The sequence below is a fragment of the Thermocatellispora tengchongensis genome (assembly GCF_014202315.1).
GTDB classification, from domain to species: domain Bacteria; phylum Actinomycetota; class Actinomycetes; order Streptosporangiales; family Streptosporangiaceae; genus Thermocatellispora; species Thermocatellispora tengchongensis.
In genome coordinates this window covers 412,032-468,659 of the sequence record NZ_JACHGN010000007.1, presented here as the reverse complement: position 1 = coordinate 468,659, position 56,628 = coordinate 412,032, and the positions used below count along the sequence as shown (strand labels likewise).

Annotated in this window: 54 protein-coding genes and 2 tRNA genes (2 of these 56 running past the window's edge); 32 read left to right on the top strand and 24 right to left on the bottom strand. The window is 68.9% G+C overall.

Going from position 1 to position 56,628, the window contains the following annotated elements:
* From HNP84_RS19355 to HNP84_RS19330, 6 genes are all read left to right on the top strand, one after another.
* Positions 1 to 999 carry the 3' portion of a helix-turn-helix domain-containing protein gene (locus HNP84_RS19355; protein ID WP_185051115.1) on the top strand. 216 nt of this gene lie to the left of the window's left edge, so 999 of the gene's 1,215 nt are visible here — the last part of the coding sequence; the start codon falls outside the window, past its left edge; it ends in the stop codon at positions 997 to 999.
* Positions 1,000 to 1,077: 78 nt separating this feature from the next.
* Entirely contained in the window at positions 1,078 to 1,554 is a 477-nt protein-coding gene (locus tag HNP84_RS19350) for an ATP-binding protein (RefSeq protein WP_185051114.1), read from the top strand.
* Entirely contained in the window at positions 1,551 to 1,820 is a 270-nt protein-coding gene (locus HNP84_RS19345; protein WP_185051113.1) for a hypothetical protein, read from the top strand. Before HNP84_RS19350 ends, HNP84_RS19345 begins: the two co-directional genes overlap by 4 nt.
* A 196-nt stretch (positions 1,821 to 2,016) precedes the next feature.
* Positions 2,017 to 2,571: a YceI family protein gene (locus tag HNP84_RS19340; protein WP_185051112.1), complete on the top strand. Its 555-nt coding sequence runs from the start codon at positions 2,017 to 2,019 to the stop codon at positions 2,569 to 2,571.
* 348 nt (positions 2,572 to 2,919) lie between these two features.
* Positions 2,920 to 3,549 (top strand): ABC transporter ATP-binding protein, encoded by a 630-nt coding sequence (locus HNP84_RS19335; protein WP_185051111.1) that lies wholly within the window; start codon positions 2,920 to 2,922, stop codon positions 3,547 to 3,549.
* Positions 3,546 to 4,967, top strand: a complete 1,422-nt coding sequence (locus HNP84_RS19330) for a DUF6297 family protein (protein ID WP_185051110.1) — start codon at positions 3,546 to 3,548, stop codon at positions 4,965 to 4,967. Before HNP84_RS19335 ends, HNP84_RS19330 begins: the two co-directional genes overlap by 4 nt.
* Positions 4,968 to 4,994: 27 nt before the next feature.
* On the opposite strand, the gene HNP84_RS19325 is transcribed toward HNP84_RS19330, so the two are convergent.
* Positions 4,995 to 5,522 (bottom strand): DinB family protein, encoded by a 528-nt coding sequence (locus HNP84_RS19325; RefSeq protein ID WP_185051109.1) that lies wholly within the window; start codon positions 5,520 to 5,522, stop codon positions 4,995 to 4,997.
* Between the two features lie 93 nt (positions 5,523 to 5,615).
* Between HNP84_RS19325 and HNP84_RS19320 the strand changes: the two genes are divergently transcribed.
* Complete coding sequence (locus HNP84_RS19320; protein ID WP_185051108.1) at positions 5,616 to 6,569, top strand: helix-turn-helix transcriptional regulator; 954 nt, start codon at positions 5,616 to 5,618, stop codon at positions 6,567 to 6,569.
* Here the strand turns inward: HNP84_RS19320 and HNP84_RS19315 are convergent.
* From HNP84_RS19315 to HNP84_RS19305, 3 genes are read right to left on the bottom strand one after another with little or no spacing between them, the layout of a single operon-like run.
* On the bottom strand, positions 6,566 to 8,020 hold the full coding sequence (locus tag HNP84_RS19315; RefSeq protein WP_185051107.1) for a multicopper oxidase family protein: 1,455 nt from the start codon (positions 8,018 to 8,020) through the stop codon (positions 6,566 to 6,568). The genes HNP84_RS19320 and HNP84_RS19315 overlap by 4 nt on opposite strands.
* Before the next feature lie 48 nt (positions 8,021 to 8,068).
* On the bottom strand, positions 8,069 to 9,886 hold the full coding sequence (locus tag HNP84_RS19310; RefSeq protein WP_185051106.1) for a sensor histidine kinase: 1,818 nt from the start codon (positions 9,884 to 9,886) through the stop codon (positions 8,069 to 8,071).
* Complete coding sequence (locus HNP84_RS19305) at positions 9,877 to 10,482, bottom strand: response regulator transcription factor (RefSeq protein WP_185051105.1); 606 nt, start codon at positions 10,480 to 10,482, stop codon at positions 9,877 to 9,879. The genes HNP84_RS19310 and HNP84_RS19305 overlap by 10 nt, the downstream gene beginning before the upstream one ends.
* A 209-nt stretch (positions 10,483 to 10,691) precedes the next feature.
* Here HNP84_RS19305 and HNP84_RS19300 point away from each other — a divergent pair, with 209 nt between their 5' ends.
* The 7 genes from HNP84_RS19300 to HNP84_RS19270 all read left to right on the top strand — a co-directional run bounded on the left by HNP84_RS19300 (position 10,692) and on the right by HNP84_RS19270 (position 19,292).
* Positions 10,692 to 12,524 carry an ABC transporter ATP-binding protein gene (locus tag HNP84_RS19300; protein WP_312925207.1) on the top strand — a complete coding sequence of 611 codons (1,833 nt, stop codon included), beginning with the start codon at positions 10,692 to 10,694 and terminating at the stop codon, positions 12,522 to 12,524.
* Positions 12,525 to 12,528: 4 nt separating this feature from the next.
* Complete coding sequence (locus HNP84_RS19295; RefSeq protein ID WP_185051104.1) at positions 12,529 to 14,352, top strand: ABC transporter ATP-binding protein; 1,824 nt, start codon at positions 12,529 to 12,531, stop codon at positions 14,350 to 14,352.
* 174 nt (positions 14,353 to 14,526) lie between these two features.
* Positions 14,527 to 15,333: a S1C family serine protease gene (locus HNP84_RS19290; RefSeq protein ID WP_185051103.1), complete on the top strand. Its 807-nt coding sequence runs from the start codon at positions 14,527 to 14,529 to the stop codon at positions 15,331 to 15,333.
* A gap of 13 nt (positions 15,334 to 15,346) precedes the next feature.
* Complete coding sequence (locus HNP84_RS19285) at positions 15,347 to 16,336, top strand: AAA family ATPase (RefSeq protein WP_185051102.1); 990 nt, start codon at positions 15,347 to 15,349, stop codon at positions 16,334 to 16,336.
* Positions 16,337 to 16,339: 3 nt separating this feature from the next.
* Positions 16,340 to 17,224, top strand: coding sequence for a DUF58 domain-containing protein (locus HNP84_RS19280; RefSeq protein WP_185051101.1), 885 nt, complete (start codon positions 16,340 to 16,342; stop codon positions 17,222 to 17,224).
* Between the two features lie 64 nt (positions 17,225 to 17,288).
* The gene (locus HNP84_RS19275) at positions 17,289 to 18,239 is read left to right on the top strand and encodes a VWA domain-containing protein (protein ID WP_185051100.1); all 951 of its coding nucleotides are present in this window, start codon (positions 17,289 to 17,291) and stop codon (positions 18,237 to 18,239) included.
* Entirely contained in the window at positions 18,240 to 19,292 is a 1,053-nt protein-coding gene (locus HNP84_RS19270) for a VWA domain-containing protein (RefSeq protein ID WP_185051099.1), read from the top strand.
* A gap of 8 nt (positions 19,293 to 19,300) precedes the next feature.
* On the opposite strand, the gene HNP84_RS19265 is transcribed toward HNP84_RS19270, so the two are convergent.
* From HNP84_RS19265 to HNP84_RS19255, 3 genes are all read right to left on the bottom strand, one after another.
* Positions 19,301 to 20,305, bottom strand: coding sequence for a HEAT repeat domain-containing protein (locus HNP84_RS19265; RefSeq protein ID WP_185051098.1), 1,005 nt, complete (start codon positions 20,303 to 20,305; stop codon positions 19,301 to 19,303).
* Between the two features lie 7 nt (positions 20,306 to 20,312).
* Positions 20,313 to 20,981, bottom strand: coding sequence for a HEAT repeat domain-containing protein (locus HNP84_RS19260; RefSeq protein WP_185051097.1), 669 nt, complete (start codon positions 20,979 to 20,981; stop codon positions 20,313 to 20,315).
* Between the two features lie 170 nt (positions 20,982 to 21,151).
* Entirely contained in the window at positions 21,152 to 21,931 is a 780-nt protein-coding gene (locus HNP84_RS19255; RefSeq protein ID WP_185051096.1) for an SDR family NAD(P)-dependent oxidoreductase, read from the bottom strand.
* Positions 21,932 to 22,333: 402 nt separating this feature from the next.
* On the opposite strand from HNP84_RS19255, the gene HNP84_RS19250 reads away from it, so the two are divergent.
* A complete protein-coding gene (locus HNP84_RS19250) occupies positions 22,334 to 23,164 on the top strand; it encodes a helix-turn-helix domain-containing protein (RefSeq protein ID WP_185051095.1) in 831 nt (276 codons plus the stop codon).
* 287 nt (positions 23,165 to 23,451) lie between these two features.
* On the opposite strand, the gene HNP84_RS19245 is transcribed toward HNP84_RS19250, so the two are convergent.
* Both HNP84_RS19245 and HNP84_RS19235 read right to left on the bottom strand, forming a co-directional pair.
* Positions 23,452 to 24,543 carry an alpha/beta fold hydrolase gene (locus HNP84_RS19245; RefSeq protein WP_185051094.1) on the bottom strand — a complete coding sequence of 364 codons (1,092 nt, stop codon included), beginning with the start codon at positions 24,541 to 24,543 and terminating at the stop codon, positions 23,452 to 23,454.
* Between the two features lie 162 nt (positions 24,544 to 24,705).
* Positions 24,706 to 25,572 (bottom strand): LysR family transcriptional regulator, encoded by an 867-nt coding sequence (locus HNP84_RS19235; protein WP_185051093.1) that lies wholly within the window; start codon positions 25,570 to 25,572, stop codon positions 24,706 to 24,708.
* 96 nt (positions 25,573 to 25,668) lie between these two features.
* Between HNP84_RS19235 and HNP84_RS19230 the strand changes: the two genes are divergently transcribed.
* Positions 25,669 to 26,508 (top strand): TIGR03620 family F420-dependent LLM class oxidoreductase, encoded by an 840-nt coding sequence (locus HNP84_RS19230; protein WP_185051092.1) that lies wholly within the window; start codon positions 25,669 to 25,671, stop codon positions 26,506 to 26,508.
* A 308-nt stretch (positions 26,509 to 26,816) separates the two neighbouring features.
* On the opposite strand, the gene HNP84_RS19225 is transcribed toward HNP84_RS19230, so the two are convergent.
* From HNP84_RS19225 to HNP84_RS19205, 5 genes are all read right to left on the bottom strand, one after another.
* Positions 26,817 to 26,879 (bottom strand) — tRNA-OTHER (locus tag HNP84_RS19225).
* A gap of 257 nt (positions 26,880 to 27,136) precedes the next feature.
* Positions 27,137 to 30,517 carry a DUF499 family protein gene (locus tag HNP84_RS19220; RefSeq protein ID WP_185051091.1) on the bottom strand — a complete coding sequence of 1,127 codons (3,381 nt, stop codon included), beginning with the start codon at positions 30,515 to 30,517 and terminating at the stop codon, positions 27,137 to 27,139.
* Positions 30,518 to 30,525: 8 nt separating this feature from the next.
* The gene (locus tag HNP84_RS19215) at positions 30,526 to 33,246 is read right to left on the bottom strand and encodes a DUF1156 domain-containing protein (RefSeq protein WP_185051090.1); all 2,721 of its coding nucleotides are present in this window, start codon (positions 33,244 to 33,246) and stop codon (positions 30,526 to 30,528) included.
* On the bottom strand, positions 33,243 to 36,746 hold the full coding sequence (locus HNP84_RS19210) for a helicase-related protein (protein WP_185051089.1): 3,504 nt from the start codon (positions 36,744 to 36,746) through the stop codon (positions 33,243 to 33,245). Before HNP84_RS19210 ends, HNP84_RS19215 begins: the two co-directional genes overlap by 4 nt.
* Positions 36,747 to 37,268: 522 nt before the next feature.
* Entirely contained in the window at positions 37,269 to 37,997 is a 729-nt protein-coding gene (locus tag HNP84_RS19205) for an XRE family transcriptional regulator (protein WP_185051088.1), read from the bottom strand.
* A 140-nt stretch (positions 37,998 to 38,137) separates the two neighbouring features.
* On the opposite strand from HNP84_RS19205, the gene HNP84_RS19200 reads away from it, so the two are divergent.
* The 3 genes from HNP84_RS19200 (at position 38,138) to HNP84_RS19190 (ending at position 39,590) form a co-directional block, all read left to right on the top strand.
* A complete protein-coding gene (locus HNP84_RS19200; RefSeq protein ID WP_185051087.1) occupies positions 38,138 to 38,482 on the top strand; it encodes a hypothetical protein in 345 nt (114 codons plus the stop codon).
* A gap of 13 nt (positions 38,483 to 38,495) precedes the next feature.
* Complete coding sequence (locus HNP84_RS19195; RefSeq protein ID WP_312925202.1) at positions 38,496 to 38,951, top strand: GntR family transcriptional regulator; 456 nt, start codon at positions 38,496 to 38,498, stop codon at positions 38,949 to 38,951.
* Positions 38,952 to 39,023: 72 nt separating this feature from the next.
* A complete protein-coding gene (locus HNP84_RS19190) occupies positions 39,024 to 39,590 on the top strand; it encodes an HD domain-containing protein (RefSeq protein ID WP_185051085.1) in 567 nt (188 codons plus the stop codon).
* On the opposite strand, the gene HNP84_RS19185 is transcribed toward HNP84_RS19190, so the two are convergent.
* Together HNP84_RS19185 and HNP84_RS19180 are read right to left on the bottom strand one after the other, a co-directional pair.
* A complete protein-coding gene (locus tag HNP84_RS19185; RefSeq protein ID WP_185051084.1) occupies positions 39,558 to 40,034 on the bottom strand; it encodes an NUDIX domain-containing protein in 477 nt (158 codons plus the stop codon). The genes HNP84_RS19190 and HNP84_RS19185 overlap by 33 nt on opposite strands.
* A gap of 2 nt (positions 40,035 to 40,036) precedes the next feature.
* On the bottom strand, positions 40,037 to 40,777 hold the full coding sequence (locus HNP84_RS19180; RefSeq protein WP_185051083.1) for a helix-turn-helix domain-containing protein: 741 nt from the start codon (positions 40,775 to 40,777) through the stop codon (positions 40,037 to 40,039).
* Between the two features lie 149 nt (positions 40,778 to 40,926).
* Here HNP84_RS19180 and HNP84_RS19175 point away from each other — a divergent pair, with 149 nt between their 5' ends.
* Together HNP84_RS19175 and HNP84_RS19170 are read left to right on the top strand one after the other, a co-directional pair.
* A complete protein-coding gene (locus HNP84_RS19175; RefSeq protein WP_185051082.1) occupies positions 40,927 to 41,142 on the top strand; it encodes a hypothetical protein in 216 nt (71 codons plus the stop codon).
* Positions 41,139 to 41,321, top strand: a complete 183-nt coding sequence (locus tag HNP84_RS19170; protein ID WP_185051081.1) for a hypothetical protein — start codon at positions 41,139 to 41,141, stop codon at positions 41,319 to 41,321. The genes HNP84_RS19175 and HNP84_RS19170 overlap by 4 nt, the downstream gene beginning before the upstream one ends.
* Here HNP84_RS19170 and HNP84_RS19165 read toward each other — a convergent pair.
* Positions 41,314 to 41,661, bottom strand: a complete 348-nt coding sequence (locus tag HNP84_RS19165; RefSeq protein ID WP_312925200.1) for a GntR family transcriptional regulator — start codon at positions 41,659 to 41,661, stop codon at positions 41,314 to 41,316. The two genes, HNP84_RS19170 and HNP84_RS19165, sit on opposite strands and share 8 nt — an antisense overlap.
* A gap of 84 nt (positions 41,662 to 41,745) precedes the next feature.
* On the opposite strand from HNP84_RS19165, the gene HNP84_RS19160 reads away from it, so the two are divergent.
* The 9 genes from HNP84_RS19160 (at position 41,746) to HNP84_RS53160 (ending at position 47,574) form a co-directional block, all read left to right on the top strand.
* Positions 41,746 to 42,084, top strand: a complete 339-nt coding sequence (locus HNP84_RS19160; protein ID WP_185051080.1) for an SCO3933 family regulatory protein — start codon at positions 41,746 to 41,748, stop codon at positions 42,082 to 42,084.
* Positions 42,077 to 43,414 (top strand): FtsK/SpoIIIE domain-containing protein, encoded by a 1,338-nt coding sequence (locus HNP84_RS19155; protein WP_185051079.1) that lies wholly within the window; start codon positions 42,077 to 42,079, stop codon positions 43,412 to 43,414. Before HNP84_RS19160 ends, HNP84_RS19155 begins: the two co-directional genes overlap by 8 nt.
* Before the next feature lie 19 nt (positions 43,415 to 43,433).
* Positions 43,434 to 44,063 (top strand): DUF2637 domain-containing protein, encoded by a 630-nt coding sequence (locus HNP84_RS19150; RefSeq protein WP_185051078.1) that lies wholly within the window; start codon positions 43,434 to 43,436, stop codon positions 44,061 to 44,063.
* Between the two features lie 18 nt (positions 44,064 to 44,081).
* Positions 44,082 to 44,429, top strand: coding sequence for a hypothetical protein (locus tag HNP84_RS19145; protein WP_185051077.1), 348 nt, complete (start codon positions 44,082 to 44,084; stop codon positions 44,427 to 44,429).
* Positions 44,419 to 44,568 (top strand): hypothetical protein, encoded by a 150-nt coding sequence (locus tag HNP84_RS19140; protein WP_185051076.1) that lies wholly within the window; start codon positions 44,419 to 44,421, stop codon positions 44,566 to 44,568. The genes HNP84_RS19145 and HNP84_RS19140 overlap by 11 nt, the downstream gene beginning before the upstream one ends.
* A gap of 97 nt (positions 44,569 to 44,665) precedes the next feature.
* Positions 44,666 to 46,027 (top strand): replication initiator, encoded by a 1,362-nt coding sequence (locus HNP84_RS19135; RefSeq protein WP_185051075.1) that lies wholly within the window; start codon positions 44,666 to 44,668, stop codon positions 46,025 to 46,027.
* The gene (locus HNP84_RS19130; protein ID WP_312925198.1) at positions 46,024 to 46,215 is read left to right on the top strand and encodes a helix-turn-helix transcriptional regulator; all 192 of its coding nucleotides are present in this window, start codon (positions 46,024 to 46,026) and stop codon (positions 46,213 to 46,215) included. Before HNP84_RS19135 ends, HNP84_RS19130 begins: the two co-directional genes overlap by 4 nt.
* Positions 46,212 to 47,147: a hypothetical protein gene (locus HNP84_RS19125; protein ID WP_246518324.1), complete on the top strand. Its 936-nt coding sequence runs from the start codon at positions 46,212 to 46,214 to the stop codon at positions 47,145 to 47,147. The genes HNP84_RS19130 and HNP84_RS19125 overlap by 4 nt, the downstream gene beginning before the upstream one ends.
* 118 nt (positions 47,148 to 47,265) lie before the next feature.
* Positions 47,266 to 47,574: a site-specific integrase gene (locus tag HNP84_RS53160; RefSeq protein WP_246518323.1), complete on the top strand. Its 309-nt coding sequence runs from the start codon at positions 47,266 to 47,268 to the stop codon at positions 47,572 to 47,574.
* A 361-nt stretch (positions 47,575 to 47,935) separates the two neighbouring features.
* On the opposite strand, the gene HNP84_RS19120 is transcribed toward HNP84_RS53160, so the two are convergent.
* Positions 47,936 to 48,008, bottom strand: a tRNA-Arg gene (locus HNP84_RS19120).
* Between the two features lie 959 nt (positions 48,009 to 48,967).
* On the opposite strand from HNP84_RS19120, the gene HNP84_RS19115 reads away from it, so the two are divergent.
* Positions 48,968 to 50,077 carry a D-alanyl-D-alanine carboxypeptidase family protein gene (locus tag HNP84_RS19115; RefSeq protein WP_185051074.1) on the top strand — a complete coding sequence of 370 codons (1,110 nt, stop codon included), beginning with the start codon at positions 48,968 to 48,970 and terminating at the stop codon, positions 50,075 to 50,077.
* 83 nt (positions 50,078 to 50,160) lie between these two features.
* On the opposite strand, the gene mscL is transcribed toward HNP84_RS19115, so the two are convergent.
* The 6 genes from mscL to HNP84_RS19085 all read right to left on the bottom strand — a co-directional run bounded on the left by mscL (position 50,161) and on the right by HNP84_RS19085 (position 56,603).
* Complete coding sequence (mscL, locus tag HNP84_RS19110; RefSeq protein WP_185051073.1) at positions 50,161 to 50,574, bottom strand: large conductance mechanosensitive channel protein MscL; 414 nt, start codon at positions 50,572 to 50,574, stop codon at positions 50,161 to 50,163.
* Positions 50,575 to 51,064: 490 nt separating this feature from the next.
* Positions 51,065 to 51,808, bottom strand: coding sequence for a Flp pilus assembly protein CpaB (gene cpaB / locus HNP84_RS55090; RefSeq protein WP_185051072.1), 744 nt, complete (start codon positions 51,806 to 51,808; stop codon positions 51,065 to 51,067).
* A gap of 303 nt (positions 51,809 to 52,111) precedes the next feature.
* Complete coding sequence (locus HNP84_RS19100) at positions 52,112 to 52,918, bottom strand: S-methyl-5'-thioadenosine phosphorylase (protein WP_185051071.1); 807 nt, start codon at positions 52,916 to 52,918, stop codon at positions 52,112 to 52,114.
* Positions 52,919 to 54,020: 1,102 nt separating this feature from the next.
* Complete coding sequence (locus tag HNP84_RS19095) at positions 54,021 to 54,365, bottom strand: FmdB family zinc ribbon protein (protein ID WP_376771921.1); 345 nt, start codon at positions 54,363 to 54,365, stop codon at positions 54,021 to 54,023.
* Positions 54,366 to 54,449: 84 nt separating this feature from the next.
* Positions 54,450 to 55,958 (bottom strand): potassium/proton antiporter, encoded by a 1,509-nt coding sequence (locus HNP84_RS19090; protein ID WP_185051070.1) that lies wholly within the window; start codon positions 55,956 to 55,958, stop codon positions 54,450 to 54,452.
* A 75-nt stretch (positions 55,959 to 56,033) separates the two neighbouring features.
* Positions 56,034 to 56,603, bottom strand: a complete 570-nt coding sequence (locus HNP84_RS19085) for a 5-formyltetrahydrofolate cyclo-ligase (RefSeq protein ID WP_312925197.1) — start codon at positions 56,601 to 56,603, stop codon at positions 56,034 to 56,036.
* Positions 56,604 to 56,627: 24 nt separating this feature from the next.
* On the opposite strand from HNP84_RS19085, the gene galU reads away from it, so the two are divergent.
* Position 56,628, top strand: partial view of a UTP--glucose-1-phosphate uridylyltransferase GalU gene (gene galU, locus HNP84_RS19080; RefSeq protein WP_185051068.1) — a 1-nt sliver only. It continues 902 nt past the right edge of the window; just 1 of its 903 coding nucleotides falls inside the window; the start codon is cut by the window's right edge — 1 of its three bases falls inside, at position 56,628; its stop codon lies beyond the right edge, outside the window.

Below are 56,628 nucleotides of genomic sequence, written 5' to 3'. Positions count from 1 at the left end.
GAGCAGAAACTCACGTCTGCTACCTATGGCAAGCGTCGTCACGAGCAGGCCGACCGCATCGCACGGGTGCTGGCCACCTTCCCGTTGGAAGCTTCGGGGGATCGGGAGCCGGTGACGGCGGAGGCGTTGGCGGGCAACGTCGCGCAGGCGTGGATAGTGTGGCACGGCTCGCCCCAGCACCGTACGGCCGTCGCCACGGTGTTGCCGCGCCTGCTCGCCGACGCGCACTACTCGGCCAAGCATCTGGAGGGGAACGAACGACGCCGCGCTCTGGTGTCGCTCGCGCAGGTGTACCACCTCGCACAGCTCTACCTGTCGTTCCAGCCGATACCGAATCTGGTGATGTTGACCGGCGACCGCGCCATGCGCGCCGCTCAGGATGCCGACGACCCGACCGCCATTGCCGCTGCTGCCTGGTATATGAATCATGTCTACCGCGACGCGGGTGAGCAGGCCGAGGCTCGGATCGAACTCGCTCATCAGGCGAGCGCGCTGCTCGATCAAGAGCGCGACGAGGAGCGGGCGCTGTGGGGGCTGCTTCAACTCGCCATCGCCCTGTCGCACGCGAAAACCGGTCGGCGGGGTGACGCCGAGAGGCATTGGGACCAGGCCGACCGTGCCGCCCGTTCTCTGGAGGGCCGGCATCCGTGGCTGCTGTTCGGCCAGGACATGGTGAACGCGTACGCCGTCACCATGTACGCCGACCTGACGGACGCGACTGAGGCGACAAAGCAGGCGAACCGGATCAACATCGAGATGCCGTCCGCGACCAGGCGCAGTTTCCACACGATCGAGATCGCCCGCGCCTATCACCTCAAGCGGGAGCCGCTGGCCACGGTGCACCTGCTCAACCGGGCGTTCGACATCGCGCCGGAGACGGTGAGCTACAACCTGTTCACCCGTGCCGCTGTGCTGGAGTTGATGGCATCCGGCGGGGCCACGGTACGCGATGACGCCCGGGCGCTCGGACGGAAGCTGCAATTACCCGACGTGGCGTGACGGGTACGATCTGTACCCGGCGAGGTAGGGGTAGCGGCGTTCCCTGCTGCCTGCTGTAGCCGACGTGACACTTGCGTCGTGCAGCCTTACAGCGATGAGCCAGCCGGATGGGCCGCGCATGCGACCGCGACGGAGCAACAGGGCGCGGGCGACATGCCGGCGACCGTAAGCGAATGCGTACTCGCCGGGAACGATCGCGCGCCGCGTGCGGCGCGGGAGTTCGTGGGCAAGGCGCTGTCTGGACATCCGCGTCTTGAGGACCTCATCCAGATCGTCTCCGAGTTGACCACGAACGCCGTACGCCACTCTCGCTCCAGGCGGCCGGGTGGCAGGGTGAACGTGAGCGTGGTCGCGGGCATCGGCTACGGGGGCGTCCGCTTCGCCGGAGTGACGGTCACCGACGACGGCTCCGATCGGCAACCGTGCGTCCAGCGCTGTCCCCGGGTGGAGGAGTCCGGGTACGGGCTCGCCCTTGTTGAGGAGTTGGCCGACCGCTGGGGCCACTACATTCTCGACCAGCGGCGAACGGTGTGGGCAACGGTGACGACCCCATGAGCGTCACGGACAGCCCCGCGCTTCGCCCTCGCGAGATGCCGCTGACGTGCCAAGAGGCTTTGTACCTGCACGTCATCGCCACCACGTGGCCCGGCTGGATCATCACCGCGGGCCCTACTTGGTGGGCGGTCCGGCTCGATGCGCTACCGCCACGCCATCGCGCCGCTGGGTTGCGGCACATCATCGGCCGGTTGAGCGCGGTGGAGCTGGTGATGGAGCTGCGCGCCGAGGACCACATCACCCGGCAGATGATCGTCCGTTCATGAGCCCCCGGCCGTCGCAGTCTTCCCATCCTGCGGCGGCCGGGACCCCGACGCCCCCCACGTGAGGCCGCGTGTCGTCATCCGCCGGCCGTGGGGTGGCCGGCCCCGCCGGGTTCTAGAGGTGGTTCCTGGCGGGGCCTTTTGACGCCGTCGTACCGGTGGTCGGCGGGCGTGAGGTCGGCGGCGTTAGCGTGGGGATATGGACGTCACTGCAGGTAGGTACACGTTCGGCTCGCAGACCGGTACGCTCCTGGTCAAGACGACCCGTACCGGGCTGGGGGCCAAGGCCGGTCACGATCTCACCATCGAGGTGACGCGATGGCGTGGTGAGGCCGTGGTCAACGCCGCCGACCCGACGGCCACTCAGGTGACGGTCGAGGCCGACGCCGACTCCTTCGAGGTACGGGAGGGCGTCGGCGGTATCAAACCGCTCACCCCTTCCGACAGCGCCGAGATCAAGAAGAACATCCAGGACAAGGTCCTCCATACGGACCGCTACAAAACGATCGTGTTCCGGTCGGCCCGGGTCGAAGGCACTGCGGACGCGTTCCAGATCCACGGTGACCTCACGATCGCCGACAGCACCGGCTCGTTGACGGTGCGGGGCGGCGTAAGCGGAGACCGGGTGACCGGCGAGGCCGTCGTGGTGCAGTCCCGCTGGGGGATCAAGCCGTACTCCGCCTTCTTCGGCGCGCTGAAGTTGAACGACGCGGTCGAGGTGCGGTTCGACGTCGGTCTTGCGCCGGAGGGGTGACCTGGACGGCTCGCCCCGCCGGTGACGACGAGCGCTCCTCCGCATCACCCTTCGGGACGACCTCGTCACCGTCCCCGTGGACGGGATCGAGCGGTCGCCGGCACGCGTGGCGACGACCGCCTGACAGGGCACTTCGTGGAGTCCGCGAGGAACCTTCTGGTCCGCGACGTCTGACCAGCTCCTCAAACGCGGCTGCGGCATGCGGGCGAACGGGATGCGGCTGAACGGGATGCGGCCGAATCGGCACCGCGGCTTTTTCAATGCCCCGAAGGGGACTACAGTCGCCTCACTTACGGCACCGAAAGGACGTCGGCGAAGTCGGCGCGCTCCCTGGAGGATTGCGAATAGATGCGACAGGATCTGCTCTACGTGTCCGGCCTGAGCAAATCCTATTCCCAGGTGCCCGTGCTGCAGGACGTGAGCTTCTCGCTCCGGGCCGGTGAGGCCCTGGCGGTGGTCGGGCCCAACGGCGCCGGGAAGACCACCTTGCTGAAATGCGTCGCGGGGATCGAGGACGCCGATGACGGCGTGATCGAGTTGGACGGCGCGCGACTTCGCGAATCGGATGCGGCCACTCGTGCCGCGATGGCCTGCCTTCTCGACGACGTGGACTACTTTCCCGACCTGTCGGTCATCGACCACCTGACGCTGTACGCCTGGGCGCACGGCACGGATGACCCCGACGGGACGGTGGCGTCGGTGCTGCGGGAGCTCGATCTGCACGCGGCGGCGAACCAGCTTCCGATCACCTTGTCCAGCGGCCAGCGCCACCGGCTCGGCCTCGCCTCCTGCCTGGTGCGCCCGCGCCGGCTGCTCCTTCTCGACGAGCCGGAACAGCGTCTGGACGCCAAGGGGCGGGCCTGGCTCGCCGAGCGGTTGCAGGCGGAGAAGGCGGCCGGCGTCGCGATACTCTTCACCTCCCACGATCGCGAGCTGGTCGGCGCGGCGGCCGATCGGACGATCGAGGTGGCGGGGTGACGGTCGTCGGCGCCCCGCGGATCGTTCCGAAGGCCGGTGCTCTGCGCAGCCGGAAACGGTCCTGGAAACCGCGGCGATCCCTGCCGTACCTGCTGTACGCGCTGCTCGAACGCGGGATCTACGTCGCGATCCTCGGTGGTCTGATCGTCGAGGTGGTGCGGTCGGGGTTCGAGCGCGTCGAGGGGGGCGGCGCGGCGCCGGAGGCGGTCAGGACGTCGGTGACGCAGCTCACGGCCGCGGTCATCGCGGTCTTGTGTGTGGTGCTGCTCGCCAAGGCGCTGCTGGCGTTCGGGCCGCTGTACGCGGGCGCTCCGGCGCGCACCTGGTTGCTCAGCACCCCCGTGGATAGAGGCGCCCTGCTCAGCCGGCATCTGGCGGTGGCCGTGGCGATCGGCCTGGCCGTCTCCGCCGGGCTCGGGTTCGCGTTCCTCGCGGTGACCCGCCTTTCGGTGCCGCTCGTGCCGTGGTTCACGCTGTGGGCGGCGCTCGGCGTCGTCCTGACGTGCCTGTGCGTCCTGGTCCAGGCGGGACATCGGTCGGTACGCGGCGTGCAGCGGGGGCTGAGCGTGGCGGCGTACGCGCTCGTCGGCGTCGCGGCGGCGATCCTGGTCCTGCGGCCCGGCTACCTGCTGCCGGGCCTGGAGCAGGCCGGGACGGTGGCGTACGCCGTGTGCGCGGGCGTCGTCCTGGCCCTGGCCGTGGTCGCGGCGCATCTGGCCCGGCGCAGCCTGGACGCCATGACCCGGGGCATGGTCTCCTCGGGCGCCGAACTCGCCACGGCGGCCCAGGTCTCGGTTTTGTCGCTCGACGTCACCTTGTTCTGGTCCATCGTTGCGGAACGGCGGGCGCGGACGATCGCGCGGGTACGGCCCGCGGCCATCAGCGGCAGCCGTTTCGTCGCTCTGGTGAAAGCCGATCTGGCACGTGTGCGGCGTACGCCGACCGGCCTGTTCATCTGGGCGGCGCTGATGGCCGTGCCGTACGCCGTGACCGTGGTGGGGCTGACCGCTTTCCTGCCGGCCCTGCATACGGTGACCGCGTTCTTGGCCGTGGACAGACTGGCCGGCGGGCTGCGTGTCGTCTCCCGCTCGCCCGCGATTCGCCGGGCCTTGGGCGGGTCGGACCTGTCGCTCACGCTCGCGCATCTGGTGGTGCCGGCGGCGGGGGCGGTGCTGTGGTCGGCGGGGACGGTGGTGCTGGTTCCCGGTGTGCCGGTGCTCACCGCCGCCGTGTCCGCCGTGGGCGCGCCGGCCGTGGCCTACCGGGTGGCGACCCGGCCGCCGCTGGACTACTCAAGCCCCGTGGTGGACGTCGGGCTGTTCGGCCCGACGCCCCTCGGCCTGGTCGTGCAGCTTCTCCGCGGTCCCGCGCTGCTGGCCGGGCTGGCGCTCCTGCAGACGGCGCTGGCCGCGGGCTAGCGGCATCGCGCCGGTGCTCGCCGCTGGTCAGCCCATGCTCTTGGCGCCGTCCAGGGACTCGCGGATGATGTCGGCGTGGCCGGCGTGCTGGGCCGTCTCGGCGATGATGTGCATCAGCACCCGGCGGGCCGACCACGACGTGGGCTCGAACCACGGGGCCTTCGGCAGCGGCTGGGCGGCGTCCAGGTCGGGCAGGGTGGCGATCACCTCGTCGGTACGGCGGGCCACCTCCTCGTAGTCGGCCAGCACGCCGGCCAGCGTCTCACCGGGCAGCATCCGGAACTCGTCGGCCCGCTGGGCCCAGTCGTCCTCGGTCATGCTGTCGAAGTCGCCCATGGCCGAGGGGCCCTCCAGGATGAAGTTCACCCAGCCCCGCTCCACCGAGGCGACGTGCTTGATCAGGCCGCCGAGGCACAGCTCGCTGACGGTGGTCCGCTGCCCGGCCTGCTCGTCGGTGAGGTCGCGGGTGGTGAAGCGCAGGAAGTGCCGGTGCTGGGCCAGGGCCGCCAGCAGGTCGGCCCGCTCGCCGGTGATGGCCAGGGTGTTGACGCTCATGCTTCGCCTTCCGTCGTTCGTTCCGCGGTCAAGGACCACGCTACGGGCCATAGGTGTCACTTTCTGACCTGAATTCCGGGCAGAATCGGGAACATGGCGAACACCAGCACCCGGACGCTGCGGCTGCTGTCCCTGCTCCAGAACCACCGGTTCTGGCCGGGCACCGAGCTGGCCGAGCGGCTGGGGGTCTCGATCCGCACCCTGCGCCGGGACATCGACCGGTTGCGCGAGCTGGGCTATCCGGTCCAGGCGCAGCGCGGCGTGGAGGGCGGCTACCAGCTCGCCGCGGGCGCGGCCCTGCCGCCGCTGGTGATCGACGACGACGAGGCGGTCGCCCTGGTCATGGGGCTGCGGACCGCCGCGCAGGGCGGGGCGGAGGGCATCGCCGAGGCGTCCGTCCGGGTGCTGGCCAAGGTGGTGCAGGTGATGCCCGCCCGGCTACGCCGCAGGATCGAGACCTTGCAGGCGATGACCGAGCCCGCCGGCTGGGGCGGCCCGGCCACGACGGGGGTCGATCCGGGTGTGCTCACCGCGGTCGCGCTGGCCTGCCGCGACAGCGAGCAGCTTCGCTTCTCCTACACCGCCGCCTTCGGCGAGCGCTCCGACCGGCACGTCGAACCGTACCGGCTGGTGTGTCACTGGCAGCGCTGGTACCTGGTCGCCTACGACCTCACCCGGCACGACTGGCGCAGCTTCCGGGTCGATCGGCTCACCGAGCCACGCGGTACCGGCTCCCGGTTCCGGCCCCGCGATCTGCCCGCCGCCGACGCCGCCGAGTTCGTCCGCGCCGGTCTGGAGAACCGCCCTCGCCCGTACCGGGTGGAGGTCCTGGTCGATGCTCCGGCCGCGACCGTACGCGAACGGATCGGCCGGTGGAGCACGGTCGAGGAGATCGACGCCGGGCACTGCCGGGTCCGCATGACCTCCGACTCCCTGGACTGGCCGACCATGGCCCTGGGCGTGGTCGGCGCCGGCTTCCACGTCCTCCACCCGCCCGAACTGCTCGACCGGGTGCACGACTGGGGCGCCCGGTTCAGCAGGGCCTAGGCGCCGTGGTGCGCGTGGTCGGTGGCGATCGTGCGGGGCACCTGGTTCTCGGTGCCGGGCTCCACGATCACGAACTGTCCCATCATGCCGGAATCCTCGTGCCGGAGGATGTGGCAGTGGTACATGTACGGCGTGGCCGGGTCGGTGAAGCGGCCGAACCGGACGGCGAGCCGTACCGTGCTCTTCGGCGGCACGTAGACGGTGTCCTTGTGGCCGCTCCCGTACGCCGGAGGCTTCTCCCCGTCCACGTCGAGCACCTGGAAGGCCACTTCGTGGATGTGGAAGTTGTGCGCGTAGACGGTGTTCTCGATCTCCCAGATCTCGGTGGCGCCGGCGGGCACGACCTCGTCGATTCGCGACAGGTCCATCTCCTTGCGGTTGATGGCGTCGTGCCCGTTGAGCTGGAACCGGCGGACCCTGGCGTTCGGGGGGACCGCGATCGGGGCGGGGGCGCCGGCCAGGCGGGACGGCAGACGGGGAGAGGCGGCCAGCCGCGGCGCCGCGACGATCTTCAGCAGGTCGAAGTCGCCCTCGTCGATGTCGTCCGATCCCGAGAGCGTGCGCAGCAGGACCTGCTCGCCGGCCGTGAAGGCCGCCACGACCTCCACCCGCTCGCCCGGCGTGAGCGAGACCTGCTCCACCTGGACCGGGGCGGGCAGCAGCCCGGCGTCGCCGCCGACGACATGGAACGCACGCCGGTCGGCGAACGCGAGGTGGTACATCCGGGCGTTGGACCCGTTGAGGATCCGGAAGCGCACCCGCTCGGTGCGCACGTTCAGGAACGGGGCGTGCGTGCCGTTGACCAGCATGTGCTCGCCCAGGATGCCGAAGGTGCCATCCAACGGATCGCCGGTGGGCGAGCCGTCCTCGGCGAGGTTCTTGTCCTGAAGGATGAGCGGGACGTCGTCGATCCCGTACTTCGCGGGAAGCTCGGTCTCGGCCGGGTCGTCGATGATGAACATGCCGGCGAGGCCGCGGTAGACGTGCTCGGCGGTCGCGCCGTGCGGGTGCGGGTGATACCAGGACGTTGCGGCGGGCTGGTCGATGGTCCAGTGCGGGCTCCACGTGCCGCCCGGTTCGATCATCTGGTGCGGCCCGCCGTCCATTTTCGCCGGCAGCCGCATCCCGTGCCAGTGCACGGTGCTCGCCTCGTCCAGCCGGTTGGTGACCGCCATCCGGACTCTGTCGCCGCGCGCCACCCGGATCGTCGGCCCGAGGTGCGGGCCGTTGAACCCCCAGGTCTCGACCGGCTTGCCGGGCAGGATCTCGCTGCGGCCCCGCTGCATCGTCAGCGCGAATCTCCGCGTTCCGTCCTTGTCCACCTTGGGCACGAGCAGCGGCGGCACGCGCAGCTCGGTGCGGAAGGCGGCCGGATCGCTCATGGCGCCGGAGCCGCAGGCCGAGGCGAAGCCCGAGAGCGCGACGGCCGCGAGGAACTGTCGACGATTCATGGTCCCCGACTGTGCGGCATCGGACGCCGCCCGGCACAGACGCGGCGCTCACCTCGTGAGCGTGAGATTCTCATGATCGACCGGGGCGCGGGCGAGGAGCTCGAAGCGGTCGCCGGCCCGGGTGACGGTGAGCTCGCCGCCGATCGCGGCCAGGCGGGCGCGCATGCTCCGCAGCCCCGTGCCGGGCTCGTCGGAGGCGGGGGCCGCCCCGTCGTTGGCCACGAGCAGCCGTACGCGGCCGTCCTCGACGGCGATCCGCACCAGGCACTCGCCCGGGGTGCTGTGCCTGAGCACGTTGGTGACCGCCTCGCGCAGCACCACCGCGAGCACGGGCTCGGCCCGCCCCGACACGGGCGCGGCGTCGATCCGCACGGACGCTCCCGCCGACTCCAGCACGGCCCTGGCGGAGTCCACCTCGGCGGCCAGCGACAGGCCCCGGCCCGGTGCGTTCAGCCCGGCGGCGTCCGCGAGCGTGGCCCGCGCCGCCTCCGTCATCCGCTCGACATGCTCCATCGCCCGGCCCCGGTCCGCCTCCAGCAGCCGCAGCGCCAGCTCCCCGTGCAGGACGATCGCGGTGAGCCCGCGGCCGAGCAGGTCGTGTACGTCCCTGCGCACCTTCAGCCGTTCGCGCAGGGCCGCCACCTCGACGAGCTCGGCCCGGGTACGCCTGAGCTCGGTGACCAGGGCGACCAGCCGGGTCAGGCCGTAGACCGCCAGCGCGGTGCCCAGGGAACTGCAGAACTGGTAGCCGGCGAGGAGCGGGCTCCGGGTGAGCCAGCCCTCCAGCCCCGCGATGCCGCAGATCGCCACGGTCAGCGGCCATGACACCGGCGCCCGCGCGTAGAGCAAGACGACGCCGGCGAAGAACCCCGACACCACAAGCCCGGACGTCTCCCCGTCCGCAAGGGGCAGGTAGGTGGCGATGCCCTGAGCCGCCAGCGTCCAGACCAGGCCCTTCGGCCGCCTGCCCGCGCGCAGGGCGGCCAGGTGCCAGAACTGCAGGGCGAAGGCCACCGGCAGCAGGGCGAGGTAGGCGGCGTCCCCGGAGCCGGGATCGCGCGTCTCCCCGGCGGCGAAGTTGAACAGCGACTGCCCGATGAACAGCACGTGCACGACGACGAGGATCGGCGTGGCCAGCCGTACGATCCGTTCGTCGTGATCGCCGGGCGGGACCGGGAGCGGGCCGTCGGCGGGCGGGAGGGACCGTACCCGGTCCAGCGCGCTCCGCGCGATGGCGACGGCTCGTGAGACCCGGTTCCGCACCGCCTCCGCCCCGCCCTGGCGCCGGGCCCGCTCCGCCAGCCGCTCGACGGCCGACACGCTGCTCACCACGAGGTGCTGTACGTGCCGCCACAGCCGTAGCCGCTCGACCTCCTCGGCCCTGGCCGCCAACTCGGACCGCTCCCGGCCCACCCGGTGCAGGAGGTCGGTGAGGCCGCTGAGGCCGTACAGCATCAGGCCGACGGTGACGGGGGCGACGACCGCGTAATAGACCCCCAGGGGCGCGCGGTCCAGCGAGGACGCCACGATGCCCTCGACGGCCGCGATCACCCCCAGGAGCAGCCACGCGGCGGGACCGCTCACCACGAGAAGGGCCGAAGCCGCCACGAACCCCGAGCCGCCCGCCCGCCAACTGCCGGCCTCGGCCAGCAGGGGCAGGTAGTTCACCACGGCCTGCACCGGGAAGAGCGCCGCCGACAGGCGCCGCCTGCCAGGGAGCGAGATCGGCAACTGGAGCGCGGCGACCCCGATGACGCACGCCACCGTCAACGGCCCGGCCGATGCCTCGCCGAGGTGGAAGCTCACCCGTACCAGGCACATCACGCAGATGAACCCGGCGACCAGCCAGGACGGGCTCAGAGCCAACCGGCGTCCTGCGCGATCCGGACCGCGTGCAGCCGGTTGCGCGCGTGCAGCGTGGCGACGATCCCGGTCAGGTAGTTGCGCACGGTGCCCGCCGACAGGAACAGCGCCTTCGCGATCTGCTCCACGTCCTCGCCCTCGGAGAACCTCCGCAGCACCTCCAGCTCGCGCGGCTTGAGCGGGCTGTCCACCGCCTCCAGCGCCGCCACGGCGAGCTGCGGGTCGATCACCCGCTCACCCGCCGCGACCCTCCTGATCGCATCGGCGAGCCGCTCCGGGGGCGCGTCCTTGACCACGAACCCGGACGCCTGCGCGGCGAACGCCTTGCGCACGTTCCCGGGCCGCCCGTAGCTCGTCACGACCAGCACCCGGCAGCGCGGCACCCGCCTGCGCAACTCGGCCGCCGCGGTGAGCCCATCGACACCGGGCAGCTCGACGTCGATCACCGCCACGTCCGGCTCGGACGCCAGCGCCGCGGGCACGATCTCGTCCCCGGTGCCCACCTCCGCGACCACCTTGATGTCGGGTTCGAGCTCCAGCAGCGCGACCAGCGCCCCCCGGACCATGTGCATGTCCTCGGCGAGCAAGACCCGGATCATCCATCGCCCCTACCGTCACGCCCCCACTTTCGCCCTATTTCTACCATCTCGTGAGATCGTCACTATGGATCATGAAAAGGTCACGGCCCGAGCCGGCGGGCCGACGCGGGCACCGGTGCGGCCGCCCGCCCGGAAAAGGGTTCGAAAATCGTCGGTGGCCGGTGATACAAGTCGAGGGTTCACCTAGCCAGGGCCGGGGGGCTGTGCCTGTGACCATCAGTAGTTCGGAGTTCTCCGTCTCCGGCCCGCGCTACGACCGCCGCGGCCCGGTGCGCTGGCTCTGGTCCCATCTGCGCCGCCACCCGCTCCACCTGCTCGGCTTCCTCGGCGGGTCGCTTGCCATGGTGGTGTTCAACGCCATGGTGCCCCAGCTCACGGGCGACGCCTTCGACGCCGTCCTCGGTGCGCGCGGCGAGCCGATGGACGCGCTCGGGCTGATCTCGCTGGCGTTGCTGGCGATCGTGCTGGCGCGCGGGCTGTTCGACATCGTGGCCCGGATGTCGAGCGAGGTCCTGGCCAAGCGGCTGGAGCGAGACGCGCGCGACGAGCTCTACGTGAGCCTGCTCGGCAAGAGCCAGACCTTCCACAACCGGCAGCGGGTCGGCGACCTGATGGCCCGCGCGGCCAACGACATCCGGCAGTTGTCGATCATGATGACGCCGGGCATCGACCTCATCGTGGACTCCGGGCTCACCGGGCTCGTGCCGCTGTTCTTCATCGCCGCGCTCGATCCGCGGCTGCTGCTGGTGCCGGGGATCTTCGCGGTCGTGTTCGTGGTCGCGCTCCGGCACTACATGCGCCGGCTCAACCCCGTGGCCACGCGCATGCGCGAGGAGTTCGGCGATCTCAACGCCGGGCTCAGCCAGGCCGTGCGCGGCATCGAGGTGATCAAGGTCACCGCCCAGGAGGCGCAGGAGCGGCTGAGGTTCCGGGCCAACGCGCGGCGTTACCGCGACTCGTTCGTACGCAACGGCCTGGTCCAGGCGCGTTACCTGCCGACCCTGCTGTACGCCGTCGCCATGGCGGGCGCGTTGTGGCACGCCCTCCACCTGCACGCGACCGGGGGGATCACCATCGGCGAGGTCGTGGCCTTCATGGGGCTCATGGGGATGCTCGGATTCCCCACCCAGATGTCCATCTTCACCTTCTCGCTGGTCCAGATCGGGATCGTGTCCTCGCGCAGGATCCTGAGCATCATCACCTCCGAGAGCGAGATCGAGCAGCGGGCCGACGGGCACGCCGCGCCGATCAGCGGCGAGATCGTCTTCGAGGACGTGACCTTCGCCTACGACGAGGGCGGCGAGCCGGCGCTGCGCGGGGTGACGTTCACCGTGCGGCCGGGCGAGACGGTGGCGATCGTCGGCGAGACCGGGTCGGGCAAGAGCACCCTGACCAAGCTCGTGCCGCGGATCTACGACGTCACGTCCGGACGCATCCTGGTGGACGGCGTGGACGTACGCGACTGGGACCTCGACTCGCTGCGGTCGCAGATCTCCACGATCGAGCAGGACATCGTGCTCTTCTCGCGCTCGGTAGCCGAGAACATCGCCTTCAGCACCGGCCAGCGGGCCGACCGCGAAGCGGTGGTGCGGGCGGCGCGCGACGCGCAGGCCGACGAGTTCATCGGCGAGCTGGAGGACGGCTACGACACCGTGATCGGGGAGCGGGGGGTCACCCTGTCCGGCGGGCAGCGCCAGCGGCTGGCCATCGCCCGGGCGTTCCTGACCGACCCGGCGATCCTCGTGCTCGACGACTCCACCAGCGCCATCGACTCCGCGACCGAGGACAAGATCCAGCAGGCGATCGGCCGCATCCTCGAAGGCCGCACCACGCTGCTGATCACCCACCGCCTCTCCCAGATCCGCTGGGCCGACAAGGTGCTGCTGCTCAGGCGGGGCCAGGTGGTCGACTTCGGCACGCACGACGAGCTGATCCGGCGCAGCCGCCTCTACCGCCGGGTCTTCGCCCACTACGACGAGGCCGACGTCCACGCCGACGTCCACACGGAAGGCCCGGTCATGGCAAGCGAACAGCAGGGGTGAGCTGATGGGCTTCCTCATGGACGGCCTCGACGCCGAGGACTACGACCGCACCTACAACGACCGCGACCTGCTGCGCCGGATCCTGTCCTACTTCCGGCCGAAGCTGGGCGCGATGTTCCTGGTGGCCGGCATGATCGTGCTGCTGTCCGCGGGCCAGGCGGCCGTCCCGGCGCTGGTCAGCCTGGCCGTTGACGCCATCGCCGACGGCACCATCGGCGAGGTGGGGTGGCCGCTGGTGGGCGGGATCCTGGTCACCGGGGTGCTGTCCTGGGCGTTCAACTACATCAGGCAGAAGTACAGCGCGCAGGTCACCGGCGACGTCGTGCTCCGGCTGCGCGAGGACGCGTTCGACGCGGTGCTCAAGCGCGACCTGTCCTTCTACGACGAGACGCCGTCCGGCAGGATCGTCAGCCGGGTGACGTCCGACACCGACGACTTCGCGACCGTGTCCACGCTCACGATGGATCTGATCAGCCAGGTGCTGATGGTCGGGTTCGTCACGGTGCTGCTGTTCGTGCGCAGCGTCGAGCTCGCCCTGCTGACGCTCCTGGTGGTGCCGGTCGTGGTGGGGCTCGCGCTGGCCTTCCGGCGGATGGCCAGGGTCAGCACCCGCCGGGCGCAGCGCTCGCTGAGCCGGGTCAACGCGAACCTCCAGGAGACCATGGGCGGGATCGCGGTGGCCAAGAACTTCCGCCAGGAGCGGCAGGTCTATGACGAGTTCCGGCCGATCAACCGGCAGAGCTACCAGGTGACCCTCCGCCAGGGCTTCGTGTTCTCGACCATCTTCCCGGTCCTGTTCCTCGTGGCCGGGCTCGCGACGGTCGCGCTCGTGCACCTGGGCGGCTCGGCGGTGATCGGCGGCGACCTGTCCGCCGGCGACTGGTACCTGTTCCTGCAAGGAGTCTCGCTCTTCTGGTTCCCGCTGACGTCCATCGCCGCGTTCTGGTCGCAGTTCCAGCAGGGACTGTCCGCCTCCGAGCGCGTGTTCGCCCTGATCGACGCGCCGCCCCGGGTCGTGCAGACCGACGCGCGGCCGGCGGGCAGAGTGGCGGGCCGCATCGAGTTCCAGAAGGTCACGTTCGGCTACGACCCGGCGCACCCCGTGCTGCGAGACTTCGACCTGGTCATCGAGGCCGGCGAGACGGTGGCGCTGGTGGGCCACACCGGAGCGGGCAAGTCCACGCTGAGCAAGCTGATCACCCGGTTCTACGAGTTCCAGCAGGGCCGCCTGCTGATCGACGGGCGCGACATCCGCACCCTGGAGCTCGGCGGCTACCGGCGGCAGATCGGCGCGGTGCCCCAGGCGCCGTTCCTGTTCAGCGGCACGGTCGCCGACAACATCCGCTACCCCAGGCCCGAGGCGAGCGACGACGACGTACGCGCCGCCGCCGCGGCCGTCGGCGGCGGCGACTGGATCGAGGCCCTGCCGAGCGGCCTGGAGACAGACGTCGGCGAGCACGGGCGAGCCCTGTCCATGGGCCAGCGGCAACTCGTCGCCCTGGCCCGCCTGCTCATCCAGGACCCCGCCATCGTGGTCCTCGACGAGGCCACGGCCAGCGTCGATCCCCTCACCGAGGCCCAGATCCAGGAGGGCCTCGACGTGGTCCTGGCGGGCCGCACGTCGATCGTCATCGCCCACCGCCTGTCCACGATCGAGCACGTCGATCGCATCATCGTGCTCGACCACGGCCGGATCGTGGAGGAAGGCGACCACGCCACGCTGCTGGCCAGGGGCGGGCGCTACTGCGAGGTCTACAACACCTACTTCCGGCACCAGTCGCCGAACTACCGAGCGGGCTCCGGGTTCGTCCCGGTCGGCTCATCATGACCGAGCGGGCCACGTTCGACGTGGCCCGCTCGTGGGGCGCATCCCGCTCCCGCGACCTCTGGGAGCGCGCTGAAGCGACCGAGAGTGCCCCATCCACCGCCTGCGTCCCAGAGGCGGCGCCTGCCCCGGAACGGGCTTTATAGCATCTTTAGCTGCGCTTTATACATTGGAGACATGGAGCGCGTGCCGCAGGAGGCTGGTGCGGCCGAGGCTCAGGGAGCGGTGGCCGGGAGAAGGCGGCAGTTCGCCGTCGGGGGCGCCGTACTGGTCGTCGTGGCCGTACTGGTCGTCGTGGCGGTGCTGGCGTACTGGCTGGGAAGCAGCGGCGGGAACGGCGAGGAGGCCGCGCCCGTGCCGAGCGCGACGCCGACGCCCAGTGCGACGCTCACGGTGTCGGAGGTCTTCAAAAAGGTCGGGCCGTCGGTGGCGGTCATCCAGGCCGGCAAGTCGTTCGGCACCGGGGTGATCGCGGCCGAGGACGGGACGATCCTGACGGCGCACCACGTCGTCAGGGGCGCTGAGGACGTCAGCGTGACGTTCGCCGACGGCACCAAGGCGAAGGCCGTCGTCACCTCGTCGAACCCGAAGCGTGACGTCGCGACCCTCAAGCCCGCGGAGCTGCCGGAGATCGTCGTCCCGGCGACGCTCGGCGGCGCCGTGAGCGTGGGCGCGCCCGTCGTGGCGATCGGCAATCCGCTGGGCCTGACCTACAGCGTCTCCACCGGTGTCGTGTCGGGCCTGAACCGGACCGCCGAGGACGGCGACCTGAGCGGGCTCATCCAGTTCGACGCCTCCGTCAACCCGGGCAGCTCCGGAGGGCCACTCCTGGACGCTCGCGGCCTGGTCATCGGGATCGTCGTCTCGATCGCCGACCCGGGAGGCGACGAGGCGTTCGCCGGCATCGCGTTCGCGGTGCCGATCGGCGCGGCCCTGGGCGGTGGCGACGGCGACGGCCCGCCGGGCGACGGGCCCCAGATATGACCGAAGGAACACTATGACCTCGACCAAGTCCCCCGGGTCGGCCCATCCGCTCGAACACGTGCTATTCGAGGTCAAACGCACGATCGTGGGGCAGGACGTCCTGCTGGAGCGGATGGCCGTCGCGCTGATCGCCGACGGTCACCTGCTCGTCGAGGGCGTGCCGGGCCTGGCCAAGACGCTCGCGGTGCGGTCGCTGGCCGCCGCGATCGCCGGGAGCTTCCAGCGCGTCCAGTTCACCCCCGACCTGGTGCCCGCCGACCTCGTGGGCACGCGGGTCTACCATCAGCACTCCGGGGAGTTCACCACCGAGCTCGGCCCGGTGTTCGCGAACCTGCTGCTGGCCGACGAGATCAACCGCGCCCCCGCCAAGGTGCAGAGCGCCCTGCTGGAGGTGATGCAGGAGCATCAGGTGACGATCGGCCGTGAGACGTTCCGGGTGCCCGAGCCGTTCCTGGTCATGGCGACGGAGAACCCGATCGAGTCGGAGGGCACCTACCCGCTGCCCGAGGCGCAGGTCGACCGGTTCATGATGAAGGTGGTCGTGGACTATCCGACGCAGGCCGAGGAGCAGGCGATCGTCGAACGGGCGCTGCGCCCGCCCGAGCCGCCGCAGCCGATGGTCACGACCGAGGACCTGGTCGCGATGCGGGCCCGCGCCCAGAAGGTGTACGTCGATCCGTCGATCGTCGACTACGCGGTGCGGCTGGTCTCCGTGACGCGTTCCCCCGCGACGGCCGGGCTCGGCGAGCTGGAACGGTACGTCACCTACGGGGCGAGCCCGCGCGCGTCCATCGCCCTCGTCACCGGCGCCCGCGCGCTGGCGTTCCTGCGCGGCCGCGACTACGTCCTGCCGCACGACCTGTCCGAGCTCGCGCTCGACGTGCTGCGCCACCGCCTCGTGCTGTCCTACGAGGCCCTCGCCGACGACATCGACGCCGACACGATCATCACCAGGGTGCTCGGGGCCGTCCGGGCGCCCGACGTCGTCCTGCAGAACCGCTGAGCCATGGTCACCGCCCCTGAGAAGCTCCTGCTCCGCCTGGAGTGGAAGGTCGTCCGCAGGCTCGACGGCCGGCTCCAGGGCGCCCACCGTACCGCGCACCGCGGCTCCGGGATCGACTTCACCGGGTTGCGCGCGTACGGCGAGGGCGACGACGCCCGGCACATCGACTGGAACGTGACCGCCCGGCTGGACGAGCCGCACCTGCGCGTGTTCACCGAGGACCGCGAGCTGACGGTGTGGCTCGTGCTCGACCGGTCGGCGTCGATGGCGGCCGGCCGGGCGGGGCGCGGCAAGCACGACGTGCTCGCCGAGCTCGCGCTCGTCCTGGCCCGGCTGTTCGGCCGGGGCGGCAATCGCGTCGGCGCCCTGCTGTTCGACACCGGGATGCTGCGCGTCGTGCCGCCCGGCACCTCCCGGCGGCACGCGCTGCGGATCGGCGCCGAGCTGGAACGCACCTCCGAGGCGCGCGGCGGCGCCACGACCGACCTGGCGGAGATGCTCGACGCGGCCGGACGGCTCGCGCGCCGCCGCGCGCTCATCGTCGTGCTGTCGGACTTCATCGGCGACGGCGACTGGGAGCGCTCGCTCCAGCGCCTGGCCCGGCGGCACGAGGTGGTCGCCCTGCGGATCGTGGACACCGCCGACGACGTGCTGCCCGAGGCCGGGCTGATCGTGGTCGAGGACGCCGAGACCGGCGAGCAGCTCGTCGTGGACTCCGCCGACCCGCTGCTGCGGGTCCGCTTCCGCGAGGCCGTCGATGCCCGTGACGCCCGGCTCGCGGCCGGCATGCGCCGGGCCGGGGTGCCCGTGCACCGCATCGACACCGACCGCGATCTGGCCGAGGCGCTCGTCGAGGTCGTCGCCCGAACCCGGGGCCGGTCATCGTGACCGAGCTTGTCGAGGTCATCAATGGACACAGCACCTTGGTCATGAGGCCGGCGAAGGAGGCCGCATGACCCTGTCGTCCCCGCTGCTGCTGATCGTCGGACTGCTCGTCACGGCGGCGCTCGCCTGGGCGGCCGTCGTCTCCGCGCGCCGCCGGACGGCGATGCTCGCCGCGGCCGGCGTCGCCGTGCCGGGCGGGCGCCGGGCGTACCTGGGAGTCGGCCTGACGATCGCCGGCGTCGGGGTGCTCGCGATCGCCACCGCGGGACCGGCGGCCATGGTGCCGGTCCCGCGGACCGCGGGCACCGTCATCCTCGCCATCGACGTCTCCAACAGCATGGGCGCCGACGACGTCGCGCCCACCCGGCTGGCGGCCGCGCAGCGGGCGGCCCGCGCCTTCGTGGCGGCGCAGCCCGACAGCGTCGACATCGGCGTCGTCGCGTTCGAGCGGGGCGCGCTCACCACCGCACGGCCCGACGCCGACCACTCCAAGGCGCTCGCGGCCATCGACCGGCTGAAGCTCACCGGCGGAACCTCGCTGGGGACGGCCATCATGGCGTCGCTGTCGGCGATCACCGGCAAGCAGGTGGCCCTCGGTCGCGACGGCACCGCGCCCGACATCGGCTACTGGCCGTCGGCGACGATCGTGATGTTCTCCGACGGCCAGAACCAGGGCGCGGACGTCGAAGCGGCCGCCGCCGCGGCCCAGCGGGCGGGCGTCCACATCCACACCGTCGGGGTCGGCACCACGGCCGGGGCGACGGTGCAGGTCGACGGCTACCACCTGCAGACCTCGCTCGAAGAGGACACCCTGACCTTGATCGCGCAGACCACCGGCGGCGCCTACCACCCCGCCTCCGACGCCGCGCGGCTCGACGGGATCGCCGACACGATCGATCTGCGGCTCACCGTCTCCGACGAGCCGCTGCCCCTCGCCGGCGGGCTGATCGGGCTCGCCCTCGCGCTGCTCACCGCGGGAGCCGCGCTCACCGTGCTCCGGTCTGGACGGGTGATCTGAATGTCGTTCTCCTGGCCGTGGGCGCTGCTGTCCGTCCTGGTCATCCCGCTGATCTTCGTCATCCGCGAGTGGGCGCGGCGCCGCCGCCGGCGGGCCGCCGTACGCGTCACCTCGATCGCGCTCGTACGAAGCGCGCTGCCCGGCCGTACGCGCTGGACGCGGAAGATCCCCCCGGCGCTGTTCGTGACCGGACTCGCGCTGCTCGCGGTCGGGGCCGCGCGCCCGCAGGCGTCGGTGCCGGTGCCGACGACCTCGGCGACGATCCTGCTCGCGCTCGACACCTCCGGCTCCATGTGCTCCACCGACGTCGATCCCAACCGCATCACCGCCGCGAAGAAGGCCGCCGCGGAGTTCATCGAGTCACAGCGGGGCGGGCCGCGCATCGGCCTGGTCACCTTCGCGGGCACCGCCGGCCTGCTCGTCCCTCCCACCGACGACACCGACTCGCTGATCGAGGCGCTGGACAACCTCACCGTGGCCCGCGGCACCGCGATCGGACAGGCCATGCTCGCCTCGATCGACGCCATCGCCGAGGTCGATCCGTCGGTCGCCCCCACCGGGGCGACCCCCACCCGTGACGGGGAGGGCTACGCCGGCGCCGCGATCATCGTGCTCACCGACGGCGCCAACACCCAAGGCGTGGACCCGCAGACCGCCGCCCAGGAAGCGGCCCTGCGCCGCGTCCGCGTCTTCACCATCGGCTTCGGCACCAGGAACCCCGCCCCGATGGTCTGCGACAACTCCCAGTTCGACGGCGGCTACGGCGGCTGGGGCGGCTTCGGCGGCCGCGGCCGATTCGACGGCGGCCGCAACATCCGCGACATCGACGAGCCCGCGCTCAAACGGATAGCCCAGACCACCGGCGGCTCCTACCACCGCGCCGAGAACGCCGACCAACTCCAGGGCGCCCTCGACGCCCTCCCCGGCAGCCTCACCGTCGTCCACCAACGGGTGGACACAGCCGCCGCCTTCGCCGCCGGCGGCGCCATGCTCATCACCGCGGCCCTGTCCCTCTCCCTCTGGTGGAACCGCCCCCGGCCTCCGACCCGCTGACCATGTCCTTATCGTCCGCCGCGTAGCCTGAGGACGTACGTCGCAGTAAGCGCGACGGCACGGTCTTCGTCCTGGGACAGATCCGCGAGGGCACGTGACGACGTGACCCCGGGGATGTCCGCGAGCGCCTGTGTCAGCCGTCGCCGGGCAGGCGGTTCGACGGCGCCGTGGGCGAGGCGGTCAACGAGCCCGGTGGCGATCTGATCCGCCGACGCGGGATCACTGGCCAGTGCGCTCAGCGCATCGGCCGCGTCGGCGTCGTTCGTCCCTTCGACGATCATGTCGATGAGCGTCGGGACCGCGTCGGTCGCTCCACGTGCCCCGAGCGCCAGAGCCGCGTACCTGCGGACCACGATGTCGGAGTTCGTGAGGGCGTCCCGCAGCAGTGCGGTCGCCTCATCGTCCGGAATCTCGGCGATGGACTGGACGGCACGTTTCCGCACCTCGGCCGCCGGTGAGCCGAGGCCCTCCGCCAGCAGTGCCGATGCGCCCTCGCCCGATTGCGCCAGAGCCCATCGAAGGGCCCCGGCGACGTTCGGGTCGGACTCGCTCAACACCGCCTCGACCAGGGCTTCCACCGGCACCGGAACCTCTTCGACCGAGGACAGGGCCGCCCGCTGGCGCTTCCCGGCGCTCTCCGACCCGAGGGCCTGGAGGAGTGCGACGATCTGGAGGACGTCCTCCCAGCCGGCGGGCTCCGCGGCGCCGATCCGGCGGAGTCGCGTGAGCAGCTCCGTCTCGGCCGCGATGCGTTCACGCGTCCGGCGGATGAGGTCATCGACGAGCTCCGAGGGCTTGAAGCCGGGATCGTCCAGCGCGCGCCCGACCTCACGCAGCGACAACCCCAACGAGCGCAGGCTCTCCACGTGGAAGATCCGCCGGATGTCCTCACTGGAGTACTCCCGATAGCCGGCCTCGGTACGACCCGTCGGCCGCACCAGGCCGAGCGAGTCGTAGTACCTGAGCATCCGGGCGCTGACCCCGGACTGTCGCGCCACATCGCCGATCAACACTGCCTGCTCACTCCTCCTGGCCGGTCGCGCCGAGGGCTACGACGCGCTTCGCCTCCTCGATCGCGAACTCGAAACCGGCATCAGGATCGCGCAGCAGCCGTTCCGTGGCGATCGCATGCTGACGCACGCGAGGGTCGGAATCCGTCATCGCGGCGCGCAGGATTGGCATGATCACCTCACCGAGCGCGATCAGCGCCCGGCTCAGGCTCAACCGCGTCTCAAGCTCACCGCGCCCGAACTGTGTCGCCAGCACTCCGGCCAGCTCGGGTTCTTCACCTTCGGGCACGAGTACGACCGCTGCCCGCCAGGCACTCCGCGCCACCTCGTCGTCGGCGTCGGTCAGAAGCGCCCGCGTGATCGCCGGCCACGCCCGCCGATCCCCGATCTTGGACAGCGTGTGCAACGCCTGGCTCCGCGCCTGCGCACGCTCCGAACCCAGTTCATCGACGAGCTTCGGGACCGTCATCGAGGATGGGTGGCGGGTGAGTGCCCAGGTGAGCATGTCGCGTACGAAGAAATCGGGCTCGACCGCGCACCGTTCGATGAGCGTGTCGATGAACCGCGGGTCCGGGGCCGTGCCGACCGCCAGCGCCGCCTGCAGCCGTACCGACGAGCTGCTGTTCTCCAGCTCCTGGAGAGCGCGCGTCGCCTTCGTGTCCTGTTCCGGCATGGTCATCGGGACCACCTCCATGGCTACAGCGAAGACCTTGTCACTGTGTCAAGGTCAAGCGGCGCCACGCCGTGAGACGGCCAGGCGACATCCTGTGACCGCCCGGGAACCCGGGGAAGGCGTCGAACGGCGCGGGACCCCGGTCGCCCGGCCGGGGTCCCGCGTTCTTCGGTTGGTCAGCCGGCCCGGTAGCGGGTGGCGAGTTCGGGGCTCTGGCCTCGAAAGGCCGCCAGGTCGGCTTCGAAGACCTTGTCGAGAAGGGTGACGTCCTCGACGCCCGGGGCGCAGACGACTTCGCCGAGTTCCAGGCCGCGCAGGGCCGCGGTGACGACGTCGGCGGCGCTCATGCGGGGCACAGAGCTCAGGTCCATGCCCTGGCGCTCGTGGAACTCGGTGGCCACCACACCGGGGCAGACGACCTCGACCCGGACGCCGGTGCCTTCGAGTTCGGCGCTGAGGGTCTGGGACATGGCGACCAAGTAGGCGAGGCTGCCGGCGTAGGTGGCGCGACGGGGCATCACCGTGCTGGGCGCCGGGCCGCTGAAGGCGATCATGCCGGCCACGTTGATGATGGTGCCCCGGCCGCGCTCCTGCATGCCTGCGACGGCGGCGCGGGTGATCAGGGTGGGGGCGAGGACCTTGACGTTGACGAGTTCGCGGGCCTTGTCGGCGGGCAGGTCGGCGAGCGGCATGTAGTGGGCCACCCCCGCGTTGTTCACCAGCAGGGTCAGCGGCTCACTCGCGCAGATCTCCGCCACTTCGTCGATGCCCGCATCGGTGGACAGGTCGGCCACGACGGGGCGGACCTTGACCTCGGGGTGGGCGGCGGCGAACTCTTCGAGCCGCTCCCGGCGCCGGCCGACGATCACCAGGTCGTAGCCGTCGGCGGCGAGGCGCTCGGCGAATGCCTTGCCGATTCCGGAGGAGGCGCCGGTTACGAGTGCGAGGTCGCTCATGATGGCTGTTCCTTTCGGGGACCGGCCGCAGTGGCCGGGGTGGGCTCTCCTGGAGCCAGGTCATACTTCGCAAAGATCGACATGATCGCCGCTCAGCCACCGGCTGCGGGGCGACGCCGGCCGTGGCGCACATCTCGGCGAGCTGTGTGGGGCGGCGCTGGGCAGGCCCGTACCGTTATCGACGACGCCCGCCCCCGGACGCACCCCGTCCAGCCGCAGAACGTCGTCATCAGTGCCGACGCATAGGGCGACCATCCAGCGCCCACTGCGGGGGCGGCGGGCGTCCCTGTCGCTGTCATGCTTCCACAATGGGCGCAAACCCCAGGAACAGGCAGTACACCCGCCTTCATAGGACTATCGGTACCAGGACCGGCTTAGGCGATATGAGCCACACTGTCTGGTATGGCAGCGACAGAACTCGGCGCAGCCCTGCGGCGCTGGCGTGACCAGGTCTCACCCGACACGGTGGGCTTTCCCACCGGCGGCCGCCGGCGCGCTCCGGGGCTGCGGCGCGAAGAGCTGGCCCAGCTCGCCGGTATCTCCGTCGACTACGTCACCCGCCTCGAACAGGGCCGGGCCACCAACCCCTCCGCGCAGGTCGTCGAAGCCCTCGCCCGCGCCCTGCGGCTCACCAGCGGCGGGCGCGCCCACCTCTACCAGCTCGCCGGCCTCGCTCCTCCCGGCCCGGAGACGGTCCCGGCGTACATCACGCCCAGCGTCCAGCGGATGCTGGACCGGCTCACCGGCACACCCGTCGCGGTCTTCGACGCCGCATGGACCCAACTGCTCGCCAACCCCCTGTACACGGCGCTGATGGGGGAATGGCACGGCAACGACCTCAACGCCGTGTGGCGCAACTTCCTCGGCACCGGCACCCGCATACGTCACACCCCCGAATCCCGGGGCGCACTACGTGCCGCCCAGGTCGCCGACCTGCGCAGAACAGCAAGCCGCTATCCGGCCGATCGGCGACTGCGACACCTCATCTCCCAACTGCGCACCAAAAGCGCCGAGTTCGATCACCTCTGGGAATCCGGTGCCGTCGGCCGGCACGAGTCCGCCCGCAAGACCATCGACCACCCGCACGTCGGCGCCATCACGCTGGACTGCGACGTACTCGTCGTCGCCGGCGACGACCTGCGCATCATGATCTACACCGCCGAACCCGGCAGCGAGGACGCCGAACGCCTCGCGCTCCTCGCCGTCCTGGGAACCCAGGCACTCACCGGATAGGGGACCGGCGACGCGCAGGCCGTCGCCACGATCTGCCACCGGCCGGACGGCATCCCGCTCGCGCCGGAGATGGCCGCGCGGGCGGCGCCGCCTCGACCGGGTAGAACCTCGAAGCCATCCGGCCTCGACGTCGAAGGTGTCGCGCATGCTCTCCTCGCCGCCCACCGCCTCAAGGACGGCGAGGGGGGTTCCAGTAGCCGCGCCGCCGTACGATCTCGCCGTCCCCGATCGTGGACCGATGACCGGCCGGGGCCAGGACGGTCCCCACAGCGCCACGACCGGCAAGATCAACGCCCGGAACTGCCGAGGAAGCGCAACAGCTCCGCGGTGACGAACCAGGGATTCTCCTCGGCGAGCCAGTGCCCTGCGCGCGGCACGTCCACCGCTCGTACGATCTTGGTCATCCGCGGGGCCACCGTGGCCCGGATCGCGTCGAGCTGCCCTTGGGCGGCCATGAGCAGGGTCGGGACACGCACCGGTGCGGCTGCCGCGGTGTCGCGGACGTCCTTGTCGAGGGCGCGGTAGAGCTCGAAGCCGCCCGACAGGACTGCCGGCCGGCTGTAGGTCCGTGCGTACTCGTCGATCTCGATGTCGGTGAACGGGGACCGATCCGAGGTGCCGCCGAACGCCGAACCGCGGAACGAGACCTGGGGATAGAACAGTGCCAGGTACTCGCGGACGTTGTCGCCCACGACCGCCTCCGGGACCCGTCGCTGGGAGTGAAAGGCGATGTGCCAGCTCAGCGAGCGGTATGTGGCCGCATCGACAGCGGGCCCGGGCAGCGGCAGGTCGAAGTAGCCGAGGCGGGTGGTGTCGTCGGGGAATTGGCCGGCGTACTGGAATGCCACGGCGGCGCCGAAATCGTGGCCGACGACGGCGGCGTTTCGGATCTTGAGCCGGTCGGCGATCAACGTGTGCACGTACCGCGCCAGGGTGGCCTTGTCGTAGCCGGTCGGTGAGCCGTGGCTGTCGCCAAGTCCGGGAAGGTCAACAGCGTAGACGGTGTGGTGCTCGGCGAGCGCCGGCATGATCGGCCACCAGCCGTACCAGGTCTGGGGCCAGCCGTGGATCAGCACCACCGGGCTGCCGCTGCCGCCGGTCACGTAGTGCATGCGGACGCCGTCGACCTCGGCGAACTCGTGCCGGAAGGTCTTGGCGAACTCCGGATCGTCCCGGGTGACGGCGGCGTAGGGGGCGGCGGTGGTCGCGGTCGATGGGGGAGCCGAGGTCGCTATGGAAGTCGCAGTGGGTGTGGCCGTCGCGGCCGGTGTGGAACAGGCGGCGGTGCCGATCGTGAGCAGGGTGATGAGCGCGATGGTCGCCACCGTGCGCGCGGACCGGAGGAGGCGGCGTGGCAACGGCCGTGTTGCGGTGATCATGTGTTCCTGTCCTGGAGAAGGTGGTGGGGTCAGCGTCCGCTCGTGCCGTCGATCAGTTCGCGGAGGATGTCGGCGTGACCGGCGTGGCGGCCGGTCTCATCGTCCGCGACCCTCCGCGGCGGTGCCCGCACCGCGTCGGGTTCGCATCTTGCTGTGGACGGGTCAATCTCCGAAGGCCGCCTGGTGGGCGGCGGCGCAGGTGTGCGGGAGGTCGACCGGTACCACGACGCTGCCGGTGATCGTGGTGTGCGGTGCGAACGGGATCGCCCGCACCCGGGTGGAGCGGATCTCCGCGACCTGGTCGCCTGGCAGCACGGTCCAGCTACGCGGATTGAAACCGATTTCGACGATCGTGTCCTGGACCGTCCCGGCAAGGCGATCGGCCCGAGTTTCGACCCCGGCCTTCCGTATCGCGGCCGTCAAAGCCTCCGGCAGGAACAGGGCGTGGTCCCGCGACGGGATCCGCAGTTCGTCGACGGCGAGATCGGCCAAGCCGACTGTCGAGCGACCGGCGGCGGGGTGCTGCACGGACACGATCGCGAACAGCTGCTCCGTCCACGTCGGCAGCACCTTAAGCCCGGGTGCCGAACGCACCCCCCGAGCCAGTGCCAGATCGATCTCCCCCCGTCGTACGGTGTCCAGACGAGCCTCCAGTGGAAGGTCGACCAGTACGACGTCGACGCCGAGCGCCGAGGGGTGCTCGCGCAGCGCGTCGATCCCGCGCTCCAGGCGCGCGGTGAACCCGGCGGCGGTACCGATGCGCATGGTGCCCGCCCGCGCACCGGCGGCGGCCTGGACCCGATCCACGGCCGCGAGCGCATCACGCGCCGCGGCGAGCACCCGGTGCCCGGCAGCAGTGAGCCGAACCCGGCGCGGTGAACGGTCCAGCAGCCGGACTCCAAGCTCCCGTTCCAGTTGGGCGATCCGCCTGCTGACCGCGGGCTGGGCGATGTGCAGCCGCTCGGCGGCCCGCCCGAAGTGCAGTTCCTCGGCCACCGCGACGAAGTAGCGCAGTGCACGCAGTTCCACCGAGCCGCCCCCTGTTCTGCGACGATGCCCCCAGGTTATCGAGCGCGTCGGAACTGGTTCTGGTTTCCGATGGGGGCGTGGTGCTGGGATCGGATCATGAACATCGACCTGGGTCTGCTCGGCGCCCACCTACGCGAGCATGAGGTGAGCCCGGAGAGCGCGGTGGAGGTGGAGCGGGCCGGCTATGGCACGCTTTGGCTGGACGCGTCGCCACCGGCCGACCTCGCCTTCGCGGAGAAGCTCCTCGACGCCACCACCCGGCTGGTGGTCGGCACGAGCGTGGTCAACGTGTGGACCGCCGACGCCGAGATCGTCGCCGCCTCCTACCACCGAATCGTCGCCAGGTACCCCAGCCGGTTCATTCTCGGCGTCGGGGTCGGGCACCGCGAGGTCCACGCCGAGTGGGCGTCGCCATACGACACCCTGGTGTCCTACCTGCACCAACTGGCGCTGGCCGGCGTCCCGGCCGAGCGGGTGGTGCTGGCCGCCCTCGGTCCGAGAATGATGCGGCTGGCCCGCGACCGCACCGCGGGTGCCATCCCCTGCATGGTCACGCCCGAGCACACCCGGAGGGCCAGGGAGATCCTGGGGCCGGGCAAACTGCTCCTACCCGGCCACTTCGCGCTTGCGGAGCCCGATGTAGAGCGGGCCCGCGCCGTCGCCCGGGCCGCACCGCCCGGGCAGGCGTTGCAGGTCACCAACTACGCGAGCAACCTCCGGCGGCTGGGCTTCACCGACGAGGACCTCTCCGGCACCGGCAGCGACCGCGTCATCGACGCACTGCTCGCCTACGGCGACCCGGCCGACCTCGCGCGCAACCTGACCGCGCACCTCGATGCCGGCGCGGACCAAGTCGGCGTCTACCCCCTCGGCGACGACCCCATCGCCACCCTCCGAGCGGTCGCCGACGCCGTACTGGCCACCAGGCCCGAGTGACCGGGCGGGCACGCGTCGTACCGCACGCTCGCGAAGCTCTGCCGGGTAGGCGGACGGGGACTCGATCCCCTCAGAGAATCGAGCCTCTGTCAGACCCGGAGCGCTTCAGGTTTCCTCTGACGCAGGGACGAGCCGAACTGTTTCCTTGAGCTGGGGGAAACACAGCCAAGATCATCGCGCATAGTATCCCGTGATCAAGGTCCTACGGCTGCGCACGGGTGCTCTCGGCGAGCTGTCAGGGGTCTGGAAAGCAAAGACCTGCGGCAGAGAAACCGCAGGTCGGAGGCCGGATTGCCGGTCGAGAAGCGTGCCCCCGGCAGGATTCGAACCTGCGGCACCCGCTTTAGGAGAGCGGTGGCCGCGCGGCGGGCTCATACGGTGTGAGCTGCGCGAACGTCTCGCGCAGCCCGCTCCCTTTGCAAGATCATCCCGTGCATGTCCCGCCCCCCACAGAGGCTTGCACCACGTCACTCGGTGGCAAGCGGATGGGCTTTGTGTTCCTATGGCAATAGGTCACACGGACTGCGTTCTCAGTCCTCAAGAGGAGCACCCCGGGATTCGTGGAGACCTTGATGTACTCCGGCTTTGGTGGAGTCAACTTGGTTGACCCCACCAAACTCGGCACGGTTCACTCCATTGACCAGTCGTCGTCGCCGAAGCCGAGGCTCTTGAGATTCTCTCGGATGGCAGTGCGCTGGTCATTGGTCAGCTTGTGCAACTGGTTGGACTCAACGTCGAGGGTGACCTTGACGTCGACTCCGGCGCCGACGAAGTGGGAGATGATCTCCTCGTAGATCTGAGATACGTCCCGCACCACGCGGGCGGAGGTCAGTTCCTTCGTAGCCTGGAATCGAGTGAGAGGTTTGGTCACCTGTGTTGCGCCGCCTCCACCGGTCACGGTGGGCTTACCTGCAAGGCCGACCTTCGACGGGTTTTCCCGGTTAGTGGCGCCAGTGGGCTCGCCGGGTTGTGCTTCGTCGCTGGTGCTGCCCGTAGTTGCGGAGGCAGCGGTGTCCGCTTCGATTTGTGCTTTGGCGATCGTTGGGTCAACAATGAGGCCGCCTGGGCGCACTTCGGCCGGCTTCTTCAACGTGAGCCCCACATAGCGGTCACCTTCGTGGGCGTCCGCATAGGCGAAGCCGTCCAAGTCGATGTGGAGAACCTCGTCAAGCTGCCACACGCAGTCGATGATTACCTTGGGATCGACGACCTTGGGCATGTAGACGTACTGGCTGAAGTAGCCAGCCATCGTATCGACGGGGACGTGGCGCTTTTCCCTCCACAGGTCGAGGCGGTTGATTTGCATGCGAAGCAGCGCCGCGGAGAATCGTTCGACAATGAATTCTTCTCCCCGTGCCTTCTTAGTGACACGTTCGACGAGGGTACCTTCGCCGTTCATGAGGATGGCTTCTAGATCGACGTTGGCCTTGCCGGGCTCTTGATGCGGGACGAGGATCCACCGGTACGCCTCACGAATCGAGTCGGCGACGGTTTGCTCGGCCTGCTTAACCCGTTGGGTCGCCAACTTGATGTTGTGCTGATCGAGGTTGAGGGAATCCTTGTTGTCGAGGATGTACTCCCATGCCATGCGGTTCCGGACCGCGGTGAGCATGACGTCGACCCGGTCAACCTCGGGGGCGAGGAACACAAGACTGTTCTTGTAGATTCGGGCGTTGGTCCCTCGCTTGTTCAAGAACTCCAGCGCAGCGTCTTCGGCCTTCGACTTGGCCTTCTTCGAGAAAGCCCGATCGGGGCCGAAGATGACAAGCCCGATACCGGGGTCATCTTGCACGTCGATACTGCTTGCCGGAAATCGGTGAACCCGCTGGAACAGGCCCTTGTCAGTTTCCCGCCGGACCACAGCGGCGAGTTCGTCAAAAACCTGGTCCTCGTGGTAGGCGTCCGCACGCTCCTGCACAATCTGGGAGACCGTCTGCTGCAGGCTCAGCCAGTAACGGTCCTGGTCCCGGTTCATGTACTTACCCTGATCCCCGAGGCGACGCAGCGCGTCAGCAACGTGGGAAGGGTTATCGCCGGGGTAGGTGCAGCCAAGGACGACTCGCTTCTGCTCGATGCCTCGCACAGGAGCTTGGGAGCCGTCGCGTTCACGGCGGTTCGCCATCGGCGCAGTGCCGAGGAAGACACAGCGCGCGGCGCGCTTCGTGGCCATTGAACGACCGAGAATCTTGATTTCGTTGTCGATGGTGGAGGCCGCAGAGCCGTCACCGGCGATGTCTGCGTCCACGATGGGCTTCCAGGTGTCGTCGAGGTGATTAGTGATCTCCTCGAACACCTTCTGGTTGTCCATCGGGACGGATGCAGGAAGGATCATCGGGGACTTGTCCCCGCTGGTCCACAATGCGTGCACGACGGTTGCCATGAGTCGCAGGACACCTCGGGTTCGCTGGAACCGCTCCAATGTGGACCAGTCCTGGTAGAGCCGGTCGAACAACTCCGGGTGGATGGGGTATGCGGCCTTCATCGCCGACCGGTAGCCAGGCTGCATGACCTCGTTGGGAAGGTCGGCGGCGTGCTTCTGATAGTGGTTCAGAAACTTCCCGACCACCAGGTCGCGGTTGGCGGTCTCCATACTGCCGAACGGCTTGAAGATACGCCGACGCACGATCTCAAAAGACTCCTCGACAGAGGCGGGCTGCCATGCGGTCTCCAGGCGGTGGATCACCGACCGGAGGTGACGCAGCGCTTCGAGCCCTGCGGTGCCGCCGATCTCGTGCTGGTTCTCGATAGGCGCGTCCGCCATGTGCATGTCGCGGACCAGCTCAGAGGCAGGCAGTGACACTACCAGCAGGGCGTTGGCAACTGCTTTGGTCGCCTCGGTCAGGGATTGCACGAACGTCATGTGGGTGTCGAACGTGCCCGCCGGGGCCACGTCATCACGGGACCACAACTGCCGCAGATAAGCGACCCACTCGTCGACGAGAATGACGCAGGGGCCGAACTTCTTGAACAACGCCTCAAGGTCGGTGGTAGGCGGAGGCGCAGACTTTGCGTCGTACCGAGCGAGCATCGCGAACCCTTCGGATCCGCCTAACTGCCACGCCAGTTCGCCCCACATCGTGTTAACCACCGTGCCGTCTGGCTTGGTGGACCCCAGGACGGACAGGTCGTTGCCGACGAGGACGGCGCGGTTTACCTTGGCAGGAAGGTCACTGATGCCGAGGTTGTCGAGGACCTCACGCATGCCGGGCAACTTGTCCGCCGACACGCCGGAGGCCGCGTGGTAGACGGCGAGCAGCGAGTGGGTCTTGCCTCCACCAAAGGTGGTCATCAGGTCGATCACCGGCTCCCCCCCGACACCGGTGAGGCGCTGGACGGCCTGCTCCAGCAAGTACCGGAGTCCACGGGTCAGGTAGGTACGTCCGAAGAACTCCGTCGGGTCGCCGTACTCAGGTCCAGCGATACCCTGGTGCACCTGCCGCAGGTCAGCGGCGAACTGGGCCAACTGGAACGACCCTCGCGCCACGTCGTCGTGCGGCTCCACCACGTCGCGCCATGCCGGGAGACCGGTCGAGTCGACCTGCACGGATAGGGACCTCTCCTTGGCGCGTTGAATGCGCTTCTGGTCCTCCTCAAACATGATCCGGCGGAATTCCCGGCGCATCTCATCAACCGCGTCCGCTTGCTCGACTGCACCGATCGAACGCAGCAGGTGTTCGCCATCCATGAGGACACGTTCGGTTCGATCTGAGGCAACCTTGGCACCGTGCGCCCACTCCTTACGAGCATCCCACAGTGCCGACACCGCGCGCTTGTCCTCGAAACTCAAGTGATCGCGGAACAAGCTGTGCCACTGCTTGTCGAAGATCCAGAACAGGTAGGCGGGGTCCGAGGGGTTCGGCGTCGTGTCGCGGTTCGTCGGGCCGGCAGCCCGGACCACATGGCCAGCCCAGTCCGTGCCGTACTTGACCTCCAGCAGCGCGATCATCCACGGGCCAAGGCCCTCCGCCACCAGATCAAGGACACGTCCAACCCGTTCCTTGTTCGTCAACGCCATCCTTAGAACAGCCCTTCATTCGCGATAGAACCGTCAGAACTCAATTTCACCAGCTCGGCCCATGAGTTGATCAGCGCGTTGTAGCGCTCCTGGTCCCGCGTCCGCCCCTTCTTCGCTGCGATGTCGTGCAGGCGGTACACCAGTGCCATGGCCGGATCCCGCAAGTTATCGAGTACGGCCATGAGCCGCGCGGCCTCCAACTCCCCGCCTCGGTCGATTAGCCGGTGAGCCAAGTGGTGGACGGCTTCCCAGGCTGTGGGGCGCATATCTCCAGACGGTACCCAAGTTGGGTCCAGGTCACCGAAGCCGAGAAGTTGAACCTTGCTCCCCTGGCTGGTGATCACTTGCGCACGAGCGACATCGTCGACGCTGATACCCAAAGGACGTACCGTTTTGTCGGCCTCACCGAATGAAGCCGAGTCCCAAGCGTGGGTCTCCCACCAGCGGACTGCAAACCGCGATTCGGGATCCAGTTCACCTTCCTGCTCATCGAGAACTTCGGCTAGAGCGAGGTTAATGAGGCGAAGAGCCCTGTCGACTGGCACACGCGATCCTGACTGGTCAAGAACCGCCCGATAGCGCGAGTAAATCTGCATCCCTGGCCCCATGGCCGCCTGCGCCAAGTCTACTGGGAGGATTGACGCCGCTTGCAGATCGCGAACTGCCGGGCCTAGTTCTCGGCGAAGAGCGCGGTTGAATTCAGCGAGCGTGCATGAACCGGCCTGCTGTGCACGAGGACGGCAGATCATCACGATGTAGGCGGCGACGGCATTCGCACCGATACCTCTCATGCGAGTGCTGCCTGTACCGTGAACAGGCCATGCGCCTGTGATCTCCATACCAGCATCAATGATCGCGGTCAGGATTGAAGACCAACGCGTTTCCTCTTCACGTCCCCCCTTCTGCTCCTTCGACGCGTAAACCACTAGGAGAGGAAGCCCTGGGGTAGAAGCCTGCTGAAGGCTCTTGAACGTCTCGGTAAAACCGTTGATGAAGTAATTCCGCGCGGCTTCTTTTGTGCCTCCGGCATGCCAGGGGAAGGCTGTCAGTTCACCCGACTTGGGCACTGCAATGGTCTGGTAGAGATCGGGATAAACGGAACGAAACGCGATCCTATGCCACATGTAGAAATAGTCCGACAGATCCGCATACCCGATCGCATCGAAATACGGCGGATCGGTAGCCACGAGCGCCTGCCCGTTACCGATGGCTTCCCTAGCGTCGCGTCTCACTACCTTTCCACAACCGCCGCTAACAACGTACGGGAAAGCGCGAGTGACGGACCTACAAATCTGAGTCCAGTCTCCAACGGACCCTCCATCGAAGTATGTCTCGGCGAAGTCCCACATCATGGGCAGATCGGCACGACTGAACGCAGCCTCAGCTTTGGAATTGGCCGCACCTCGTAGACGCCACTGACATAGGCTGGATCCGAAGCGAGCGAGTTGCCCTACTGCAAGACCCAGAACAGTGGTCACGGCACGGGCCCATTCATCGCTGCCGCCCTCGTCCCGGATACGAGCGGGCGTCGCCGCGACCAGTTCCGCGAAGGTGCTGATGGTCAGGAGTTGCCTAGGCGTGAAGAGATCCCGGAATTTAGTAAGTCCGTACCTTGGAGGCGCTACGTACTGGTTGGCTGGGCCAAGACCGACCTCCGATACCGACTCCGGCACTACAACATCCGCAGCCGCGCGCTCCTCGTGTGGGTTCGGCGCTCGATAACAGCGCCGACCATCCACGTCGGTCGCTACCGCGACCATGCGAAGTCCCATTTGATGGGCTTCTGCAAGCCGACGCACATCCTCTTCGGTCACAACCTGAGCGCAAGCGACGCATGCGAACGAAGCGCCTCGTCCAACCTTAGGAGGGTCCTGCGGCCCTCCCGACCGCTTGCCGCTATGCACCTCCAACATCACGCGCCCCTGGTCGATGTATGGCTCAACCCAGGCGAGGTCGCCCTTCTTCTTGGAGAGCCACCATGTCGTGGTCAGAATCGTCTCGACACCGCACGCAGGATTAGTGCATGGAACAGTTCGAGCCCACAGCCAGGCCACCGGAACTTCCCCAGGTGTCTCAGGGAAGGCATCCCGAAGCCGGTCAATGGCCGCTTGACGAATACGTTCAGCGTGAAATTCGACATCCCGAACGAGGCCGTCGAGGCCACTGAAGGGCGTTTGGGCGTCGGAGAAGAGCCGACTTTGGTGAGCCGACATAGAGGCGTCCAGTTCGGAGGCACCATGTGGGTGCCGCGGTTGAAAGCCGGTCACTGAAGGCAACAACGCGGTGAGGGTACGGCTGATTAGCACGGGTACGGGATTGATGTCCGATCCCTCGGTTCTTAGACCCAGCCTCTGTGCTTCGACGAGCGTGGAACCACCCCCGCAGAACGGGTCCATGACGATTGGAAGGCCCTCGGGAAACTGTTTCTCAATAAGTGCCTTCGCTTCGTCGAGGGTGTCCTGGTCGGGCAAGTCAGCCCCATTGGCAACCAGACGCTTAATAACATCGAGCAGGTAGACGCGCTGGTTGTCGTCCTCGGGGTCGTCGATTAGCGCGGCGAATAGGAGCGCACGCCAGGCCGGGAGCGGCATGGGCGCAAACCACTTGTGCAGGTTGCGGATGGTACCGGTTTTCCGGTCTTTGTCGGCCTTGCAGGCGGCGTTAATCTCGTCGAGGGGAAGGGCAACTTCAATCAGCTTCCGCTTGCGGTTGTTCTCGGTCACTGCTGGTCCATCTCCTCGGCTTCGTTCCAGAATGGTTCCCAGTCGAACTCGACACGAGCTGCTCGTGGGTCAATCGGCGTGGTTATCGGTTGGCGCAGATAGCGAACTGTCGTGCTGCCGTCAGACAGAACGCGGACGAGCGCCAGGACGCTGTGCTTGCCCTTGTTGAGTGCGGTAACGGCTTCCTGGCGGGTGAGGACGAAGTTGTCGCCTCCCTCGAATCGCCCTTTGACCTCGATGAAGTCGAGCCCGTTGGGGGTATCGGATTCAACATCGTAGCCGGGATTATTGTGTGGCATCTCGGTCGCGTCGTGCCCGAGCACCTTTTCAACACGGAGCACAGCGTCGACTGCGAGTCTCTCGATACGAGCAGTTTCTTTCGCCCGGTGAGCTGCGGCTTCGGAGTCTATCCGTGCGTCGATCCAGCCTTGGGTGATGACGAGGCATGCACCGGTGACTCGAGGCGGACGCGCGGAAATGTCACGTTCCTTGGCGAGTTCGCGTAGCCGCCGACCAAGACGACGAGAAAGGGCTTCGGCACGCTGTTCGATCTGCTCAGCGGGCAGCCGCGTCTTCTTCCCCGCACGTTCCTGTTCTCGCAACTCGAAGGCGCGCTGGTCCCAATAGTTGATCTCCTTGGTCAACCGGTCGCGCACGAGTCGCTCGGTCTTGGCAACTCGTTCGATGGTGCGTGCGGTTACCGCATCAACGTGATCCCGCGCCACGGTGCTGGAGGCATGCCGGACGATACGGGACCCCAGGTCAGCGGCCTGGCACCACGACTCCTTGAGTATGGCTTGTGCTGCTTCGCGCTCTTCGTCGGTGACGGCGTCGAGGTTGGGAATGGGGCTTTGAGTGAGTGCTGTGATGGTGCCGCCGGGGTCGATGCGCACGTACTGGGCACGGCGGGAGATGATCTGAGGTTGTCCATCCCTGCCTACGCGGCCATCCGTCACATCGTGTTCAAGGAGACAGACGATGTAGGGCTCGATGTTGAGGTCGGCACGGTCGACGAGGATGGTTCCACGTCGGAGTGCCTCGTGGTGCCGGTCGGTAATGACACCCATGGTCGCGGACATGAGAGGGTGCCCAGGGTGGATCAGGGTGGCGAGGTGGTTGTTACCGAGGACACGCACATACTTCGGGTCGAAGGTGATGCGGTGATAGGAGTTAACTATAGGAGCGCCGTAGCCGGTGAGCCGGTCATGTTCCTTGATGTCGCTCGGCACGGTCTTGATCTCGTATCGATGGTGCTCGCGCATGCGAAGGTTGCCACCGAGGTCCTTGAACGCCTTGTGGAAGAACGCCTCGACGTGGTGCGGTTGAAGACGGGCGGCTTCAGCGCGCTCCATCTGTTTGCGGACCTCGTCAATCTCGGACTCGTCGAGACGTGAGGGTACCAACTGATTCTCTTCAAGGAGTTCAGCAATGCCGTCGCCGACCTTCGCGTCAACAACCTCGGTGAGGTAGCGCTGCCGTTCAGGCCGATCGCCTTCGCGAATGGCCTGAATCATTAGGTCACGCAGGCTGTTGCCTTCAAACAACTTGCCGAGCACGTCGTAAACTCGCCCGCCGAGTGCCGCTCTCTGTTCGTCGAGCTTCTCCAGCAGCCGGGTGTACACGTCTCCTTCGCGGGTGTCCTTCGCGACCAGCGACCACATGTGGCAGACGTTGGGTTGGCCGATGCGGTGGACCCGTCCAAACCGCTGCTCGATGCGGTTGGGGTTCCACGGGAGGTCGTAGTTGATGAGTAGGTGTGCGTTCTTGTGGAGGTTGATGCCTTCGCCGGCGGCATCAGTGGCAACGAGGAAGACGCAATTTTCGTCCTGCTCGAAGATCTCCTTGGCCTTCTTGCGGTCCTCGCGCTTGGTGCCGCCGTGGATGGTGATGACGGCGTCATCTCGGCCGAGGTAGTTGGTCAGTCGACCAACGAGGTCGTCGAGGGTGTCCTTGTGCTCGGTGAAGATGATGACCTTGCGGCGTGCACCGGTGGAGTCGCGCATCTCGTCGGCCTCGTCGAGGGTGTCGCGTAGCGCGTCCCACTTCGCGTAGGTGAGGCTGGTCTTGACCTTGAGTGACTTCACTAGGAGTCGGTCGAGTACCTTGATCTCGGTTTGGAGTTCTTCCGGAGTACGGGAAACGGTGGCCGCAGCGACGGCCTTGTCTTCGAGTTCCTCACGCTCAGCGTCGGTGAGTTCTTCGAGGTCGGCCTCATCTTCGGGTACGTCAAAATCGTCCTTTTTGGGCGCCGAGGCCATGATTCGTGCCTCGTGCAGTTCACCCTCAAGCCGCTTCTTGCGTCGCTCCAGCGACCGGTGGATGGCCGCAGGCGAGGAAGCGAGGCGGCGCTGCAGGGTGGTGAGAGCAAAGCCGACCGCGACCTTCTTCCGCTTGTCGCCCTCAGAGGCATCGTTCCGATTCATCTCCTCGCGCACGTACTCGGTAACCGCGCGATAGAGATCCTTCTCCGCCTGGGAAAGCTCGTACTTGACGGTGTAGGCGAACCGCTCCGGGAACAGTCGAGTGCCATCGAAGGTGAGGAGCTCTTCTTTCACCAGGCGACGCATCATGTCGGACACGTCGACTTTCCGAGTTCCCTCGCGGGCGACGCCTTCGAACCGGTCAGAGTCGAGCAGCGCCATGAACAACTGGAACTGTTCTTCCTTCCCCGAGTGCGGGGTCGCGGTCATCATGAGGAGGTTACGGGTGTGCTTCCCGAGTTCCTCAGCCATCTGGTACCGCTTGGTCTTCTTAACCTCGCTACCCCACACAGAGGCCGACATCTTGTGGGCCTCGTCGAAGATGACCAGGTCCCAATCGATCGTGCACGCCTTATCCAGGACACCTTCGCTGTTGCGGGCAAGCACGTCGAGGCGAGCCAGCCAGAGACCACCGCGAGTGAACGGGTTAGCTTCGCCGAGGATCTTGTCCCGGATGAGCATCTCAAAGTCAAGGGAGAACTTCTCCCGCATCTCCTCATCCCACTGATCGACGAGAACGCCGGGCGCGACAACAAGGACGTTGGCGGCGTCGCCGCGCAGGAGGAGTTCTTTGATGAGGAGTCCGGCCATGACGGTCTTGCCCGCGCCGGGGTCGTCAGCGAGGACATAGCGCAGGGGCTGGCGGGGCAACATCTCGCCGTAGACGGCACGCAACTGGTGCGGCAGTGGCTCCACGTCGGAGGTACCAAGGGCGGAGAGCGGATCAAACAGGTGAGCGAGCCGCATTCGCCGTGCTTCGGCGGCGAGGAGGAACGCATCCGATGAGGCATCGAAGGTGAACGCGCTACCAGGTTTGACGGCTTTGAGATGCGGCAGCATGTCGGCGAACACGATCTTCTCTCCGAGTCCGCCTTCTTCCGTGCGGTAAGCAACCGATGCGGAATCGTCGGTGAGCCGGTCGACTGAGAGGATCTTCGCGGAAACGGGGCCAGCGAGGCCGTTCACGGTTGCCCCGACAGTCAGTACAGAGAACAGCGAGTCCCCTGATGTTTCATCCATCCGCTGCCCCTGCGTGTCCTCATTTAAATCGTCACAGAGAACTGTAACCGTCTCCACCGATCGGTAGGTCTGGTTTCCCGTGGATGGCCCATTACCGAGCGCTGAGCATCCATAGGAGCATCATTGACCATAGCTTAGTCGAGTGACTGCTGGTGAGTCCTGTGCACGTCGAACCGCTGGTGGCGATCAAGCTAGCCAGATGTTGCATCCCAGCGGTGTGGAGTAGTAGTCCCATCAACGGCGCGTAATGACGGCATCCGGTGGCAACCCGACCCGTACCGCAGGGCCGCCAGGCCCGAGGAACGGAAGCGGGGCGACAGCCTTACGGAGGGATCACTGTGACTGCAGGAAGACTTCTATGGCTGAGGTGTTCGTCCGGTGGACCTGGCGCGTGGGCGGCGCCGGCCGCGACCGGCCGAAGAGCCGCAGCGCGGCCGGCGGCCGTCCAACGCGCGGGGGGCCGCGGAGCGGACCGCCCTTGATGACGAACAGATAAGTTGCTTTCGATCTTGGTTGCGCGGATCAACTGCTGTCTTGCTGTGCCGCGGACCAGACATGTTCGTAGCTATCGAGGTAGGTGGTCGCTGCCCCCGGCCCAGGGGTGGCCGTGAGGTGGAGGACGGGAGCCTTAGGGGCGGGGGTTCCGTACACGTGGGGGTTGACCAGGAGGTCGTCGTCTGCGCGGTAGATAGATGTGTAGAGGACGGTGCGGTGGAGGCGCAGTTCTACGCCGTCGATGGTTGTGAGGGGCCGGTAGAGGGTGAGGGCGTTGCGGATGCGGGCGGCCATGACCTCGGGGCCGATCGCTTCCTCTTCGCCTCGTGCGGCTACGGGCGGGCTGTCGGGGTCGCCGAGCAGGATGCGGACTCGGACGCCGGCGCGGGCCTGGTCGGCCAAGAGGTGGAGAAGGCCGGTGTCTTCGGCGAGGAACAGCCCGCTGTAGGCCAGGATCGCGATCTCCTTCGTCGCTGACTGGAAGTGGCGGTGCCAGACGGCACGGGGTACGGCCCAGCGGTGCGGGTAGACCGCTCGGACTTCGCTGGTGACGGGGAGCCGGCGGGACGCGACGTCGGGCCAGAGATCGGCTTCGTCGACGCCGAGAAGGTCGGCGAGGGTCCAGCGGTGGCGCTGGTATGGGGTGCGGCCCTTGAGCCAGCGGTCGACGGTTTTGGGGTCGACGGCGAGGTGGGTGGCGACGTCGGCGGGGGTGAGGCGGGCCCTGGCGAGTGCGTTGCGCAGGTACTCGGTCATGTGGGCACCTCCGGGGGTAGGGCTGCCACCTGGGACGTTAACACAAGACGTCCCCAGACGTCCCCAAGTTGCGGTGTAGAGGTTCCTCCCTCGCCAGCAGGCTCGGAGCGTCAGTCAGAGCGACCCGAGAGGACCCTTCCATGAACACGATTCAGCGGCAGCAGCGCGCCTATCAGGAAGCCTTGCTGGTGGCGTTGCGGAACGAGCTGGCCGAACGCGGCGTCACCGCCGCGTTCGTCATCGGCGACGATGACCGGCCGCGGGTGGAGGTGATGGACGTCCACCTCGTCACGCGCAGGGTGTACGTGCACCTGCCGTTCATGTGGTTCTACTGGGGCGATCAGCCCGACGAGCGGGTGTCGTGCACCGATGTGCCCCGGGCCGTCGCTCGCGTCCAGGAAGCCGCTGCGGCGGGGTGGAATCCTGGGGAGCAGGGAGAGATCTCCTTCAACCTGCACCAGATCGCGCAGGCGTACCGGTTCTGACGCCGGGCATCCCGTGAGCCAGTGGCTGACCGGTTGGCGGATCTTCACCCAGATCGCCGACCGGCTGCGGGAGCGGATCGCCCTGGGCGAGTATCCGCCGGGGGCGGTGCTGCCCTCTGAGGTGGCACTGTGCAGGGAGTTCCACGTTGCCCGCAACACCGTACGCCGGGCGCTGGCGGTCCTGGAGGGCGAGGGCCTGATCGTGACCGTTCCCGCCAAGGGGCGCGTCGTGGTGAGCGGAAGCGAGCCGTCTGTGGCGCTGTACCGGTACGCGTTCATCGCCCATAACCTGCGCAGGCAGATCGCACGGGGTGACCTCGCGCCCGGCGACACGTTGCCCAGCGAGGCTGAGCTGCGGCGGCGCTTCCAGGTGTCGCGGAACACGGTGCGGCATGCGTTGGCCGAGTTGGAGCGTGCGGGGCTGATCGTCACAGAACATGGCAAAGGCCGCTACGTTCGCGGATCGTGATTTCTCGGACGTCCTGGGACGTCCGTTTCGGATGTCTGATGTCCCAGGACTCGGCGCGCCATCGTTGAAGACGTGCAATCCGTTGAGTGGGCCCGTGACCTGGCCCGAGATCTGCTTGAGAAGCCGCTTCCGCGACGCTGGGCGCACACGCAGGGCGTGGCGAGGCGGGCCGAATCGCTGGCCGTGATCCTCGGCGATGAGGCCGATACGCTGGTCGCCGCCGCCTACCTGCACGACATCGGGTACGCCCCGGATCTCGTCGACACGGGCATGCACCAGCTCGACGGCGCCCGCTACCTCCGCGACGTCGCCAAAGCGGACAACACCCTGTGCCGACTGGTGGCGCACCACTCGTGCGCGGTCATGGAGGCCGGCCAGCGGCACCTGTTCGACGCCCTGACGAGCGAGTTCGACGAGGAACATCCCGAGTTGGCCGAAGCGCTCACCTACTGCGACATGACCACCGACCCGGACGGGCGGCACCTGGACGTCATCGACCGGCTGGCCGAGATCCACACCCGCTACGGCCCCGATCATCTCGTCAGCCGCTCGATCACCGCCGCGACCCCATGCATCATGGCCTCGGTACGGGCGGTGGAGGCGGCGCTAGCCGATGTGCGGCAGCCCCGTACCGGCTAGGAAGTGCTCGATCCGCATCCGCATCGACCGATCCATGGCCAGCGAGCCGATCTCGCCGCGTGGCACCCAGCGCACCTCCCGCGACTCCTCGCTCTCCCGCAACGAACCCTCGACATACCGGGCGGTGAGCACGATCGAGAACTCCTGCCGCACCTCCCCGTTGGAGGTGTAGAGGATCACGTGCCGCGGATCGGTGTAGGTGCCGGCCAGGCCGGTGATCTCACACCGGATACCGGTCTCCTCCAGCGTCTCGCGTACGGCGGCCTGCGGCAGCGACTCGCCCAGGTCGATCGCGCCGCCGGGCACGGCCCAGTTGTCGTTGTCGGAGCGGCGGATCATCAGCACGTCCCCGGCCTCGTTGGTCACGATGACGTTCACGGACGGGACCAGGCTGTTGGCCGCGGGCGCGTCCGGGTCGTCGTAGTAGTCGATCCGGCTGGCCATGATCAGGACTCTACCGGCTTCGCCTGCGCCCACACCCGTTCGAAACTCTCCACATAGGTGGACACCATGTCGCCGCCGATCACCTTGCGCAGATGCAGCACGGGGGCGTTGGCGGCGGGCGTGCCGTACACGTGCGTGTTGACGAGAAGCTGATCGTCGGCGCGGTAGATGGAGTTGTAGAGCACCGTGGCATGTAGCCGGATCTCGACGTTCTCCCGGCCGCGCAACGGCCGATATAGCACCAGCGCGTTGCGTATCCGTGCGGCCATCACCGCGTCGATCCCCTCATCGGCGCCACGCTGGGCGACCTCGGCACTGTCGGGGTCGCCGAGCAGAATCCGTACCCGTACGCCCGCGCCGGCCTTCTCGCCGAACAGCCGCACCATGCCCGCGTCGTCGGCCAGGAACAGCCCGCTGTAGACCAGCACGCCGATCTCCTCGGCGGCGTGCGCGAACAGCCGTCCCCAGGTGTCCCTGGGGACGCTCCAGCGGTGCGGGTAGACGGTGACGATCTCGCTCTCCGACGCCGACGCCACCTGCTCGCGGGTGAGGGCCTGCGGCCACAGGTAGGTCTCGTCGGCGCCGAGCAGGGCGGCCACGGCGTAACGGTGCTTACGGTACGGTTCGCGGCCTTTGGCGATCCACCGCTCGACGGTCTTGGGGTCCACGCCGATCGCCTCGGCCAGTTCCGCGACGCTCATGCCCTTGGCCAGCAGTGCCGCCCGCAACCGCTCGTTCGCCATTTCACCTGCTCATCAGGGACGTCCGGGGACCCGCACATCGTATGACGGACGTCTTGAACATGTCCCGTCATGCAGTGATCTCGTCCTGCCCGTTCGGCGCACTCTCGGTAGCGCACGCCACCACTGACCCGAAAGGACGTGATGCCACCATGATCTACCTGACCATCCGGCTGGACGAGACGCCGTCCTGCGCCTGCGGTGCCATCCTGGCGCGCGGGCAGACACGCTGCCGCAAGTGCCTGGCGCGGGACCGCTGGCTCAGGAAGGACGCCGCCCGCCGCAAGGCGCGCAGGCGGCGGCGCGACTCTCGCCGTCCGCCCCGTGACCCGCGCGGCATCGCTCAGAAGGGAGCGGCCCGGTCATGATCGTTCTCGCCTTGGCCACTGTGCTCGCCTTCGTGCTCCTCGCCGGCTACATCGCGGTCCTGGTCGGCATCCGCCGCGAGGACAAGGCGATGAGTCTGCACCATGCCCCGGTCAGCATCAGCGCGTCGCTGGCGCGGCGGGTGACCGGCTGCCACGTCCGCAACGGCGTCGCTAGCTGAGTCGGTCCGACAGCGCCGCTTCGACGCGCGCGACCCGCTCCGACAGCTCCCGTACGGCCGCGCGCAGCTCGCTCAGCTCGTCCGCCGGCGACTCGTCGCCGTCCCGCACGAACACGCCCTTGCCCTGCTGGCCGATCACCAGTCCTTCGGTCCGCAGCACCCCGACCGCCAGTTTCACCACGCTCAGCGACGCGCCGTACGCCGCAGCGAGTTCCCGGGTTGACGGCAGCGCGGCACCGGGCGCCAGATCCCCGCGCCGGATCTGCTCCCGGAGATCGTCGGCGATCTGGAGGTAGTGCGGACGGCCGGTGTTCTTGACCACCAGCCCAGCTTTCAGCACACCTCAGCCAACTTGCAAGTCAGAGATTGACAACCAGGCCAACTAGGTTGACTATGTTGACCACGATGCCTAGGAGGTACGCCCATGCGAAACATCCCGATTCCTGTGGACTCCGCCCGCCTGCGCTTCACCTGCGTCAAGGCACCCCGGCCCCGGCTGCTCAACCGGGAGACCGGCGAGATCAAGACCGACAAGGCCAGCGGCCAGACCGTCTACGAGGTGACGCTGTCGGTCGAGGACGAGTCCGACCGCATCGAACTCATCAAGATCGGCACCGTCGGAGAACCGCCCATCGGCGTGGGCAACGAGGTCACGCCCGTCGATCTCGTCGGCTACGTCTGGGAGATGGCCGGACGGTGGGGCATCTCCTACCGGGCCGGCACCATCGTCCCCGCCGGGACGCGGGGAGGCCAGCTTGGCTGACACCCTGCGCCTCACGCTCACCGCCCTGGCCGCCTGCGCGGTCGGGCTGTGGGCGTGGCGGCGCTGGCACTACCGCTCGTTCTGGCTGGTGATCGGCTTCCCGCTGACCGCGATCACGGTACGGGCGACGTGGCGCAAGGTCGCCCTCGGCTGCGGGCTGACCAAGAAGCGGCAACGCTGGTGGTTCACCACCGTCCCCGGCGCGATCGCCTCCACGGGCCTGGTGAAGGTACGGCGGCGCTTCGAGCGGGTCGCGGTCGACACCAAGCCGTTCATGTGGCTGCCGCGGCCGACCCGGCACGGCTGGCGGGTCACGATCTGGACCCTCGAAGGCCAGATCCCGGACGACTACAGCCAGGCCGCCGAACGGCTCGCGCACTCCTGGGGCGTGCACGCCGTACGCGTCTCCTCGCCCCGGCCCGGCCGCGTGGTCCTGGCCGCCACGATCCGCGACCCGCTGGTGCAGGTACGCGACCTGCCACCTTCGACCGACCTGCTCAAGGTCACCGTCGGCCGACTGGAGACCGGTGGCCCCTGGGAGATCGACTTCCGCACCGTGCCGCACTGGCTGAACGCCGGAGCGACGCAATCCGGCAAATCCAACCTCGCCAACGCCCTGCTCGTCGGCCTCGCCCCGCAACCAATCGCGCTGGTCGGCTTCGACCTGAAAGGCGGTGTGGAGTTCACCCCGTACGCCCCACGCCTGTCGGCCCTTGCGACCTCCCGCGCCGAGTCGGTGGGGCTGCTGGATGACCTGGTGGCGCTGATGGCCGAACGGATGGGGCTGTGCCGTACAGCGGGCGCCCGCAACATCTGGCAACTGGCCCCCGCCGTCCGGCCCGTCCCGATCGTGGTCCTGGTCGATGAGCTGGCCGAGCTGTACCTGATGGCCGACAAGAGCGAGAAGGACGAGATCGCTCGCACCTCGACCGCGCTCCTGCGCGTGGCCCAGCTCGGGCGGGCGTTCGGCATCTACCTGTTCCTGTCCGGCCAGCGGATCGGCTCCGACCTCGGCCCCGGCGTCACCGCGCTCCGCGCACAGTGCTCCGGACGGATCTGCCACCGGGTCAACGACCCCGAGACCGCCACCATGACTCTCGGCGATCTCGACCCCGCCGCGCTGGTCTCCGCCCGCGCCATCCCGGCCGAGACGCCCGGCGTCGCCATCGTCGCCGGCCAGGACGGCCAGTGGTACCGCGCCCGCTCCTTCTACGTCACCGAGCAGGCCGCCGAACACGCCGCCCGCACGTACGCCGACCTGACCCCGTCCTGGGACGAGATCACCGCCGTCGATGGGCGGGCCGACCTGCCCGAACTGCTCACCGCCTGAACCACGAAAGGGGGACACGATGCGACGCTTCGCCTGCCGACTGCTCGACACCGGGCCGGTGCTCGTCCTGGCCGTCATCGCGGGTGCCGGATCGTTCACCCACATCCGCGACACCGCGCATGAGAACGGCCAGACGGGATGGATGTCCTGGGCCATCGCAGTCTGCGTCGACCTCACGTGCGTCATGGCCGCCCGCGAACGCCAGCGCGACAAGAAGACCGGGCGCCCGCACACCGGCCTGGCGTCCTGGCCCACCCTCGTCCTCATCGGCGGCGTCGTGCTGTCCCTGGCCGCCAATCTGCACCAGGCCGCCCCGTCCGCCTGGGGCTGGATCACCGCCGCCACACCAGCGGGCGCGTTCCTCATCGCCGTCTCGATGTTGGAACGCCGCGCCGCCGCACCCCGTCCCGAACCGTCCCCGGCCCGCGTCCCGGCCACACCGGACGATCTGCCGGCCGTCCCGGAGGGGCCGGACGGTCCGGGACCGTCCCCGGAACTGATCGACTACGCCCGCCGTGTCGCCGAGGATCACCACGCCCAGCACGGCAGGCCCATCACCCGCGACGCCCTGCGCGCCCGGCTCGGCGTGTCCAACCAGCTCGCCTCCGACCTGCTGCGCCACATCCGCACCACCGCCCAAGCCGCCTAGCGAAAGGAGCCCAACACCGTGACCGACATCGACACCCGCAAGGCCCTGATCAACGGCCTGCACGACCTGGCCGACTTCTTCGAGACCAACCCGGACGTCCCCGTTCCTCAGTACGGCATCACCGCGTCCTACTTCCCCTACCGCGGCCCCGATGAGGAGATCACCGGCGAGGTCGACCGTATTGCCGCCCTGCTCGGCTCCTCAATCGACCCCGAGAGCCTGCCGCACGGCCACTACAAGACGCACATCTCCTTCGGCCCCGTCACCTACGAGGCCGTCGCCATCCTCGCCGCCCGCCGCGCCCGGCACGACGCCGCTGCCAGCTACTACGGCTGCGTCACCCCATACGACACCGATGCCGCCTGACCAGCACCAGAAAACGCCCGAACCGGAGACCGCCGAGCCCATCCCACCCCGCCGCTGGCAGTGCTGCCACTGCGGCGGCACCGGACTCGACTCCTACGGCGACACCTGCCCCCACTGCCTCGGCCTCGGCTTCTGCTGAGAGCCGGCGCGCCCCCGGCCTGGCCGCACATCCGCCAAGACGCCCGCCAGGTCGGGGGCCATCCCTCCACCCCAACGAGTGAAAGGAGGACTCCATCTTGCCCACAACCACCACCAACGCGCACGCGATCCGCGAGGCGATCAACCGGCTCAACAGCCCCGACTTCGACCGCTGGGCCGCCCAGACCCACAAGACCGGCGGCTGTCAGCGCCCCATCCACCTGCGCGGCCACGTCCTGCACGTCGATCGCGCCACCGGCCGCCGCCTGCACACCTACACCACCGCCGGCGAACCCGACGGTGTTTTGCGCCTGCCCTGCAAGACCCGCCGCGCCTCCCGCTGCCCGGCCTGCGCCGAGACCTACCGCGCCGATACCTACCACCTCATCCGCGCGGGCCTCATCGGCGGCAAAGGCGTCCCCGAGACCGTGACCGCCCACCCCGCCCTGTTCATCACCCTCACCGCACCATCCTTCGGCCCCGTCCACGCTTACCGCGACGGCAAGCCCTGCCGACCTCGCCGAGACGCCCCGACCTGCCCGCACGGCATCACTCAGTCCTGCACGACACGCCACGCAGCGGATGACCCCCGCCTCGGCGAACCGCTCTGCCCGGACTGTTACGACTACACCGGCTCGGTCCTGTTCAACGCCCTGGCCCCGGTCCTGTGGAAGCGCTTCACCGACGCCCTACGCCGCCACCTGGCCAAACTCGACGGTCTAGCGCTCGCCAAGCTACGCCACCACCTCGTCGTCTCCTTCGCCAAGGTCGCCGAGTACCAGCGTCGTGGCGTCGTCCACCTGCACGCCATCATCCGCCTCGACGGCCCCGGCGGCCCTACCTCCCGGCCGCCGGCCTGGGCCACCGCCGACCTACTGGCCGACGCCGTACGGCATGCCGCCCGCGCGGTCACCGCCACCGTCCCAGGCCTCGACGGCGTCCCCGTCCTGCGCTGGGGCGAACAACTCGACATTCGCCCCATCACCCTGGACGGCGACCTCACCGAACAGGCCGTCGCCGGCTACATCGCCAAGTACGCCACCAAGGCGGCCGAATGTGTCGGCACCCTCGATCGGCGTATCAGCCCACTCGACGACCTGGCCGCCCTGCCCCTGCGCCCACATGCCCGCCGCCTTATCGCCGAATGCCTGCGCCTGGGCCAACTCGACGAACTGGCCGACCTCCGGCTGATCCAGTGGGCCCACATGCTCGGATTCCGCGGCCACTTCTCCACCCGATCCCGCCACTACTCCACCACCATCGGCGCGATCAGAGCCGAGCGAGCGGCGTACGTGCGCAACGAAGAGATCAGCACGGGCAGGCTGCCCCTTCTGGACGAGGACACCGTCCTCGTGATCAGCGAGTGGACGTACGCAGGCAAGGGGTACTCGGCCGGAGATCTCCTCGTCGCCGCGTTGACCGCTTCCCGCCTCGCGCACATGGGCGGTGATGTCTGGTGAGCCGCCGCGACGAGCTGCTGACGGTGGCTCAGGTCCTCGATGAGTTGGGCGGCGTCTCCCGCCGCACGTTCTATCGCTGGCGTGAACTGGGCCGCGCTCCCGCATGCGTCCGCCTGCCGAACGACGAACTCCGTATCTGGCGTCGTGACCTGATGGCCTGGCTCGACTCCCGGAAGGAGTCGGCATGAACCTCGCCTACGACGTGCGCTTCTGGGAGGTTCGCCGGAACGCCTCCAGCAAGACGCCGTCCTACGAGGCTCGTTGGAAGGTCGGTCGCAAGCCGAAGTCCAAGACCTTCCGCACCAAGGCGCTCGCCGAGAGCTTCCTGTCCGAGCTGCGGCAAGCCGCCAAGAAAGGGGAGGGCTTCGACCTGGCCACCGGTCTGCCGGTGTCGATGATCCCGGCTGAGCCCTCGGCTTTGTCCTTTCTGCAGTTCGCGCAGTCGTACGTGCTTGGGCGCTGGAGCACTTCGGCGGCCAGGACCCGCGAGACGGACGCCTACGCGCTGCTCACCCTGGTGCCTGCGCTCGTGGCCGACCTTCCGGGACGTCCCGATCCGGATGACCTGCGGAGTGTGCTCCGGTCCTACACTCTGCTACCCGAGAGCCGGCGGGTTGAGCCGACCGGCCGGCAAGCCGCAGCTTTGCGCTGGCTGGAGAAGGCATCGCTGCCCATGCTCGCGCTGGGGGAGGCGACCACGCTGCGGCTGGCCCTCGACGCCATCTCGACGACGTTCGCGGGCAAGCCCGCCGGGGCGAACACCATACGGCGAAAGCGAGCCGTCCTGCACCATCTGCTGGAACTGGCCGTGGAACAGAAGCTCTTCGCGAGCAACCCGCTGGACGGGATCAGATGGACCCCGCCCAAGGCCGTGACGGTGGTCGATCCCCGGACAGTCGTTACCCCGGTTCAAGCCTGCCGACTCCTCGACGCCGTGCCCAAGGTCGGTCGCAGACGTGGCGCGAGGCTCCGGGCGCTGTTCGCCTGCAACTACTACGGCGCTCTCCGGCCAGAGGAAGCGGCGGACCTTCGGGAGAGCGAATCTGACCCTGCCCGACTCCGGGTGGGGCCTGATCGTGTTGGAGCGCGCCCGTCCGCAGGGCACGAAGCGCTGGACTGACAGCGGCCGGACTCACGAGTCCCGGCGCCTCAAGCACCGTGCCGACAAGGAGACGCGGGAGGTCCCCATACCGCCCGTCCTTGTCGACATCCTCCGCGAACACATCAAGGAGTACGGTGTGGCCAAGGACGGCAGGCTTTTCCGTACCGAGACAGGTGGCTCCTACTCCAGCTCGGCCTACTCCTACGTCTGGCAGGAGACCCGCAAGCTCGCTCTCACCCCGGCGCAGGTCGCCTCATCCCTGGCCGCCCGGCCGTACGACCTGCGGCATGCTGCGGTGTCGCTCTGGCTGAACGCGGGAGTCCCGGCCCCGGAAGTGGCCAAGCGCGCCGGCCACAGCGTTGACGTCCTTCTCCGCGTCTACGCCAAGTGCCTCGACGGCCAGCAAGAGCACATCAACGGGAAGATCAACGATGCCCTCGGCTGACTTACCCTTGCCACTCTCGGCCCCGGCCCAGTGCCGGGGCCTTCTGTTCGCTCCTCCTGGCCCTTTTCCTCCCGGTCCTCGACGCTGACTCATCCGCTGGCCTGAGGAGCCGGTCAAGGTGGAGCGCCCGCAGCGAAGCGAGGACGTACGACCTTGACCGGCGACGAGGGACGGCTACGCTCGCGGCATCGAGGACGGGGTCTCGTCCTGGCGCGACCTGCGGAAACGGCCCTTGATCCATCCCGCGTATATCCCGCGAGCGCCGACATGCACCGGCATCTGGTGGCCTACGGCTGCCTAGCGCGCAAAGGACCCGAGGCGCGTAACCCCAGGTCATCGGCGAATCTGCTGATCGACTAGGTGCCCCCGGCAGGATTCGAACCTGCGGCACCCGCTTTAGGAGAGCGGTGCTCTATCCCCTGAGCTACGGAGGCTGGGACTGTGAACAAGGGTAGCGAACGCTGGGGGTGTTTGGGGACTCGGCGGTGGGGTGGGTTTGGTGGGGGGTGTCATGGGTGGTCTGAGGTGCGGTAAAGGGGTGGCAACTCGATCGGCTGGGTGGTGGCGGGCGTAGTTAGGGTCACGATCCGTGATGAGGAGGCAGGGGGCGTGCGCCCGTAAGCGTCGTGGTGGGCTGGGCCGGACTTTGGGGTTCGGGCTGGCCATGGTGGTGCCGGCGTTGGTCGCGGGCGGGCTGGTGGTGGCGGAGGCCGTTGGGGTCGTCGGTGGCGGCAAGAGCGGTGGGGGCGTGGCGGCCTGGGGGGTCGCGGGGGCCGTCGCGCCTCGGGGCTCCGGGGCGTCGTGGGTGGGGGTTGTGGAGCCGCTGGTCGTGGGGGCGCCGCCGCGTGCCGATCTGGTCTACGGCGGCGTCGTACGAGGGCGGTGGGCGGTTTCCCGGGCTCGGTGGGGGTTTGTGGGGGTTGAGGAGCGAGTGGTGGAAAATGCGCGGACGTTCTCCTCGGACGGGCGGCGGGTTGCGGCTCGCGTGCGTACCTCTCCGCGAGGAGAGGCCCCGGTGCGGGAGGAGTGGAAGGTGGGGGCGGTGCTTCGGCTGGGACAGTCGGCGGGGCGGCGTGGGGCTTCCTGGGGGCGGACGGCGGTGCCTGTGCGGGAGACGCGGAAGGCGCCTATAGGGGGTGGCGGGTGTCCTGCCGAGTGGCGCGGGACGTGGTTGTGGGAGGAGAAGTGTGCGGGAGGAGAGGGGGTGGAGCGGTGACTGGGGCGTAAATGGTGCAAACGCGCCTTTCGGAACATTACGGCTCTGTTGAGTCGGGCACGGGCACTCAGGGAGCTGTAGTAACGTGCGTGCCTGGTCCGGGTCACGAGTTCGCAAACGGAGGAGTCGAACGTGTCATCTCCTCGATCAGCGGCCCTGATCGCGATTGTCGTGGTGATGACCTTGCTGTTTCCGGCAGGGGCCGGCCAGGCGGAGACGGACGCCGACGGGGATGGGGTGACCGTCGAGGTCGGCGGGCTCAGTGTGGAGATCGGGCAGCAGCGGCAGCGGGATGAGACCGCTGCCGGCGTCGCTCTTGAGCGGGATCCCGCAAATCTGACCGAGCTGCGGAAGCAGGCGGAGGCCGCGGCCCGGGACCTGGAGACCGCCACCAAGGCGCTGGAGCAGCGGCGGGCGCAGTTGAGGAGCGCGGACAAGGAGCTGTCGGCCAAGCTGCGGGAGCTGCAGGCCACCGACCGGGCGCTGGCCATCGAACGGCAGCCGCTGGCGGAGCTGGTGCAGATGCTGTATCAGCAGTCGGGCGCCGGCGACATCGCGCCCTTCCTGTCCGGGCAGTCCGATGAATCCACCTTGCGGGCCATGGGGGACGTGGCCCAGCTCATCGCGCGGCGCGATGAGGTGCTGGCGGACACCGGAAAGCTGCTGGAGGAGCGGCAGCGGCTCGCGGCCGAGGCGCAGGAGTTGCGGGCCGGGAAGCTGCTGGCCGAGGCGCAGATGGCCGCCGAGATCGACACGCTGCGCAAGCGCTCGGACAAGATCGTGAAAGAGCTGACCCAGGCGCTGGTGAAGCTGGGCATCAAGATCGACAAAGTGGGGCGGGCCGCGCTGGGATGCGACCCGACCAAGGCCAAGTCCGCCGGGCAGTTCCCGAACGGGTTGATTCCGGCGAGTTCGCTGTGCCCGTTGCAGCAGAAGGGGCACGAGCTGCGGGCGGATGCGGCCATCGCCTTCATCAGCCTGAACGAGGCCTACCGCAAGCGTTTCGGCAAGCCGATGTGCGTGACCGACAGCTACCGGAGCCTCGCGGAGCAACAGGCGGTCTACTACCGGCGGCCGGGGTTCGCGGCCGTGCCGGGGCGGAGCAACCACGGGCTCGGGCTCGCCGTGGACCTGTGCGGCGGCGTGGAGCGCTTCCGGTCGGTCGAGTTCAACTGGCTGGAGGCGAACGGGAAGCGGTTCGGATGGATCCACCCGGAATGGGCCTACAGCAGCCCGTTCGAGCCCTGGCACTGGGAGTACGACCCCAAGCTCGGCTCGCTGTTGTAGTCCAGGCTGTTCCATTCGTCTGCTGGTGCTTGCGCCGTCTGGTGGGGTCTGCTGTAGGCCTGCTGGGTGTCTGGACGTCTCGGTCACACGGAGGTGGCGTCCAGCGGGGGGACCTGGACGGTGCAGTTCGCGCAGCGCGTGGCCGCCCGCGGGATCTCGGAGAGACACTCGGGGCACTCGCGGGTGGTGCTCTCGGCCTCCTTGGTGAAGCGTGACGTGATCCGCTCGTACGGGCGCACGACCAGGAAGTAGACCACCGTGGCGACCATGAGGAAGGCCACCACGGCGTTGATGAAGGAGCCGTAGCGGAACTGGGCCTCGCCCACGGTGACCACCAGATTACCGAAGTCGGGCAAACCGCCGAACATGGAGATCAGAGGCGTCAGAAGGTCCTTCACGAAGGAATTGACGATCGAGGTGAACGCGGCGCCGATGACTACCGCGACGGCCAGCTCGATGACGTTGCCACGAAGCAGGAACTTCTTGAAGCCGCTCATTGGGTGTGTGCTCCTTGCGGACGCTATGGGGGTTCGGGGTGAGTGGTGGTGTGGGTGGAGGGGGTGGGTGGGTGGGTGGGTCGGGATCAGGTGATCATCAGCTCGTGGTGAGTGAGTTGCTCAGGTGATCATCAGCTCGTGGTGAGTGAGTTGCTCAGGTGGTCATCAATTCGTGGTGGGTGGGTTGCTGGGTGATCATCACTTCGTGGTGGGTTGCTCGGGTGATCATCGGCTTGCGGTGGGTTGCTCAGGTGGTGGCTTGCCAGGTGGTGGGTTGCTGGAGGTGGTGGGTTGCTGGAGGTGGTGGGTGGATTGTCGGTGACGGTTGGTTGATCGGGTGGCGGTTTGGCGTTCTCGTGGTTCGGCGGTTCGGGTTGATGGGTGGACTTGTTGGTAGTGGGTTGGGGTGGTGGTGGGGTGGAGGTGTGTCCGAGGTGGTAGGCGGCGGGGGCGTGGCGCAGTCTATTACGTTGCGTGAGCGGGACGTTGCTTATGGTGTGAATCGGTTGCGTTGAGTGATCGTGATGGAGAGACGGCCGTTTGTCTGCGCGGTCGCCAGGCGGGCCGCCTGATCCTGGGTGGTGGCCAGGACCACCAGGGCGCCGGTCTGGCCGACCGTCTTGGCGGGCGGGACGGTCAGGACGGTGACCCTGTCGGCGACCGTCGCGGCGGGTACGGCCGCGGCGGCCGGGGCGGCGTCCTCCCAGCCGGTGGGTGCCGCCAGGACGTTGACCACGTCGCCGGGGGACAGCAGCCTGGCCGCGTCGGCGTCGGCCAGGCGGATGGGGGTCGCCACCGTGTTGGGGGTGGTGGCCGTCGCCAGGAGGCCGGGGCCCAGGAGGCGGACGTCGGTGATCGGCTCTCCGCGGCGGGCGGGGGCGGTGAGCGTACGGCCGGCGGCCTCGGCGATGGTGTGCAGGGCGCCGTCGGGGATCGCGGTGGGTGACATCGGCGTCGTGGTGAGGTCGGCGGGGGTGAGCGGGCCGCCGGGCAGGTCGCGGGCGGCGGTCACGATGCGGGTCGTGGGCGGCGGGGCGGGGGCTATGGCGGTCAACGCGGTGGCGGTGGCGAGGGCGGCCGTCGCCGCGGCCAGCGGGCGCCGGTGGCGGGATGCCGCGCGCTGGAGGGAGCGGAACGACAGGGCCTTACGCCCATCACGTGGGCCGTGGGCGGCCGGCGGGGCGGGCGGTTGGGTTATCGCCGCGTACGGGGGCGGGGATAGGAGGGTGGGCATTGCGGACTCCGGGTGAGTGATGGGTGTCTTGGTGCCCGCGCAGGCGGCGGCGATGCCTGTGGGTCGGTCGGTTATGGCGTCTTTTGGTGGGGTCTTCTGGTGGAGGTCTTCTGGTGCGGGTCTGGTCGTGGGTGGGTGGAGCGGTGACGGCGGTGTCGTGACTGTTTGGGGTTGGGGGGTTGCTCGGCGTGTGGGGGGATGGGCGTGCGGGTGCGTTGCTGGGGGCCTAGGGCTTGGAGGGCGTTTGGGGGACTTGGGGGACTTGGGGGACTTGGGAATTGAGGGGACTCGGGGTGGGTCTCGTCAGGGGAGCGGGAAGGGGAGCTTGATGCCGTCGAGGGCGTGGACGCAGGGGCAGGAGCGGGTGCTGGGGAGCGCCTCCACCACCTCGGCGACCAGGGAGCGCATGCGGTTGATGTTGGCGGCGAAGAACGCGAAGACCTCTTCCTGGGTCACGCCCTCGCCGGCTTCCACGCCGGCGTCGTGGTCGGTGACCAGGGAGAGGGAGGTGTAGCAGAGGGCCAGTTCGCGGGCCAGGACGGCTTCGGGGTGGCCGGTCATGCCGACGATGGTCCAGCCGTTGTCGGAGAACCAGCGGGACTCGGCGCGGGTGGAGAAGCGGGGGCCTTCGATCACCACCAGGGTGCCCTCGTCCACGGTGTCCCAGCCGGCGGCCGAGGCCGTGGCGGCGGCGACGGCGCGGCCGGTGGGGCAGTAGGGGTCGGCGAAGGGGACGTGGACGGCGCCGCCCGCGTCGTAGTACGTCTGTACGCGGCCCGACGTGCGATCGACGAGTTGGTCGGGGATCACCAGGACGCCGGGGCCGTACTCGGCGCGAAGGGAGCCCACCGCGCTCGGCGCGATGATCTGGCGGACGCCGAGGCTGCGCAGGGCCCACATGTTGGCCCGGTACGGGATGCGGTGGGGCGGGAAGCGGTGGTCGCGGCCGTGGCGGGGGATGAAGGCGACCCGGCGCGACCCGATCGTGCCCACGGTGATGACGTCACTCGGCGGGCCGTAGGGCGTCGTCAGCTCGTGCTCCTCCGCGTCGTCGAGGAGGGAGTAGAAGCCCGAGCCGCCGATGACGCCGATCTCCACTTGATTGACCATGGCGCTGAGATTAGCGCTCGGTGGGGTGGTGGAGGGGGGCAGGGGGATCGCTTGTGGATAACCGCCGTGGGGGTGTGGGTAACTGGCCGCAGGCTGTGGATAAGTGGGCCAAATGGTGGGTCAGCTTGTGGAAAAGTCGGTGGACGTGACCTGGCGGGGGTGTGGCGGGAGAGCGTGATGGGGGAGTGTGGCAGGGCCCTTTGGCGGAGGAGGGCGGCGGAGTGTGGCGGGGGCCGCCGCCATCTCGGCGAGTTCCCGGGCCGAAAGCACCTCGGCGATGGATTCCGGTGCTGCAGGGAGAGGCCGCGAACGGGGCCGTGCTGGGGGAAAGGCGGTGCCGGGGGGAGACGGCGGCCTCGGAGTGACGCTCGGAAGCCGGCGCGGGGAAGGTGATGCCCGGAAGTGCGTGCGGAGCGCGCAGGGGAAGGCGGTGCCGGGGAAGGTGCTGTCGGCAGCGGTGCCTGGAGGGCGGTCAGGGGAGGTGGCGTCAGCGGTGGCGCGCGCAGTGAAGGAAGGCGCTGCCGGCTGTGGCGGCTGGAGGGCCGTGCGGGGGAGGTCGTGTCAGCGTACCCGGCCCTGAAAGGCGGCTTGGGCGGCGCGCTGAGGGCGCACACGGAGAGCGGGGGGCGGCTGCCCGCACGTCACGCCTTCCCGCCGGGGCTAGGAGGGAGGTGCTGCCGGCAGTGGCGCCTGCAAGGCGGCGGCGTAGGGAAGGCGGTATCGGATGTGGCGCGCAGAGGGTGCCAGGGAGGAACGCGGCGATTGGGAGGCCGCGCGGGAAAAGCGGTGCCGGGAGTGGCGCGCGGAGGGCGCACAAGGGGGTTGACGGCACCGAGTCCGGCCGCCGTCATCCACTCTGCGGTGCCGCGAGGAGGGACAGCAAACCACCGTCCATGGGCACGGCGACCGCGCCAGGCATGGTCGCATCGCCGGCGGTGCCATGGCCCGGGCCAGCCCCGTCCGGTCGTCCGTGTCCCGCTGGCAGCGGCAGTCCTGCCTCCTGGCAGGCGGCGGACACCGACGAGCTGGCCCGTAAAGGCAGGGCCATGGGCCGCGTACCGCTCCCCCGGCCGCCTCGAACGCGTGAAGGGGGAAAGAGGTGCTAGCTGGAGGCGGCCGCGGCGGCGGGCTTGGCGTCGGTGGACGAGGACGACGAAGAGGTGGACGAAGACGAATCCGACGAGCCGTTCTTCGACTCCGACGAGGACGAGCTCGACTTGGAGCTGGTCGAGGCCGTCGACGAGGACGACCGGTTGTCGGTCCGGTAGAAGCCGGAACCCTTGAACACGATGCCTACGGCCGAGAACACCTTGCGCAGGGCGCCTTGGCAGGCCGGGCACTCCGTGAGGGCGTCGTCGGTGAACTTCTGGACGACTTCGAGCTGCTCGCCGCAGGCGGTGCAGGCGTACTGGTAGGTGGGCACGCGCTCCTCCTCTGTGATCCGCACCGGGGGGTTGGCACTCTACCGGTGCGACTGCTAATGGTACGCAGCCGACAAGCATAAACGCCAATCTGGGTCACGCAATTCCGGTCAGCCGGGCCGGCCGCGCTCGCCGAACCAGCCGGCGAGCTTGCCGCGGCGGCTGACGGCGCGGAAGCGCTGTTCCACCTGGTCGCGGCAGGCGGCGGTGGTGACGACCAGGAGCTGGTCGTCCACTCTGATCCTGGTGCTCGGGGACGGCACGAAGCTGCGGCCCTCGCGGACGATCAGCGTGACGGCGGCCCCGGCCGGCAGGCGCAGCTCGAAGATCTCCACGCCGTGCAGCAGCGACGACGGTGGCACGCGGATCTGGAGCATGTCGGCGTTGAGCTCCTCCAGGGGGGCCGCCTCCACCTCCAGGTCGCGGGCCTCGGCGGGCGCGGCGACGCCGAGCAGGCGGGCGACGTACGGCAGTGTCGGGCCCTGCAGGATCGTGAACACGATGACGATCACGAAGACCTCGTTGAAGACCACCTCCGCCCCCTGCACCGAGGACGCCCACGGGATCGTGGCCAGCACGATCGGCACGGCGCCGCGCAGGCCGGCCCAGGACAGGAACGTCTGCTCGCGCCAGTTGAGCCGGTCGAGCCGGGCCAGGCGCACGACCAGGGCCGAGACCAGCACCGACGCCGGGCGGGCGACCAGGACCAGCACCAGGCCCGCGACCAGACCGGGGACGATGGCGCCGGGCATCTCGCCGGGGCTGGCCAGCAGGCCGAGCATGACGAACAGGCCGATCTGGGCCAGCCAGGCCGCGCCCTCGGCGAAGCCGCGGGTCGCGGAGCGGTGGGGGAGGCGGGTGTTGCCGAGGATCAGGGCCGTCAGGTAGACGGCGAGGAAGCCGCTGCCGTGCATGACGGCGGCGGCGCCGTACGCGACGAAGGTCAGCGCGAGCACCGCCAGCGGGTACAGGCCGGAGGCGGGCAGGGCGATGTGGCGCAGCGCGTACGCCCCCAGCGGTCCCACGCTCAGCCCCACCGCGGCGCCGATCACCAGCTCGATGCCGGCGTGCATGACGAACTCCCACGGCGTGGGGACCGGCGTGGCGGTGGCGCTGAGCAGCACCACGACGATGACCGTGGGGGCGTCGTTGAAGCCCGACTCGGCCTCCAGGGTGCCGGCCAGCTTGGGCGGGAGCGGCAGCCTGCGCAGTACGGAGAAGACGGCGGCGGCGTCGGTGGAGGCGAGCACCGCGCCCAGGATCAGCGCGGTGCGCCAGCTCTCGCCGAGCAGCCCCTGGACCGCGAGCGCGACGATCACGATGCTGATCGCGACCCCGAGCGTGGCCAGGACCAGCGCGGTCGGGACCGCGGAGCGTACGTGCCGCCAGTTGGTGGTCAGGCCGCCCTCGGCCAGGATGAGCGCCAGCGCCGACAGGCCGATCTGCTGCGCGAGCTGGGCGTTCTCGAACGGGATGCCCATCCCCGACTCGCCGAGCAGGATGCCCAGGCCGAGGAAGATGAGCAGGCTCGGCAGCCCGCTCCGGTGGGCGAAGCGGACCGAGACGATCGCCGCGATGACGACTACGGCGCCGAGCAGCAGCCAGACATCGAGATCCACCCAGTCCCCTTCGTGTCAATGAGGACATTGTGTCGTATGGCGCCCAGTGTCCGACTCATCTGGTGGGTGTGAGCTTCACCGTATCGCCACGATCCCGCTGGGCAGGGCCGCGTAGCGTACGGGGCGGTCGTGCGGTTCGGCGGGCACGCCGTCGATCAGCTCGCCCTCGTGCAGCAGCGCGACGGTCGGCACGTTCGGGCCGACCCGGGCCAGCGCCCGGTCGTACGAGCCGCCGCCGCGCCCCAGCCGCACGCCGGTCTGGCGGTCCACGGCGAGCGCGGGGGCGATCACCAGTGCCGCGGTGCGTATCGCCTCGACGCCGCGGCGGGTGTCGATCGGCTCCATGAGGCCGCGGCGTCCGGGCGCGAGCGTGTCGGGCCCGTCGTACACGGCCCAGTCGAGGTCGTCGTCCTCGCGCAGCACTGGCAGGATCACGGTCGCGCCGTGCTTCCACAGGGCGAAGACCAGGCCGTGGGTGTCGGGCTCGTCGCCGGTGGACCAGTAGCACGCGACCAGGCCCGCCATCTGCACCCAGGGCCGGTCGAGCAGGTTCTCGCGGATGGCCGCCGCGGCCGACCGGCGCGCCTCGGCGGGGATCGCGCGGCGCGCTTGTGCCACCTTGCGGCGCAGCTCCAGCTTGTCCACAGGTCGCTCCATTAGGGTTCATTCA

Coding starts and splice junctions, on each gene's coding strand:
- HNP84_RS19160 (WP_185051080.1), top strand. CDS start 41,746: ATGCGAAACATCCCGATTCCTGTGGACTCCGCCCGCCTGCGCTTCACC.
- HNP84_RS19125 (WP_246518324.1), top strand. CDS start 46,212: ATGAACCTCGCCTACGACGTGCGCTTCTGGGAGGTTCGCCGGAACGCC.
- HNP84_RS19280 (WP_185051101.1), top strand. CDS start 16,340: ATGGTCACCGCCCCTGAGAAGCTCCTGCTCCGCCTGGAGTGGAAGGTC.
- HNP84_RS19230 (WP_185051092.1), top strand. CDS start 25,669: ATGAACATCGACCTGGGTCTGCTCGGCGCCCACCTACGCGAGCATGAG.
- HNP84_RS19285 (WP_185051102.1), top strand. CDS start 15,347: ATGACCTCGACCAAGTCCCCCGGGTCGGCCCATCCGCTCGAACACGTG.
- HNP84_RS19150 (WP_185051078.1), top strand. CDS start 43,434: ATGCGACGCTTCGCCTGCCGACTGCTCGACACCGGGCCGGTGCTCGTC.
- HNP84_RS19305 (WP_185051105.1), bottom strand. CDS start 10,482: ATGATCCGGGTCTTGCTCGCCGAGGACATGCACATGGTCCGGGGGGCG.
- HNP84_RS19340 (WP_185051112.1), top strand. CDS start 2,017: ATGGACGTCACTGCAGGTAGGTACACGTTCGGCTCGCAGACCGGTACG.
- HNP84_RS19200 (WP_185051087.1), top strand. CDS start 38,138: ATGAACACGATTCAGCGGCAGCAGCGCGCCTATCAGGAAGCCTTGCTG.
- HNP84_RS19270 (WP_185051099.1), top strand. CDS start 18,240: ATGTCGTTCTCCTGGCCGTGGGCGCTGCTGTCCGTCCTGGTCATCCCG.
- HNP84_RS19260 (WP_185051097.1), bottom strand. CDS start 20,981: ATGACCATGCCGGAACAGGACACGAAGGCGACGCGCGCTCTCCAGGAG.
- HNP84_RS19275 (WP_185051100.1), top strand. CDS start 17,289: ATGACCCTGTCGTCCCCGCTGCTGCTGATCGTCGGACTGCTCGTCACG.
- mscL (WP_185051073.1), bottom strand. CDS start 50,574: ATGAGCGGCTTCAAGAAGTTCCTGCTTCGTGGCAACGTCATCGAGCTG.
- HNP84_RS19325 (WP_185051109.1), bottom strand. CDS start 5,522: ATGAGCGTCAACACCCTGGCCATCACCGGCGAGCGGGCCGACCTGCTG.
- HNP84_RS19315 (WP_185051107.1), bottom strand. CDS start 8,020: ATGAATCGTCGACAGTTCCTCGCGGCCGTCGCGCTCTCGGGCTTCGCC.
- HNP84_RS19290 (WP_185051103.1), top strand. CDS start 14,527: ATGGAGCGCGTGCCGCAGGAGGCTGGTGCGGCCGAGGCTCAGGGAGCG.
- HNP84_RS19345 (WP_185051113.1), top strand. CDS start 1,551: ATGAGCGTCACGGACAGCCCCGCGCTTCGCCCTCGCGAGATGCCGCTG.
- HNP84_RS19175 (WP_185051082.1), top strand. CDS start 40,927: ATGATCTACCTGACCATCCGGCTGGACGAGACGCCGTCCTGCGCCTGC.
- HNP84_RS19115 (WP_185051074.1), top strand. CDS start 48,968: ATGACCTTGCTGTTTCCGGCAGGGGCCGGCCAGGCGGAGACGGACGCC.
- HNP84_RS19320 (WP_185051108.1), top strand. CDS start 5,616: ATGGCGAACACCAGCACCCGGACGCTGCGGCTGCTGTCCCTGCTCCAG.
- HNP84_RS19170 (WP_185051081.1), top strand. CDS start 41,139: ATGATCGTTCTCGCCTTGGCCACTGTGCTCGCCTTCGTGCTCCTCGCC.
- HNP84_RS19185 (WP_185051084.1), bottom strand. CDS start 40,034: ATGGCCAGCCGGATCGACTACTACGACGACCCGGACGCGCCCGCGGCC.
- cpaB (WP_185051072.1), bottom strand. CDS start 51,808: ATGCCCACCCTCCTATCCCCGCCCCCGTACGCGGCGATAACCCAACCG.
- HNP84_RS19140 (WP_185051076.1), top strand. CDS start 44,419: ATGCCGCCTGACCAGCACCAGAAAACGCCCGAACCGGAGACCGCCGAG.
- HNP84_RS19205 (WP_185051088.1), bottom strand. CDS start 37,997: ATGACCGAGTACCTGCGCAACGCACTCGCCAGGGCCCGCCTCACCCCC.
- HNP84_RS19295 (WP_185051104.1), top strand. CDS start 12,529: ATGGGCTTCCTCATGGACGGCCTCGACGCCGAGGACTACGACCGCACC.
- HNP84_RS19335 (WP_185051111.1), top strand. CDS start 2,920: ATGCGACAGGATCTGCTCTACGTGTCCGGCCTGAGCAAATCCTATTCC.
- HNP84_RS19255 (WP_185051096.1), bottom strand. CDS start 21,931: ATGAGCGACCTCGCACTCGTAACCGGCGCCTCCTCCGGAATCGGCAAG.
- HNP84_RS19210 (WP_185051089.1), bottom strand. CDS start 36,746: ATGGATGAAACATCAGGGGACTCGCTGTTCTCTGTACTGACTGTCGGG.
- HNP84_RS19180 (WP_185051083.1), bottom strand. CDS start 40,777: ATGGCGAACGAGCGGTTGCGGGCGGCACTGCTGGCCAAGGGCATGAGC.
- HNP84_RS19100 (WP_185051071.1), bottom strand. CDS start 52,918: ATGGTCAATCAAGTGGAGATCGGCGTCATCGGCGGCTCGGGCTTCTAC.
- HNP84_RS19250 (WP_185051095.1), top strand. CDS start 22,334: ATGGCAGCGACAGAACTCGGCGCAGCCCTGCGGCGCTGGCGTGACCAG.
- HNP84_RS19245 (WP_185051094.1), bottom strand. CDS start 24,543: ATGATCACCGCAACACGGCCGTTGCCACGCCGCCTCCTCCGGTCCGCG.